This window comes from uncultured Rikenella sp. (genome assembly GCF_948810725.1).
GTDB lineage: Bacteria > Bacteroidota > Bacteroidia > Bacteroidales > Rikenellaceae > Rikenella.
In genome coordinates, this window is sequence record NZ_CAQIVA010000004.1 from 1 (window position 1) to 57,671 (window position 57,671).

The 57,671-nt window shown below is 59.5% G+C and carries 43 protein-coding genes and 1 tRNA gene (1 of these 44 running past the window's edge); 25 read left to right on the plus strand and 19 right to left on the minus strand.

Annotation, left to right across the window (positions count from 1 at the left end; genetic code table 11):
• The 4 genes from Q9S52_RS02970 to Q9S52_RS02985 all read left to right on the plus strand — a co-directional run.
• The coding region (locus Q9S52_RS02970) for a hypothetical protein (RefSeq protein ID WP_304708114.1) at positions 1-333 on the plus strand (333 nt) is incomplete at its 5' end.
• Between the two features lie 205 nt (positions 334-538).
• Positions 539-2,437: a methylmalonyl-CoA mutase family protein gene (locus Q9S52_RS02975; protein WP_297830231.1), complete on the plus strand. Its 1,899-nt coding sequence runs from the start codon at positions 539-541 to the stop codon at positions 2,435-2,437.
• 422 nt (positions 2,438-2,859) lie between these two features.
• Positions 2,860-5,016, plus strand: a complete 2,157-nt coding sequence (gene scpA, locus Q9S52_RS02980) for a methylmalonyl-CoA mutase (RefSeq protein ID WP_294593079.1) — start codon at positions 2,860-2,862, stop codon at positions 5,014-5,016.
• A gap of 201 nt (positions 5,017-5,217) precedes the next feature.
• A tRNA-Arg gene (locus tag Q9S52_RS02985) sits at positions 5,218-5,289 on the plus strand.
• Positions 5,290-6,398: 1,109 nt separating this feature from the next.
• Here Q9S52_RS02985 and Q9S52_RS02990 read toward each other — a convergent pair.
• The 5 genes from Q9S52_RS02990 to Q9S52_RS03010 form a co-directional block, all read right to left on the minus strand.
• Positions 6,399-6,551, minus strand: a complete 153-nt coding sequence (locus Q9S52_RS02990) for a hypothetical protein (protein ID WP_300828708.1) — start codon at positions 6,549-6,551, stop codon at positions 6,399-6,401.
• Between the two features lie 378 nt (positions 6,552-6,929).
• On the minus strand, positions 6,930-8,699 hold the full coding sequence (locus Q9S52_RS02995) for a phosphoethanolamine transferase (protein WP_304708115.1): 1,770 nt from the start codon (positions 8,697-8,699) through the stop codon (positions 6,930-6,932).
• Complete coding sequence (locus Q9S52_RS03000) at positions 8,686-9,924, minus strand: BamA/TamA family outer membrane protein (protein WP_297625862.1); 1,239 nt, start codon at positions 9,922-9,924, stop codon at positions 8,686-8,688. The genes Q9S52_RS02995 and Q9S52_RS03000 overlap by 14 nt, the downstream gene beginning before the upstream one ends.
• Before the next feature lie 38 nt (positions 9,925-9,962).
• The gene (locus Q9S52_RS03005) at positions 9,963-10,928 is read right to left on the minus strand and encodes a PCMD domain-containing protein (RefSeq protein ID WP_304708116.1); all 966 of its coding nucleotides are present in this window, start codon (positions 10,926-10,928) and stop codon (positions 9,963-9,965) included.
• A gap of 1,210 nt (positions 10,929-12,138) precedes the next feature.
• Complete coding sequence (locus tag Q9S52_RS03010; RefSeq protein WP_304708117.1) at positions 12,139-12,966, minus strand: hypothetical protein; 828 nt, start codon at positions 12,964-12,966, stop codon at positions 12,139-12,141.
• A 140-nt stretch (positions 12,967-13,106) separates the two neighbouring features.
• Between Q9S52_RS03010 and Q9S52_RS03015 the strand changes: the two genes are divergently transcribed.
• The 4 genes from Q9S52_RS03015 to Q9S52_RS03030 all read left to right on the plus strand — a co-directional run bounded on the left by Q9S52_RS03015 (position 13,107) and on the right by Q9S52_RS03030 (position 18,532).
• Positions 13,107-14,024, plus strand: a complete 918-nt coding sequence (locus tag Q9S52_RS03015; protein ID WP_304708118.1) for a dihydrodipicolinate synthase family protein — start codon at positions 13,107-13,109, stop codon at positions 14,022-14,024.
• Positions 14,025-14,894: 870 nt separating this feature from the next.
• Positions 14,895-16,085, plus strand: a complete 1,191-nt coding sequence (locus tag Q9S52_RS03020) for an AGE family epimerase/isomerase (protein WP_304708119.1) — start codon at positions 14,895-14,897, stop codon at positions 16,083-16,085.
• Positions 16,060-17,169 (plus strand): kelch repeat-containing protein, encoded by a 1,110-nt coding sequence (locus Q9S52_RS03025; RefSeq protein WP_304708120.1) that lies wholly within the window; start codon positions 16,060-16,062, stop codon positions 17,167-17,169. Before Q9S52_RS03020 ends, Q9S52_RS03025 begins: the two co-directional genes overlap by 26 nt.
• A 196-nt stretch (positions 17,170-17,365) precedes the next feature.
• Positions 17,366-18,532, plus strand: a complete 1,167-nt coding sequence (locus Q9S52_RS03030) for an MFS transporter (protein ID WP_370648987.1) — start codon at positions 17,366-17,368, stop codon at positions 18,530-18,532.
• A 280-nt stretch (positions 18,533-18,812) separates the two neighbouring features.
• Here Q9S52_RS03030 and Q9S52_RS03035 read toward each other — a convergent pair whose 3' ends face one another.
• A complete protein-coding gene (locus tag Q9S52_RS03035; protein ID WP_294593634.1) occupies positions 18,813-19,736 on the minus strand; it encodes a mechanosensitive ion channel family protein in 924 nt (307 codons plus the stop codon).
• A gap of 592 nt (positions 19,737-20,328) precedes the next feature.
• Positions 20,329-21,084 carry an ion channel gene (locus Q9S52_RS03040; RefSeq protein WP_300726977.1) on the minus strand — a complete coding sequence of 252 codons (756 nt, stop codon included), beginning with the start codon at positions 21,082-21,084 and terminating at the stop codon, positions 20,329-20,331.
• A 142-nt stretch (positions 21,085-21,226) separates the two neighbouring features.
• Between Q9S52_RS03040 and Q9S52_RS03045 the strand changes: the two genes are divergently transcribed.
• Together Q9S52_RS03045 and Q9S52_RS03050 are read left to right on the plus strand one after the other, a co-directional pair.
• Positions 21,227-22,021, plus strand: a complete 795-nt coding sequence (locus Q9S52_RS03045) for a Cof-type HAD-IIB family hydrolase (protein ID WP_304708122.1) — start codon at positions 21,227-21,229, stop codon at positions 22,019-22,021.
• A 136-nt stretch (positions 22,022-22,157) separates the two neighbouring features.
• The gene (locus Q9S52_RS03050) at positions 22,158-24,488 is read left to right on the plus strand and encodes a family 20 glycosylhydrolase (protein ID WP_370648984.1); all 2,331 of its coding nucleotides are present in this window, start codon (positions 22,158-22,160) and stop codon (positions 24,486-24,488) included.
• Positions 24,489-24,901: 413 nt separating this feature from the next.
• On the opposite strand, the gene Q9S52_RS03055 is transcribed toward Q9S52_RS03050, so the two are convergent.
• The gene (locus Q9S52_RS03055) at positions 24,902-26,080 is read right to left on the minus strand and encodes a TolC family protein (protein WP_304708123.1); all 1,179 of its coding nucleotides are present in this window, start codon (positions 26,078-26,080) and stop codon (positions 24,902-24,904) included.
• Positions 26,081-27,381: 1,301 nt separating this feature from the next.
• Complete coding sequence (locus Q9S52_RS03060) at positions 27,382-27,624, minus strand: hypothetical protein (RefSeq protein WP_304708124.1); 243 nt, start codon at positions 27,622-27,624, stop codon at positions 27,382-27,384.
• Here Q9S52_RS03060 and aspS point away from each other — a divergent pair.
• On the plus strand, positions 27,623-29,395 hold the full coding sequence (gene aspS, locus Q9S52_RS03065) for an aspartate--tRNA ligase (protein ID WP_304708125.1): 1,773 nt from the start codon (positions 27,623-27,625) through the stop codon (positions 29,393-29,395). The genes Q9S52_RS03060 and aspS overlap by 2 nt on opposite strands.
• Positions 29,396-29,447: 52 nt before the next feature.
• Positions 29,448-30,032 carry a hypothetical protein gene (locus Q9S52_RS03070; protein ID WP_304708126.1) on the plus strand — a complete coding sequence of 195 codons (585 nt, stop codon included), beginning with the start codon at positions 29,448-29,450 and terminating at the stop codon, positions 30,030-30,032.
• A 363-nt stretch (positions 30,033-30,395) separates the two neighbouring features.
• Here the strand turns inward: Q9S52_RS03070 and Q9S52_RS03075 are convergent, their stop codons facing one another.
• Positions 30,396-30,542, minus strand: a complete 147-nt coding sequence (locus Q9S52_RS03075) for a hypothetical protein (RefSeq protein WP_300400916.1) — start codon at positions 30,540-30,542, stop codon at positions 30,396-30,398.
• 172 nt (positions 30,543-30,714) lie between these two features.
• Here Q9S52_RS03075 and Q9S52_RS03080 point away from each other — a divergent pair, with 172 nt between their 5' ends.
• The 3 genes from Q9S52_RS03080 (at position 30,715) to radA (ending at position 35,828) form a co-directional block, all read left to right on the plus strand.
• Entirely contained in the window at positions 30,715-31,686 is a 972-nt protein-coding gene (locus tag Q9S52_RS03080; RefSeq protein ID WP_304708127.1) for a polyprenyl synthetase family protein, read from the plus strand.
• Positions 31,687-31,688: 2 nt separating this feature from the next.
• Positions 31,689-33,233, plus strand: a complete 1,545-nt coding sequence (gene thiC, locus Q9S52_RS03085; protein WP_304708128.1) for a phosphomethylpyrimidine synthase ThiC — start codon at positions 31,689-31,691, stop codon at positions 33,231-33,233.
• 1,206 nt (positions 33,234-34,439) lie between these two features.
• Complete coding sequence (gene radA, locus Q9S52_RS03090; protein ID WP_304708129.1) at positions 34,440-35,828, plus strand: DNA repair protein RadA; 1,389 nt, start codon at positions 34,440-34,442, stop codon at positions 35,826-35,828.
• Between the two features lie 510 nt (positions 35,829-36,338).
• Here the strand turns inward: radA and Q9S52_RS03095 are convergent.
• On the minus strand, positions 36,339-36,485 hold the full coding sequence (locus Q9S52_RS03095) for a hypothetical protein (RefSeq protein WP_297829373.1): 147 nt from the start codon (positions 36,483-36,485) through the stop codon (positions 36,339-36,341).
• A gap of 138 nt (positions 36,486-36,623) precedes the next feature.
• On the opposite strand from Q9S52_RS03095, the gene Q9S52_RS03100 reads away from it, so the two are divergent.
• The gene (locus Q9S52_RS03100) at positions 36,624-36,851 is read left to right on the plus strand and encodes a DUF6485 family protein (RefSeq protein WP_297627999.1); all 228 of its coding nucleotides are present in this window, start codon (positions 36,624-36,626) and stop codon (positions 36,849-36,851) included.
• A gap of 17 nt (positions 36,852-36,868) precedes the next feature.
• Here Q9S52_RS03100 and Q9S52_RS03105 read toward each other — a convergent pair whose 3' ends face one another.
• On the minus strand, positions 36,869-36,991 hold the full coding sequence (locus Q9S52_RS03105; RefSeq protein ID WP_304708130.1) for a hypothetical protein: 123 nt from the start codon (positions 36,989-36,991) through the stop codon (positions 36,869-36,871).
• Between the two features lie 457 nt (positions 36,992-37,448).
• Here Q9S52_RS03105 and Q9S52_RS03110 point away from each other — a divergent pair, with 457 nt between their 5' ends.
• Both Q9S52_RS03110 and ftsY read left to right on the plus strand, forming a co-directional pair.
• Positions 37,449-39,065 carry an ABC-F family ATP-binding cassette domain-containing protein gene (locus tag Q9S52_RS03110; protein ID WP_297829368.1) on the plus strand — a complete coding sequence of 539 codons (1,617 nt, stop codon included), beginning with the start codon at positions 37,449-37,451 and terminating at the stop codon, positions 39,063-39,065.
• A gap of 20 nt (positions 39,066-39,085) precedes the next feature.
• A complete protein-coding gene (gene ftsY, locus Q9S52_RS03115; protein ID WP_304708131.1) occupies positions 39,086-40,072 on the plus strand; it encodes a signal recognition particle-docking protein FtsY in 987 nt (328 codons plus the stop codon).
• A 1,103-nt stretch (positions 40,073-41,175) separates the two neighbouring features.
• Here ftsY and Q9S52_RS03120 read toward each other — a convergent pair.
• On the minus strand, positions 41,176-41,406 hold the full coding sequence (locus Q9S52_RS03120; protein ID WP_304708132.1) for a hypothetical protein: 231 nt from the start codon (positions 41,404-41,406) through the stop codon (positions 41,176-41,178).
• 43 nt (positions 41,407-41,449) lie between these two features.
• Here Q9S52_RS03120 and Q9S52_RS03125 point away from each other — a divergent pair, with 43 nt between their 5' ends.
• Entirely contained in the window at positions 41,450-41,998 is a 549-nt protein-coding gene (locus Q9S52_RS03125; RefSeq protein ID WP_304708133.1) for a CvpA family protein, read from the plus strand.
• Here Q9S52_RS03125 and metG read toward each other — a convergent pair.
• On the minus strand, positions 41,950-44,055 hold the full coding sequence (gene metG / locus Q9S52_RS03130; RefSeq protein WP_370648985.1) for a methionine--tRNA ligase: 2,106 nt from the start codon (positions 44,053-44,055) through the stop codon (positions 41,950-41,952). The genes Q9S52_RS03125 and metG overlap by 49 nt on opposite strands.
• Positions 44,056-44,343: 288 nt before the next feature.
• On the opposite strand from metG, the gene Q9S52_RS03135 reads away from it, so the two are divergent.
• From Q9S52_RS03135 to Q9S52_RS03145, 3 genes are all read left to right on the plus strand, one after another.
• Complete coding sequence (locus Q9S52_RS03135) at positions 44,344-44,598, plus strand: hypothetical protein (RefSeq protein ID WP_294594099.1); 255 nt, start codon at positions 44,344-44,346, stop codon at positions 44,596-44,598.
• Positions 44,599-44,707: 109 nt separating this feature from the next.
• Positions 44,708-45,811 carry a 6-bladed beta-propeller gene (locus Q9S52_RS03140; protein WP_304708134.1) on the plus strand — a complete coding sequence of 368 codons (1,104 nt, stop codon included), beginning with the start codon at positions 44,708-44,710 and terminating at the stop codon, positions 45,809-45,811.
• Positions 45,795-46,358: a hypothetical protein gene (locus Q9S52_RS03145; protein ID WP_304708135.1), complete on the plus strand. Its 564-nt coding sequence runs from the start codon at positions 45,795-45,797 to the stop codon at positions 46,356-46,358. Before Q9S52_RS03140 ends, Q9S52_RS03145 begins: the two co-directional genes overlap by 17 nt.
• A 67-nt stretch (positions 46,359-46,425) precedes the next feature.
• Here the strand turns inward: Q9S52_RS03145 and Q9S52_RS03150 are convergent, their stop codons facing one another.
• The 5 genes from Q9S52_RS03150 to Q9S52_RS03170 form a co-directional block, all read right to left on the minus strand.
• Entirely contained in the window at positions 46,426-47,397 is a 972-nt protein-coding gene (locus tag Q9S52_RS03150; protein ID WP_294594104.1) for an ROK family protein, read from the minus strand.
• 1,042 nt (positions 47,398-48,439) lie between these two features.
• Positions 48,440-48,607, minus strand: a complete 168-nt coding sequence (locus tag Q9S52_RS03155; RefSeq protein ID WP_294597900.1) for a hypothetical protein — start codon at positions 48,605-48,607, stop codon at positions 48,440-48,442.
• Between the two features lie 29 nt (positions 48,608-48,636).
• Positions 48,637-49,701 carry a GIN domain-containing protein gene (locus Q9S52_RS03160; protein WP_304708136.1) on the minus strand — a complete coding sequence of 355 codons (1,065 nt, stop codon included), beginning with the start codon at positions 49,699-49,701 and terminating at the stop codon, positions 48,637-48,639.
• Positions 49,702-49,742: 41 nt separating this feature from the next.
• Entirely contained in the window at positions 49,743-52,220 is a 2,478-nt protein-coding gene (locus Q9S52_RS03165) for an ABC transporter permease (protein WP_304708137.1), read from the minus strand.
• A 99-nt stretch (positions 52,221-52,319) separates the two neighbouring features.
• On the minus strand, positions 52,320-53,285 hold the full coding sequence (locus Q9S52_RS03170; RefSeq protein WP_300725739.1) for a sensor histidine kinase: 966 nt from the start codon (positions 53,283-53,285) through the stop codon (positions 52,320-52,322).
• 201 nt (positions 53,286-53,486) lie between these two features.
• Between Q9S52_RS03170 and Q9S52_RS03175 the strand changes: the two genes are divergently transcribed.
• The 3 genes from Q9S52_RS03175 to Q9S52_RS03185 form a co-directional block, all read left to right on the plus strand.
• Positions 53,487-54,785, plus strand: coding sequence for a cysteate synthase (locus Q9S52_RS03175; RefSeq protein ID WP_304708138.1), 1,299 nt, complete (start codon positions 53,487-53,489; stop codon positions 54,783-54,785).
• A gap of 152 nt (positions 54,786-54,937) precedes the next feature.
• Entirely contained in the window at positions 54,938-56,272 is a 1,335-nt protein-coding gene (gene argH, locus Q9S52_RS03180) for an argininosuccinate lyase (protein ID WP_304708139.1), read from the plus strand.
• Between the two features lie 284 nt (positions 56,273-56,556).
• A protein-coding gene (locus Q9S52_RS03185; protein WP_304708140.1) for a hypothetical protein crosses the window boundary here: on the plus strand, positions 56,557-57,671 show its 5' portion. 472 nt of this gene lie beyond the right edge of the window; 1,115 of the gene's 1,587 nt are visible here — the first part of the coding sequence; the start codon lies at positions 56,557-56,559; the stop codon falls past the right edge of the window.

Consider the following 57,671-nt stretch of genomic DNA (forward strand, 5'->3'; position numbering starts at 1 on the left):
GCCGCCTCTACCCCTATTCTCTGTCCGCGCGCTGGCGGAAATCTTATTCAAACGCAAATCATGCGTTTGAATGATTTCCTATTTCAGCAGTCGCGCGCGGGTCGAGCTTTGACCCGCCTCGAACTGTTCTCGTTGGCTTCGCCTTCCTCCTCGCCGCTCGGCAATTTGCAAACTGCGTTTGCATTGCACTCGCTGGCAGCGTCGGTTGTGAACAAAGAGAACCAGAAAAACTTTAGACGGATGCTTACGCATCCTCAAGCTGTGTTAGCCCAAATCACTGCGCCTGTTTCTGTCGTCCTGCCCGGGTCGCTTTCCGCCGGCGCACGAGATTAAGACGCAGGGCGCTACGAAAGTTTAATCGATTGTTGATAAATTTTTTCCCGACCGATGCTTTTCGGCATGAAAAATTGTGCCCGAAAGCGGTTTTTGGAAATAAACTTTTAACTTTGTATGAACCTGTTAGCGGATTCACACACCGCATGGCTTGCCTCCCGGCGCCCGGTGTCGCGACGAATAACAAACCAATACACTACAACACATGGCTGAAGAAAAGGCTAAACAGCTGATGGCCGAATTCCCTCCCGTTACCACCGCGGAGTGGGAAGAGGTCATCGCCAAAGACCTGAAAGGCGCCGACCGCACCAAAAAACTGGTGTGGCGCACGATGGAGGGTTTCTCGGTGGAACCTTATTATCGGGCCGAAAACCTTGCGGAGCTGAAACACCTCGGCACCCGGCCGGGCGAGTTTCCGTATGTCCGGGGAGTCAAGGGCGACAACGACTGGCGCGTGAGGCAGACGATCGAGGTCGGAGACGATGTGGCGGCGGCCAATCGGACGGCGCACGACGTGCTGATGAAAGGGGTCGACTCGCTCGGCTTTGTCATTAAAAACAAAGAATTTTCGGCGGCTGACCTCGATACTTTGCTGAACGGAATCTCCATTACGGCGGTCGAACTCGCGTTCGGCGGCTGTGGGGTCTATCGGGCGGCGGAGCTGTTTTTGGATAAAATCGTGGCCGAAAAGCTCGATCCGGAACAGGTCTTTGCCGTCTTCGGAATCGACCCGCTCATGAAGCTCTCGAAAAAGGGCAGTTGGGGATGTGCCGCGCCGGACGGGGACAAACGCTTCGCACGTATTCAGGAGCTGCTCGACAAGGCACCGCAGTATAAACGCATCAGACTCGTCACGGTGCACGGGACGCTGTTCCACGACTGCGGGGCGTCGATCGTCCAGGAGCTGGCTTTCGCGCTCGCGATGGGGCACGAGTATGTGGTGCGGATGACCGACCGGGGGATGGATGTCGACCGGGTGGCGCCGGCCATCAAGTTCGACTTCGCGGTGGGGACGAACTACTTTATGGAGATTGCCAAACTGCGCGCGGCGAGGTTGCTGTGGGCGAACATCATGAAACCGTACAACCCGAAGCGGGGATGCTCTTCCAAACTGCGGGCGCATATCCGCACGTCGGCGTGGAACCAGACGGTCTACGACCCGTATGTCAACATGCTCCGCGGGACGACGGAGGCGATGAGCGCGGCGATCGGAGGGGTGGACTCGATCGAGGTCTTGCCGTTCGATCATGCGTACGAAAAACCGACGGAGTTCAGCTCGCGGATTGCGCGCAATGTGCAGCTCCTCTTGAAAGAGGAGTCGCATTTCGACCAGGTGACGGACCCGGCGGCGGGCTCTTATTATATAGAGGAGCTCACGGCGTCGATCGCACAGGAGGCGTGGAAGCTCTTCCTCGCGGTCGAGGAGTTGGGGGGGTACACCGCTGCGTTTGAAAAGGGGTTCGTTCAGGAGCAGGTCGAAACCACTGCCAACAAACGTGACCAGAATATCGCTACGCGGCGCGAAATTCTTCTGGGGACGAACCAGTATCCGAATTTCAACGAGAAGGCGCCGGCGGAAATCACCGAAGAGACGGTGACCCGGGGGATGAAGCGGTGCAATTGCGGTTGCAAACACGGCGACAGGGAGCCGGAGTATCGGCCGCTGAAACCGTATCGCGGGGCGATGGCGTTCGAGGCGATGCGGCTCCGCACGGATCGCAGCGGAAAGACGCCGAAGGCGTTTATGCTGACGTGCGGTAGCTTGGCGATGGCTCGGGCTCGGGCGCAGTTCGCCTGCAATTTCTTTGCCTGTGCGGGGATCGAGGTGATGGACAATACGTTCTTCCAGACGGTGGCGGAGGGGGTTGCGGCGGCGAAGGCGTCGGGGGCGCAGATCGTGGTGGTCTGCTCGTCGGACGACGATTATGCGACGCTGGCGCCGGAGGTCTTCGAGGCGTTCCGGAATTCGGGGGTGATCGTGGTGGTGGCGGGGGCGCCGGCGTGCCAGCCGGAGCTCGAAGCGGCGGGCATCTCGCACTTCATCAGTGTCCGGAGCAATGTCCTCGAAACGCTCGAAAACTATCAACGCGAATTGGGTATTTAATCGTTCGTTTCGTTTGTTCTTTAGTACAGGAGGGAATTGAGGCAGAGGCAAGTTAGCGATACGTAGTATCGCTCCGTCCCGCCGGGGTCACCCGGACGCCGCCCGCGTAGGGCAGTTCTGTCCGGCACAAAGCTCGACAGTCGCCCGCCCGCCTAAAAGGGCATATTCTGCCGATTGGCGGTGAGCCAATTCGGCAAGAATTGCCGCGGGCGACTGAAAAACGCTTTGACAAGCCCGCGCGCCTTACGCGATTCATTCTATTTCGGCTGTCGCCGAAACAGTTGAATCGCTCTTTAAGGCGTCGGCGCGCGGTCGAGCTTCGACTGCCCTCGGGCCGGGCGGGCCCCACGTCCCGTGGACGGGAAATGCTTCGCATTTCTGCGGCAGCCTCTAACCACTTGTAAACGAAAAAATCAACACACATGAGAGCTAAATTTTCAGAAATAGATTACACCCCGGCAGCCCAGGCCGGAGCCGGCAACAGTTGCGGATGCGCCTCGAAGAAAGAGTGCGGCGGGGCGCCCGTGTGGATGACCCCCGAACATATCGCCGTCAAAGGGACTTACACCGCCGACGACCTCCTCGGGATGGAACATTTGAATTACGCCGCAGGGATCGCGCCTTACTTGCGAGGGCCTTATTCCACCATGTACGTCATGCGGCCGTGGACCATCCGGCAGTACGCCGGGTTCTCCACCGCGGCGGAGTCCAACGCTTTCTATCGCCGGAATCTGGCAGCGGGGCAGAAAGGGCTTTCCGTCGCTTTCGACCTGGCCACGCACCGGGGATACGATGCCGACCATCCGCGCGTGGTGGGGGACGTGGGGAAGGCAGGTGTGTCGATTTGTTCGGTCGAAGATATGAAAGTCCTCTTCGACGGGATTCCGCTCGACAAGATGTCCGTTTCGATGACCATGAACGGCGCCGTGCTGCCCGTGCTGGCTTTCTACATCGTGGCAGGGTTGGAACAGGGATGCACCCTCGACCAGCTCAGCGGGACGATCCAGAACGACATCCTGAAGGAATTCATGGTGCGGAACACCTATATTTACCCGCCAGAGTTCTCGATGCGCATTATCGCGGATATCTTCGAATACACCTCGAAGCACATGCCGAAGTTCAACTCGATCTCGATCTCGGGATATCATATGCAGGAAGCGGGGGCGACGGCCGATATCGAGATGGCGTATACGCTGGCCGACGGGCTGGAATACCTCCGCACCGGCGTTAATGCCGGGATGGACATCGACTCGTTCGCGCCGCGGTTGTCGTTCTTCTGGGCCATCGGGATGAACCACTTCATGGAGATCGCCAAGATGCGCGCCGCGCGGATGCTGTGGGCCAAGATCGTGAGCCGGTTCAATCCGAAAAATCCGAAGTCGCTGGCGTTGCGTACCCACTCGCAGACCTCTGGATGGTCATTGACGGAACAGGATCCGTTCAACAACGTGGCCCGGACGGCGATCGAGGCGATGGCGGCGGCGTTGGGGCATACCCAGTCGCTGCACACCAATGCGCTCGACGAGGCGATCGCGCTGCCGACGGACTTCTCGGCGCGGATTGCGCGGAATACGCAGATTTACATTCAGGAGGAGACCAATGTCTGCCGGAGTGTCGATCCGTGGGCCGGTTCGTACTACGTGGAGGCCTTGACGAATCAGATTATGAACAAGGCGTGGGCGTTGATCGAGGAGGTCGAGTCGCTCGGCGGGATGGCCAAGGCGATCGAAACCGGCGTGCCGAAGATGCGGATCGAAGAGGCGGCGGCACGGACGCAGGCCCGGATCGACTCGGGAGAACAGACCATTGTGGGGCTGAACAAGTATCGCTTGGAAAAGGAAGACCCGATCGACATCCTGGCGGTGGACAACACGGCGGTGCGCGAGTCGCAGGTAAAACGGTTGCAGGAGCTGCGCGCCAATCGCGATCAGGCGGCGGTGGATCGTGCGCTGGCGGCGATTACGGAGTGTGTGCGGACGAAGCAGGGGAACCTGCTCGAACTGGCGATCGAAGCGGCCAAGGTGCGGGCGTCGCTGGGCGAAATCTCGGATGCCTGCGAGGCGGTCGTGGGACGCTACAATGCGGTGATCCGCTCTATTTCAGGTGTTTATTCGGCAGAAGTGAAAGACGACGACAAGTTCGCAAAGGCCAAGGAGCTGTGCGAACGATTTGCAAAACAGGAGGGGCGTCAGCCTCGGATTATGATCGCCAAACTGGGGCAGGACGGCCACGACCGGGGAGCAAAGGTGGTGACGACGGGGTATGCGGATATCGGCTTCGACGTGGATATGGGGCCGTTGTTCCAGACGCCGGAAGAGGCGGCCAAACAGGCGGTCGAAAACGATGTCCACGTGGTCGGCGTTTCGTCGCTGGCGGCGGGGCACAAGACGCTGGTGCCGCAGATTGTGGCCGAACTCAAAAAGCTGGGACGGGAGGATATCGTGGTGATCGTGGGCGGGGTGATTCCGCATCAGGATTACGACTACCTCTACCAGAACGGTGCTGCTGCGATTTTCGGGCCGGGGACGCCGGTGACGGATGCGGCGATCAAGATCCTCGAAATCTTGCTGGAAGATTAGCAGCCTGAGCTTTTGGAGCTCTGTAAGACGGGGCGGGTGCGGTCTCTTTGCGGGAGATTCGCACCCGATTCCTGTTTGGCGGGGTGCTTTTTTGTCTCCGGAAGCAAAAGGTTTTTTGGAAAAGGAAAAGAAAAGTGTATCTTTGCATCCGGAATGCGCGTCGCCGGGACGCTCGGGCGTTTCTGCAAACGCATCAGGCTCGGCTCCGTAGTTCAATGGATAGAATATCAGATTCCGGTTCTGACGATATGGGTTCGAATCCCGTCGGGGTCACGCATTCACAGGAAGTTCCGCCTCTCGTAATCGAGAGGCGGAACTTTTTTATTGTCTGTCGTGCGAGGTCAGTTGGTGGACAGGGCGAATTTGAGATTTGGGCGCGCGAACGAAGATTGGGCCGTCGGTAGCTTTGAGGATGCGTAAGCATCCGTCTAAAGTTTTTTCGGTTCCTTTTGTTCACAAAAGGAACAGTTCTATCCGGGGCAGTGACCAGACGCGCGCCCCGCCTAAAGGAGCGATTCAACTATTTCGGCTCACCGCCGAAATAGTTGAATCGCACAGGCGCGCGAAAACGCGGCGGAGCGAAAGCGGAGCCGCAGGGGCTGACACAGGGCGGAGAATTGGGGGCGAGTTTTGGGCCGTGCCGGGCCGAGCTTGGGGCTGAGATTTGGGCGGTGAGTTGGGTCTTGCTTTTGGCCGTGCTTTGGGCATTGCTCTTGCGACCCTTTAGGGTCGCGCAGTTCGCCGCCACCCCATGCGGCGGGCTGCAACTCGTTGAAGCTCGTTGCACTCACCGCTGGCGGCGCCCCCTCCCGCGCCGAGGACGAACTTGACAGAATATAGCGATAAAATGGGAACGGGCGTTGGGTTGATCTGTTGGCTGTGCTTCGGGGGAGTGGGCGACAAGCCGAACATGACAGAATGTGGTGATAAACGGGCGGTGGGGTGGGTGAAACTGTTGCGATCCTTTAGGGTCGCCGGGCCTGCGCGCTGGGCCTTCGGCCCACCCGGGGAGCGCGCAGCCCGAACCCGACAGAATTGGGCTGAACCTTTGGTCGTGGTTTGGGCTGATTTGTTGGTTGAGTTTCTGCGGCTCGCAGAGCCGCGCGGGCCGAACCTCTCCCCTCGGGAGGCCCGCAACACGCCGCTCGCGCGTCGAGAGTTGCCGTTCCTCCCGGGTGTCCGGCCCGCTTTGCTAAAGAGGAGTGAATTAGGGATTGCTTTCGCGGCCGGAGCCTGCGAGGCCCAGAGCAACGTTAGTTGCGGGCCTCCGCGGCGGGAGGCTTCGGCCCGCGCGGTTCTTCGAACCGCAGTAAACGCAAACAGGGTAGAGGCGGCCAGTTACTTGGGTTAGAGGCTGGCAGTAAAACGCCCTGTGGGCGCGTTTATTCCGAGAGGCAACGCAACTGAAAACCGAGGCCACGATTATTCACGTAACTGGGGTCGAGACCTGTCACCCCGGAACTCAGATATATTCCATTGCCATCGCTCACCGATGCCGACCAGCTGAATCCGGTGTTGCCGACATTGGTCATCATGCCGTTGGCTCTGTCGCGGGCGCCCGGTCATATGTCCGCCCAGTGCGGTTCAGCACCTCCAAAATCAGAATTACGGAAATAAAATATAAGCCCGGGTTCTAAGTCCCCAATCGGTTCCGGCGAAAGCTCTCTTCGCCCGTTTATTCCGAGAGGCAACGCAACCGAAAGCCGATGGCGCGGCCATACGAACTGCTGGAACTGAAGTCTCGCGAATAAAAATCCAGGCATATGCCACGGTACTGCTCGCTTGTGCCGTCACCTGAAGCTGACCAGCAGTACCCGCCGTTGCCGACGGAGAACAGTGTGCCCGGCTGTCCGTTATTTCCTGCGTCGCGGAAGCCCGGGGCGGGACGCTCGACACACGAAAGCAGGCCGAGATTACTCTAAACCCGCTGCTGAAAGTCGATCCCTCACCCGTTCGGCAGGAAACGCCAGGCCCATTCGGCGGAACATCGCGATGTCCTCTGCGCCGAGCCCGATCCGATCCAGCGTACGAGGCTTGTTGTGGTCGTTCAGGTAGTGCCGCGGAGTGACCGTGAAACGGGGAGAGGTCACGGCCAGCGAGTCGTTCCGCTGGGGCGTTTCGATGCCGCCCATCGAAAGCAGCGTGTGGAAAATCACGTTCGTCGTCATTGGCTTGTCGCGATGAGACTCCGCAGCGAGCCGGCTTTCCGGCCACTCGGCGTCGTAGGTCGGCGAGAGCCAAAGCACGCAAGGGATGTGCAGCTGGTAATAGGTCGGTCGCGGCGAGGCGTGCAGGAAAAGGCCCCGAGCGTCGTCGTACAGGTCTTCGCCGTGATCCGATGCGTAGAGCAGCCCTGAAGCGGTGTTCGGCAAGGTGCGCAGGTAGGAGATCAGCTCGGAGAGCAACTGGTCGGTCGCCCGGATCGAGTTGTCGTAGGCGTTGAGCAGCACCTCGCGATGATCGGGGCGCACATCGTCGTAGGAGGCCGGCAGAAAGTAGGCCGAGTCGGCCGGATAGCGCTCCTGGTAGTCGAAATGCGAACCGTAGGTGTGCAACACGAGGAAGGTCTTCCGAAACGATGTGTCGGCCAGCAGGCCGCTCACGCTCTGCAACAGCAGGTCGTCGTAGGGGTTATATGCCTCGCCGCGCGCCTGGGCGGCGGATTTCAGAAAGAGCGTGGTGTCGGCTTCGGCGCCGAAAAAGTCGATGAAGGAGTGGTTCTCCGACTGGTTCGAGAAGAAGGCGGTGCGGAAACCCGCTTCGCGAAAGGCGCTTAGGATACTCTTGCGGGTATAGAGGGTGCCGTAGTTCTCGGCCGAGGCGCTGCACAGCATGATCGGGACGCTCTTATGCGTGGCGTTCGCCTGGGTCAGCACGTCGCGGAAGCAGATCAGCCCCTCTTGTTCGGAGAGGCGGGGGTTCGTCTCGCGCGGATAGCCGTACAGCTGCCAGTTGAGCGCCCGCGAGGTCTCGCCGATCACCAGCACGTAGACCTCCCGGATGCTGTCCGGCCGTTCCGAAACTGCTCCGAAGCAGAAGTCGGCCGAGGTGAGGGGGTAGCGATCGCTTTTCTGCCACCGTTCGACGGCCAGACCCATATTATATCCGATGTTGAGGGGCCAGATGTCGAGTTTCGCCCGATATTCCGGATCCTGTAACCGGGCTCCGGCCATGGCGCCGATGCCGACCAGAAAGAGGATGCCGGAGCGAACGGCGTTCCGTCTCCGAAAGGTGGCCGAAAGCCGGGCGGGGAGGCGGATCGACAGGGTGGCCAGCACCAGAGCGGGGATGTAGAGCAGGAGTACGCCGACGATGGCCGGTTCCAGTTTGCCCAACAGTTCGAGCGCTTCGCCGGAGTTGGTGGTCGCGACGTTGAGGAACATGTCCACGGCGATGATCGAGTTGCCGAACAGATAGAGCAGTACGAGTTGGAAGGCGCCGAGGACGAGCAGCGGAAGGGTGCACCAGAACGGTGCGCCGGGTTTGGGGGCCACGGTCAGCAGGGCCATCCAGACGGCACCCGGAAGGAGTATCAGGGCGACTTTGCCGGGCCAGACGATCGGCTCGGTGCAGCACAAAAAGAGGTTCGGAACGAGCAGCACGCCGAGGAACACCCAGTAATAGGTGCGCTGGTCGGCGAAGCGGGCCCGGAGGCGTTGTATGAGGTCGCTAAAATGCTTCATTGATCTGGAAGAGGAACCCGCTCTGGCCTTTGCCGAAGCCGTAGTCGAGGCGGACGTTCACCCGGTTTTTGAATTCCCACCGGTAGCCGATCCCGTAGTTGGGCAGGGTGTGGCTCCAGCGGAAGGTTTTGAAATTCTTGTATACGTTCCCGGCGCCTACCCATACGGCCACTCCGTGGCGGTTGTAGATGTGCTGGCGCAGTTCGATCTGTATCTCGGTCAGGTTCCGGTCACGGTACTGGCCGTCGTAGTAGCCCCGCATGCGGTACGAACCGCCCATTTTGGCCATCATGGTCCACGGCACGTCGCCGTAGTTGTGCTGGGTGTGGAGGTCGAAGGCCAGCACGGCGCCTTTCCAGAGGCGTTGGTAGTAGTCCACAATCAGGTCGGTGCGGCCGTAGGTGCCGCTGTTGCCGAGCCATTTCGGATTGGCGTACTGCTCCAGACCGATGTACCACCCTTTGTAGGCGTTGGTCATGACGTCGCGGGTGTCGTAGTTCAGCACGAAACCGACGCCGATGCTGGTGACGTAGGGACTCTGCCCCGCCAATAGTCGGGGCTGTTCGAGCCGCAGGCCGTCCACGTGGTTGATGCTGGCGGTCGGCCCCAGATAGAGGTGGTCGGCGATGCGGAACTGAAAGTCGACCTTCAGTTGGTTCTGTTTCTGGGTGTATTTGCTTTTGTTGGCTTTGTCGGCGGCCATGTCGTAGCCGATGCCCCAGAAGTAGCTCGGGAACGAGAGGGTGTAGAGGGTGTAGTTGAGCCGGTACCGATCCCGAGGGAAGAGGTTGGAGCCCTGGATGCCGATGATGTAGAAGCCGGAGGTGGCTACCGAACCGAAGAGCGAGACGTTGGACGGCTGGGTCAGGGTGTCGCGGCGGTCCATCCGGTAGAGGCCCGAGGCGACGATGCCGAGTCCGAGCTGTACGTCGTTGGAGTAAAAGGGGCCGCCGATCACGCTGAAGTCGAATTTCTTCTGTTTTTTCACCTGATTGGATTCGGTGAAGAAGCGTTTGAAGCGTTCCCATCCGGTGGGACGGGCGGCGACGCTGTCCGGGGCGACGACGAGGGTGGTGTCGGCTGCGGAGGCGGCGAGGGTGTCGCGGAGGGGCGGGGCCGGTTCGCTCTGCGCCCGCAGGGGGCCTGCTGAAAACAGGCCCCACAGGACGAGCGGCGCGATAAGGTAACGAGCGCGCGGTCGGATATGCGGACGAGGGTGAAACATGGATCGGTCGAATGCGGGTCGGGTCTTTGCCGACAGGGTTAGTAGGCGAGTTTAATGTTGTCCACCCAGAGGCTGTTGCCGGGTGTTCCCACGTAGGCGCCGCCGTAGCTGGACGAGATCTGGAGGATCATGTGGGTCGGTTTTTCGTCGGGGGCGGCCCAGCCGGTCTCCTGGATCGGCACCATCCGGCCTTTGCTGTTCCGGCACCAGTGGGCGCGGTCGCCCGACATGAGGCCCATCTCGGGACGGAACTTCGGGTTGTGGGTGATGTCGCCGTAGAGGATGGGCATCGTGTGGCCGTTCACCCAGGCGGGGGTGTTCTGCCCGAACTGTTCGTTGAGGGTGCCGACGCGTTTGGCGTAGACGTTCCCTTCGGCGTCTTCCCACCGTACCTGGAGCAGCAGGATGGCATCGGCGTGGTCTTTGCCGGGAACGGAGTGTTGGGCGCTGAAGCCGGTGGCTTTGATGCGGTTCGGGGAGCCGTCGGTGTGGAATTTATAGTCCATCACGAGGGCTTTGGGCCGTTCAGTGAAGGGGATGCCTTGGTTCAGTTTGGCCATCGGGTTTTTGGTGTCTTTGATGGGTTCGATCACGTCGCCGAGGAAGATGCTGCCGGAGGCGAGGACAGTGATGTTGATCATGCCCATCACTTTGACGGTTTCGAGTCGGGTGTCGAGCCGGGCGCACCGACCGTTTCCGCGGGCTTCGGGGAAGACGGTGACGCTGCATTTGGTGATGCCGCTCACTTTGGCGAGCACGTTCGAGGTGCCCCACGGCGAGTGGGGGTTGCGGTGGTAGGGCTGGTCGCCGCGCAGGGTGTCGGTGGGGCCGATCTCGTATATGTAGCGGACTTCGCCGCCGATCACGCCCGATTCTTTCACTTCGCGCACGACCCATTGGTTGAAACTGCCGAAGGCGATGCCGGATGTTTTCTGACCCGAGGCCGACAGGGTGCCGAGTCCTGCCAGGCAGGCGGCGAACAGGGGTGTCAGGATGCTTTTCATAACTTACCTCCCTTTCTTCTCTTTTTTCTTGCTGGTGGCCGGCGACGTGGGCGGCGGGTTGTCGTCCCGTTTTCGGGCGGTAGTAATTCCACGAAGTTAGGGTATTATTACTAAACCGCTGTGTATGTCTCCGGTTTTGAGGTCAAACTAAACAAATTTAGTTCCGTTTTTCCCAGTCCTGGGGTGATTCTCTTGTCGGGGGCTCGATAAAAATGCCGGAATACCTGATTTTTTCATGTATTCCGGCGCTTTCGAAAAAATCTAAAATATCTCGTTTCCTGAACTTTTTTCTTGGTTGCTGGAGTGAACTGTTCTCTTTGTGAACAAAGAGAACCAGAAAAACTTTCGACGGATGCTAACGCATCCTCCCGCTGCCGACGGCCCAAATCTCGGTTTGTTCTTCGGGCTGGGGTTTTCCGGCGCGGGCGCATTAGGGTAATACCTACATTATATGCGCCCCGCCAAGGAAACCCCAGCCCGACAAATTCACGAAGACTGAGGACTGCGGAGCGTAAGGCGTAGCGTAGCTATCATGAAAGTCTTTTGGGTACCTTTTCTTCAGAAAAGGTACGGTTCCGTCCGGCACAAAGAATAAGAACAGGAGCTGGATTTTGGATTTTTATGTTTGCCTCAACGGTATCCGGCGGCGAGCATCAGCGCGATGAGCAACAGGAGGACAAGGGCTGTGAAGAGGCAGCCCTTTTTTCTTTCCCGGGCACGAGACATTTTGGTCATGGTCGTGGGTTCGTTGGCCGAGCCTCCGCCTCACCTGGCGGCCCGTATGGTCGTTGGGGAATGAAAAAAGCGTGAGGCTGCCCGATTCGTTTACCCATGTTCAGGAGGCTCTGGAATGCCCGTGCAAGTGAGTAAACGCAGACAGCCCACGCCCATATCGATAGACGAAAAAACGCGGTGCGCAAGTATGCGTGTGCCGGGTTCTCGAAACAGATACAAGACGTGAGCGCCTACGTTACTTCCCTCCTTGCCACATTGAATTTTCCAGATTCCTGAACGAGGGGAAGTAAGTTTGGAACGCTTCTTTATTATGTTCCGCTCGGACAGGGCGTGCGGAACGCGCCTGTTCGAGCTTCTAATTTTTTCCGAGGACAAAGATACGACATTTCGCGGTGTTCCGGGGATCTGGTGCGCCCGAAATGGTGTTGTCGCGGAGGGCGGCCGGATGATGCGGTCTCTGATGTGTGGGGGAGGGTCAGAAAAGGGATTCGCTGTCGCTGACGACAATCAGGGTTTCGCCGGTCGCAAAGGAGGAGGCGATTTCGTCGCTGCCCCGTACGATGGTGCATTTGGTCACTTCGTCGCCCATGACCTCTTTGACGCGCAGTTTGCCGATCTGTTCGCGGGCGATGGCTCCTTCGCCCATGTCGGTCTCGCGGTAGACGAGGAAAAGGTCTTTGCGCTGGACGCCGATCGAATGCCCGCTATGGATGTAGAGCTCTTTCAGCCGTCCTTTGGCGTCGGCGGGAGCGAGGCGCAGGATGCGGGTCTCGAACCGGAAACGGCGGTCGATATAGAAGAGGAGGCTGTAAGGCAGGCTGGCAAAGGCGCGGGTGTCGGCCTCTTCGGCCGTGGCGCCGGAGCCGGAGAGGCGGAACTCTTCGGGAGCGATTTCCCGGTCGTTCCGGAGGTCGTAACCGGTGAGAACCAGCCGCATGGCGGTGGTAAACCGGGGTTTGTCACCGACGATCTCGCGACGGAAGAGGTAGTCGCTCACCTGACCCGAAATCACGTACCGGGCGCCGGTCGTCCGGAGGAGAATCTCGCGGTCGGCGGTGCTGCGGGATGCGGATAGGGACGGGAGGGTCTGGGCGTCGATCACCTGATGCCGGCCCCGGTCGGTGAAAGCGCGGCCGACCTGCTTGCGCAGGTTCTCCACGTAGGGGACGGGGACGTCTCGCGTGTGGTCGAAACGGTCGATCAGGACGGTCTCTTTCTCCTGTGCGGCAGCGGGACGAAAGAGGCTGCTCAGCAGACAGCAGAGGCCGACGGCGGAAAGGCGGGGGAAGAAATGTCGATTCATGGGATGAAGAGGTTCTTTTTGTCAAATATAACTTTTTTCTGCGGAAGGGTGTTGGAGGATTTTGCTTTTTGGGTATCTTTGGAGAGTGTGGCGGGGCGAATGGGCAATCATTTCTTACAATCAACGATATTCGAAACAAGATGGAAAAAATCAAGGGGCTTATTGATGCGCCGTTCACGCCGTTCGGGCCGAACGGGGATGTGAATCTCGAGCCGATTCCGACTTATGCGGCGATGCTGGCCAAAAACGGACTCCGCGGGGTCTTTATCAACGGTTCGTCGGGCGAGGGGTATATGCTGACGGAGGAGGAGCGGATGCGGCTGGCGGAGGCGTGGATGGAGGCGGCACCGGCGGATTTCAAGGTGATCGTGCATGTGGGGAGCACGTGTGTGCGGCAGAGTTTCCGGCTGGCGCAGCATGCGCAGCGGATCGGGGCGTGGGGGATCGGGGCGATGGCGCCGCCGTTCCCGAAGGTAGGGCGGATCGAGGAGCTGGTGAAATATTGCGAGGAGATTGCGGCGGGGGCACCGGAGCTGCCGTTCTATTTCTACCACATTCCGGCGTTCAATGGGGCGTATCTGCCGATGGTGGAGTTTCTGGCGGCGGTGGACGGCCGGATACCGAACTTCGCGGGGATCAAGTACACGTATGAGAGTCTGTACGAGTACAATCAGTGTCGGCTCTACAAGGACGGGAAGTTCGACATGTTGCACGGGCAGGACGAGACGATTCTGCCGTGTCTGGCGATGGGAGGTGCGCAAGGGGGGATCGGCGGGACGACGAACTACAACGGGCGCGAGCTGGTGGGGATTCTGGAGGCTTGGCAGGCGGGGGATTTGGAGCTGGCGCGCGAACGGCAGAATTTCTCCCAGGAGGTGATTAATGTGATTTGTCGCTACCGGGGGAATATCGTGGGGGGGAAGCGGATCATGAAGCTCATCGGGCTGGATTTAGGGCCGAACCGGACGCCGTTCCGCAACATCACGCCGGAGGAAGAGGCGGCGATGAAGCGGGAGCTGGAGGCGATCGGCTTCTTCGAACGCTGCAACCGTTTCTGACGGGGTTTGCGGGGACACGCGGCCCGAGGGTCGTTTCATCCTGTGGGGTAGAGGCTGCCCCTTCCGAGTGCCGGAAGGCACCGCCCGCCCGCGCAGGGCAGTTTTAGACGGGACAAAGCTCGACCGCGCGCCCCGCCTAAAGGAGCGATTCAATCATTTCGGCGGTTAGCCGAAATGATTGAATCGCGCAAGGCGCGCGAAAACGCGGCGGAGCGAAAGCGGAGCCGCAGTGAGGCTGACACGGGGCGGAGAACTGGGCTGTGTTTTGGGCCGAGAGCGAATAGCGCGATTCCATGAGGAATCGCCGTCCTCGGCGAGGGCGACGCATTAGCGGCGCGGGGGAGGCGCGCCGAGGACGAATGGGCCGAGCTTTTGCGACCCTTTAGGGTCGCGCAGTTCGCCGCCACCCCGCGCGGCGGACTGCAACTCGTCGGGGCTCGTTGCACTCACCGCTGGCGGCGAACAACTTTAAAAGAGACGAATGGGCCGTGCTCTTGCGGTTCGAAGAACCGCGCGGGCCGGACACCTCCCCTCGGGAGGCCCGCAAACTCACGGTGTTCGTTGCGTTCCTCCCGGGCGTCCGACCGCATTGGAGTTGTACGTACCGGCTAGTATTCGCGTGCTGCGCGTCCCCGTTTATTCCGAGAGGCAACGCAACTGAAAACCGAAACCACGACCATACGCACTGTTGGGATAAAGCCATGTCGTACTGAAATGCAGATGTCTGCCGTCGGTATTGTAGATGGAAGCCATCCAGAGTGAAGCCCGGCAGCCGACGGTCACCGGATCGCCCGAATCCGCGTAGCGGTAGCCCGGGGCGGGCTCATTTAAAACACGAAACAGAACGTTTGAATCTACACACAAACCAACATGGACAAACAGACCTATTTGTCGCACTGGGCGGCGCAGTATAAAGCCGACCTGACCGAAAATATACTGCCTTTCTGGCTCGAAAACGGGCTCGACAGGAAAAACGGCGGGATCTTTACCGCACTGGATCGCGACGGAGCTTTGATGGACACCGACAAATCTGTCTGGTTCCAGGGGCGGTTCGCTTTCGTGTGCGCTTTCGCCTACAACCGCATCGAACGCAACCCCGAGTGGCTCGCGGCGGCGAAATCCACCATCGACTTTATTGAAAAATACTGTATCGATACCGACGGTCATATGTTTTTCGAAGTGACCGCGGAAGGGGTGCCGGTGCGGAAGCGGCGGTACCTCTTTTCGGAGTGCTTTGCCGCTATCGCGATGTCGGAGTACTCGATTGCGTCGGGAGATAAGGCCTATGGACAAAAGGCGCTCGACCTGTTCAAACGGATCCTGCATATGAGCTCGACCCCGGGATTTCTGGAGCCGAAGTTCCGGGAGGGGTTCGTGGGGAAGGGTCATTCGCTGACGATGATCCTGATCAACACGGCGTCGAGGATACGGGCGGCGGTCGGAGACGATCCGGTGCTGGCGGAGCAGATCGAACGGTCGATTACTGAAATCCGCAACGACTTTATGCACCCGGAGTTCAAGGCTCTCTTGGAGACGGTGGGGCCGAACGGCGAGTTTCTCGACTCGATGGCCGGGCGGGTTATTAACCCGGGGCACTGCATTGAGACGGCGTGGTTCCTGCTCGAAGAGGCGCGGTTTCGGGGGTGGGATAAATCGCTGACCGACACGGCGCTGACGATCCTCGACTGGTCGTGGGAGTGGGGATGGGACGAGGCTTACGGCGGGATCATCAATTTCCGCGACTGCAAGGGCTTCCCGGCGCAGGACTATTCGCAGGATATGAAGTTCTGGTGGCCCCAGACGGAGGCGATTATCGCGACGCTCTATGCCTACCTGGCGACGCGGGACGAGAAGTACCTGCGGATGCACCGCATGATCAGCGAGTACACGTACGGACACTTTCCGGACGTGCAGTTCGGCGAGTGGTACGGCTACCTGCATCGCGACGGGACGGTGGCGCAGCCGGCCAAGGGGAATATGTTCAAGGGGCCGTTCCACATTCCGCGCATGATGATTCAGTCTTATACGTTGTGTCATGAAATTCTCGACCTGCTGGCTTAGTCTGCTGCTGGGGCTGGCGGCGATGGGGTGCGCCGGCTCTTCCGACGGAGGGGAGTGGGTGCGGTTGTTGCCGGTAGATTCGGACGGGAGCTATGGGTATGGGGTGTCGGCGCCGTTTATCGGGACTTTGCCGGACGGGAGGGTTGTGGTGGCGGGGGGCTGCAATTTTCCGGAGGTGCCGGCGGCGGAGGGGGGAACTAAGCGGTACTATGACGATATTTATGTCTGGGATACCGTGGCGGAGGCTTGGCGGCCGGGTGGGAGGTTGCCGCAGGCGTTGGCCTACGGGGCATGTGCTTCGACGCCGGAGGGGATTTTTTGTGCAGGAGGGACGGACTCGTTGGGGCGGTTGACGAACGAAGCGTATCTGCTGACTTCCGACGGCTTAAAGACGTTGGCTTCATTGCCGGAGCCGCTGGACAATTGTGCGGGGGCGTACCTGGAAGGGAGGTGCTATGTGGTGGGCGATCGGTCGTTCTATGTCTATGATTTTCAGTCGAATGCTTGGCAGGTGGGGCCGTTGCGGCCGGGGGCGGAGCGGCGGGTGCAGCCGGTGGTGGTGGCTCAGGCGGGACGGGTGTGGCTCTTCGGGGGGTATGATCCGGAGGGGGCGGAGTCGGTCTTTTCGGAGGGATATGTTTATGATCCGGCTACTGAAACGTGGCGAACTGTTGCGGGGCCGGTGGATGCGGAAGGGGAGCCGCTGTTGGCGGCGGGAGGTGCGGGAGTGGCATGGGGGGCGGATTCGATCGTCTGCTTCGGCGGGGTGAACGCGGCGGTCTTCACGGAGGCGTTGGATCGGGCGTGGGCGCTGGCGGTTGCGCCCGAGAACGATAGTCTGCGGCGAGTGCAGCGGGCTTATATGGAGCAGGAGCCGGGGTGGTATCGGTTCAACGACCAGGTGTTGATTTTCGACACGGCGGCGGAGCGGTGGTCGGTCTCTTTTGAGCGTGCGCCGCAGGGTGCACGGGCGGGAGCGGGGGCGACGCCGATGCGGTGGGGGACTTCTCCGGGTGTCTTGTTGTTCAACGGGGAGCTGAAGCCGGGGATCAGGACGCCGGAGGTGTGGCTGTGGCGACCGTGACGGACGGCGGGGCCGGTGGCTGTCGGTGGGGAGTTTTTGCCGATAAAAAACTCGAAAACCAAACTCTTTTCACGATATGAATACATTCGACACCGGAGGAGCGGCACAACGTTCGCGGATCTATCCGTGGGTGGTGGTGGGTTTGCTGTGGGGCGTGGCTTTGCTCAATTACATGGACCGGCAGATGCTCTCGACCATGCGCGATGCGATGCAGGTCGATATCGCGGAGTTGCGTTCGGCAGCCAATTTCGGTCGCCTGATGGCGATTTTCCTTTGGATATACGGTTTCGTCAGCCCGGTGGCAGGGGCGGTGGCCGATCGGATCAGCCGGAAGTGGCTCATTGTGGGCAGTCTGTTCGTCTGGTCGGCGGTGACGTTCGGCATGGGGTATGCCGAGACGTTCGGACAGCTCTATGCGCTGCGGGCGGTGATGGGGGTCAGCGAGGCGCTCTATATTCCGGCGGGGCTGGCGATGATTGCGGACTGGCATCGCGACCGGTCGAGGTCGCTGGCGGTGGGGATTCACATGACGGGGCTCTATACGGGACAGGCGATCGGCGGATTCGGCGCGACGGTGGCGGCGGCCTTTACGTGGCACACGACGTTCCACTGGTTCGGGGTCATCGGGATGGTCTATGCCTTGGTGCTGGTGCTCTGCCTGCACGAGAACCGCGAGGCGGTGGTTGCGCGGCGGTTGAATCGCGAGGCGGTCAGGGGCGAGGAGAGTGTTGCGGGGCGGTTCCGGGCGTTGCTCAAGGGTTTCGGGCTGCTGTTTTCGAATGTGGCGTTCTGGGCGATTCTGTTCTATTTTGCGGCGCCGAGTCTGCCGGGGTGGGCCACTAAGAACTGGTTGCCGACGCTCTTCTCGGACAGTCTCGGAATCTCGATGGACAAGGCGGGGCCGATTGCGACGATCACGATTGCCGTATCGTCGTTCGTGGGGGTGATCGTCGGGGGGATTCTCTCCGATCGGTGGGTGCGGTGGAACTTACGGGGGCGGGTCTACACGGGTGCGATCGGGCTCGGGATGACGATTCCGTCGCTGCTTCTGCTGGGCTTCAGCCATAGTCTGGCGGGAATTGTCGGGGCGGGGTTGTTGTTCGGGGTGGGGTATGGTATTTTCGATGCCAATAACATGCCGATTCTCTGTCAATTCGTTTCGGATCGTTACCGGGCGACGGCGTATGGTATTATGAATATGACGGGGGTCTTTGCGGGGGCGGCGGTGACAAGCATACTGGGGCGATGGACGGACGGGGGAAATTTGGGGATGGGTTTTGCGTGGCTCAGTGTGATCGTGGCGGCGGCGATCGCTATCCAGCTCCGTTTCCTGCGTCCGAAGACGGACAACATGGTGGACTGAGGCGGACACGAGGCGATTGGTCGCCGATAGTTTTGTGCCGTTTGGTTTATTTGGGTTAGACCCGGCCAAAGCATCTCGTAGTGATGCGCTCAAACAAAGGGTTGGGGTATGAGGCTGCTCCAAAAGAAATTTAGTGAACACCGACCGGGCAAGCCCGTGTTTAGTCCGTCACCGGCAAGATGTCAGCGACGGGAAGAGGGGCTGCCGAGATCGCAACAGCGCCCTGTTTCATCCGAAGATGAAACAGGGCGCTGTTTTGTTTAAAATTCTGCTCGGCAGGCTATTTCGTCTCGTCTTTGTGGAGGTGTACGTCCATTTGCGGGAACGGAATGTTCAGGCCGCGTTCGGTAAAGGTCTTGTAGACCCGCTCGTTCAGGTCGAAATAGACGTTCCAATATTCGCCCGATTCGACCCACGCCCGCACGACGATGTTCACCGAGCTGTCTGCCAGCGCCGTCAACGCAACGAACGGTGCCGGATCTTTCGCCACCCGTTCGTCGGCCTCCAGCAGCTCCAGCAGCACCCCGCGCGCCACATCGTAATTGTCGCCGTAAGCGATGCCGAATGTCCAGTCCACCCGCCGTCGCGACTCGCGCGAGTAGTTGTTGATGATCCCCGTCGAAACCGGCCCGTTCGGCAGCAGGATCGTCTTGTTGTCCGCCGTGTTCAGCAGGGTGTGGATCAACTGAATCTCTTTGACTGTCCCGCTCTGACCCTGGGCTTCGATGAAGTCGCCCACGCGGAACGGACGGAAAAGCAGAATCATCACCCCGCCCGCAAAGTTCTGCAAGGTGCCGCTCAGAGCCATACCGATCGCCAAGCCGGCCGAGGCGAAGAGGGCGATGAACGAGGTGGTGTCGATCCCCAGAATGCCGATCGTGATGATGATCAGGAAAAGCATCATCGTGATCGTCACCAAACTGATCAGAAAGGCTCGCAACGATACGTCCACGTTCCGCCGCGTCATAATCCGATCCATCATCTTCCGGACGCGCCGGATCAGCCACCGGCCGACCCAGAAAATCACCAGCGCGATCACGATCTTCAGGGCGATCGAGACGGCTCCGTTGGCGACGGTTTTGAAGAGGTCCTGGGCCGACATGCTCGACAGGTTCTCCATCCATTGACTGAACGAGGATTTCACGCTGTCGGCCTTTTCGATCACGATCGGATCGGTCATCAGTTGGGTAAAAAACGGAATCATATCGAAATTGGTTTATATTTCTGAAAACGAATTGTTTGGGTCGTAATGGATTGTTGAGGCGGCCACGCTTGTACTGCGTGCTTTGTCTCTCTGTAAAGGTAGCTATACTTTTTCGTTTTTTCCTAATTTTGACTTGCTGCTTGATTTTTGATTCGCATACCGATGTCGAAACCGGCCCGCTTACAGGGGTGTGCTTTTGTGATTCGGGTCGAAGCCTGCGGGGCCTAGAGCAACGTTAGTTGCGGGCCTCCGCTGGGGGAGGCTTCGGCCCGGGCGGTTCTTCGAACCGCAGAGTGCAAATGGGGTAGAGGCTATCGGTTACTTAGGGTAGTTCCAGGCCATTGCCCACCGCGGGCACGCGGCGTTTATTCCGAGAGGCAACGCAACGGAAGACCGTAAGCTCGATGACCAGCGTTGGTCGCACCGAGTGCTTGCATATGGAACCACAAGAAACGGCCAAAGATGTCAGAGACTGACAAGTTCCAGCTATAGCCGCTGTTCCCTCCGCCGCTTAGTATACCCGAAATGTGACTGCGGTAGCCCGGGGCGGGGCTTTCCGCCATGTCGGGGCAGGCACGAAGGCGCTCCAATGTCAGACGTGCCCCTGTTTCTGTTCAGCCTGTCCCGCGGAATCCCCGGTCGGGGTGGAGGCCTGATGCCCGGCAGCTTGCGAACGGCTATTGACCACCCGATCCGTGATGTAGACCGTGAAAATCGGGAGCATCATCATGCCCGCAGCGGCCAGAAAAACCGAAAGAATCTTTCCCACCGGCGTCACCGCCACGATGTTCGACCCGACCGTCGTCAAATCCATCGTCGCCCACCACAACGCATCCGAATAGGTCTTCACATCCGGATTGAGCCCCCGTTCCGCCACGAAAAAGATCAGACTCGTAAAGTAAGTCGTCGCCGTCAGGATAGCCAGGTACGAAACCATCAGACTCGTCGCGCTCCGGTGGGTGAACCAGCGGGTGATCACCACCAGCCCGTAGCCCCCGCGCAGCAACGGCACGAACCCCAACAGGTAGTGCAGCTCGTGCGGAATGTTCCACTGCGCATAGTGGACGATGTTCAGAAACGGGATCGAGAACAACAGCAACAGGAAATTGTGCTTCACGAAGCGGCCTTTGCGCGGAGCGATGACCCACCGAACCAGAAAGTCGAGGATGAAAATCGAACAGACGACCAATTGGATCGTGAGGGTCATCGGACTGTCCGGCCGGTAGCGGTCGACCGTCAGGATGTTGTACGACAGCGACGCGATGATCGCCAGCGAACCCAGCAGAACAAGAATGTTGAGCCAGTCGATGATGCGTTTATCAACCGGAGTGAGTCGGATATCTTTCATAACGGACGACGATGCGTTTATTTCTGTCCTCAGCCGCAAAAACAGTGCCATCGGACAGCGGCGTAAGCGGTGAAATTGCGGGCCCGGACGGCGGATAATTCCGAAACGAGCCGTAATTTTGCGGTGCGATCGACAGCCTCTTATGATAAAAGCCCTCTTTTTCGACATCGACGGCACGCTGGTCAGCTTCCGCGACCATGCGGTGCCGGTCTCGACCCGGCGCGCACTCGAACAGCTCCGGCAGCGCGGCGTGAAACTTTTTATCGCTTCGGGACGTCACCCTTCTGATATCTTTCCCGTTTGCGATTTCCCGTTCGACGGCTATGTCGCTCTGAACGGCGGATACTGTCTGGCCGGACGCGACGAGGTGGTCTTCCGGCGGGCGATCCCCGAGGAGGATGTCGAACGGCTGATCCGGTGGCAGCAGGGGCCTGACGCGTTCGCCTGCGTGCTGGCCGGCGAGCACGAGATGTGTCTGAACTTCGTCGATGAGCGGGTCGAGCGGATCCGGAAACTGGTCAGGACGTCGCAGCCCGCCCGGCTCGTCTCGGCGGAGGAGTGGAGCGAGGCGGCCCGACGGGGAGTCTTGCAGCTGATCGCCTTTTTCAGCCCGGAGGAGGAGCCGCGGCTGATGCGGGAGGTGTTGCCGGGCTGTCGGCCCATGCGGTGGAATCCGCTCTTCGCCGATGTCGTACCGGCGGGGGTGGACAAGGCCGAGGGGATCGACCGGCTGCTGGCCCGGTTCGGCATCGGGCTCGACGAGACGATGGCCTTCGGCGACGGCGGCAACGACATCCCGATGTTGCGCCATGTGGGGACGGGGGTGGCGATGGGCAATGCCGACGGGGCGGTGAAAGCGGAGGCGGACTATGTGACGACGTCGGTGGACGAGGAGGGGATTGCCCGGGCTTTGCGTCATTTCGGGCTGATCGACTGAGCGGAGAGGGGCCCGGCGGGCGGAAACCGTAGGGGCCGATGGCGGGTTTACGGTTCGAAATTCCTATCTTTGTCTTCCGAGGGCTCTTTTCGGGGCCGTTTCTGTGAAATACCAACTAAAAACCAATACTCTTTCTATGATCTCGATTCATCGATTGTTGAAAACGACGCTGCTCGCCGGTCTCTTTACGGCCTGTGCGTCGGGTACCGTTCAGCGGGCCGACTATCAGGTTATTCCGTTGCCGCAGCAGGTGGCCGGGGTGCAGGGGGCCGATTTCCGGCTCGACAAAAATGCGAAGATTCTCTATCCGGAGAATAACGAAGCACTGAAGCGGAACGCAGAATTCCTGGCCGAATACGTCGGTCAGATGACGGGGCTCCGGTTGCAGACGGCACCGGGGACGGGAACGGATGCGCGGGGGAATATCGTGCTCGCGACGGGGCTCGCGGCGGAGAATCCCGAGGCGTACCGCCTTCAGGTGACGGCCGACGGGGTGACCATTACGGGAGCTTCCGAGGCGGGTGTCTTCTACGGGATCCAGACGCTCCGCAAGGCGTTGCCGGTGACCGACGGGGCGGCGCTGCTGCCGCAGGTCGAGATCAACGACTGGCCGCGGTTCGGATACCGCGGGGCGCATCTCGACGTGAGCCGCCATTTCATCGGGGTCGACTCGGTGAAACGGTTCATCGACATGTTGGCGCTGCACAATATGAACCGCTTCCACTGGCACCTGACGGACGACCAGGGGTGGCGCATCGAGATTCGCAAACACCCGCGCCTCACGGAGGTGGGCTCGGTGCGCAAGGCGACGGTCGTGGGACACAACACGGGCGTTTACGACAGTGTGCCGCACTCCGGGTTCTATACGCAGGACGAGGCGCGCGAAATCGTGGCCTATGCGGCTGAACGTCACATCACGGTGATTCCGGAGATCGACCTGCCGGGGCACATGCTGGCGGCGCTGACGGCCTATCCGCAGCTGGGCTGCACGGGCGGACCGTACGAGGTGTGGGGACAGTGGGGCGTGGCGGACGATGTGCTGTGCGCGGGGAACGACTCCACGTTGCGGTTTATCGAAGATGTGCTGGCCGAGGTGGTCGAAATCTTCCCGAGCGAATATATCCATGTCGGCGGGGACGAGTGTCCGAAGGTGCGCTGGAAGGCTTGTCCGAAATGCCAGGCGCGCATCAAGGCGCTGGGCATCAAGGGGGATGCGAAACATACGGCTGAGGAGTATTTGCAGAGTTTCGTCATCAACCACGCCGAAAAGTTCCTGAACGCCCGCGGGCGGCAGATCATCGGCTGGGACGAGACGCTCGAAGGGGGGCTGGCGCCGAATGCCACGGTGATGAGCTGGCGCGGCGTCGAGGGCGGTATCGAGGCGGCCCGGCAGGGGCACCAGGCGATCATGACGCCGACGACTTACCTCTACTTCGACTACTACCAGAGCAAGGATGTCGACCGGGAACCGATGGCGATCGGCGGGTATGTGCCGGTCGAAATGGTCTACAACTACGAACCGGTGTCGCCGACGCTCTCGCCGGAGGAGGCGAAGTATATCATCGGGGTGCAGGCCAACCTCTGGACGGAGTATATTCCGAATTTCCGGCAGGTGGAGTACATGGAGCTGCCGCGGATGGCGGCGCTGGCCGAAATCCAGTGGAGCGATCCGACGCAGAAGAATTACGAGCTCTTCCTGGCGCGGCTGCCGAAACTGGTGCGGATTTACGACCTGTTGGGGTATAACTATGCGACGCATGTCTTCGACGTGAATGTCTCGTTCCTGCCGAATCCGGCGGAAGGGGTGCTCGACGTGGCGATGTTCGCGATCGACAGCGCGGATATCCACTACACGCTGGACGGCAGCGAACCGACGGCTTCGTCGCCGAAGTATACCGACACGCTGAAGATCGACCGGCCGGGGACGCTCAAGGCGGTGGTGATCCGTCCGACGGGGGCCAGCCGGGTGTTTACCGAAGAGATCGCTTTCAACAAGGCGAGCGTGAAGCCGATCACGATGCTCCAGCCGATCAACAAGCAGTATGAATATGCCGGTGCGGGGACGCTGGTGGACGGTCTGCGGGGGAACGGCAACTACAAGACGGGGCGGTGGATCGCCTTCTGGAAGAACGACATGGAGGCGGTGATCGACCTCCTGCAACCGACCGAAATCTCGCGGGCGCAGATCGAAACGTGCGTGGTGAAGGGGGACTGGGTGTTCGACGCGCGCTATTTCGGCGTGGAGGTGTCGGACGACGGCGTGACGTACCGGAAAGTGGCCGAAGCGGAGTATCCGGTGTTGGGACAGAAGGATCGGGACGGCATTTACGAACATGAATTGACGTTCGATCCGGTGACGACGCGGTATGTGAAGATCGTCGTGAAGCCGGAGCACAGTATGCCGGAGTGGCATCCGGGCAAGAACAGTCCGGCGTTCGTCTTCATCGACGAGATCAGTCTGAATTAGCGCGATTCGTCGCGGGCCTGATAGCAGAAGGGCGATTCCGAACCGGTTCGGAATCGCCCTTCGTGGCATATGGAGGTATTTGGGTTTGGTTGCCGTGGCAGGGGTGTTAACTTGCTTAGGGTAGAGGCTGCCCTTATTTTTTAGGGTAGACCCGGCCCTTTGCCCCCCGCGGGCCCGCGGCGTTTATTCCGAGAGGCAACGCAACTGAAGACCGTGGCCGCGATATTGCGAGCTGCCTGGATCAAGGTATTCGGTGTAAAAAGCCATGACCTGTGTTGTGATGCTATTCGCTACCAACGTAGATGACCAACTGTATCCGATGTTACCGCCCCCATTAGCTATACCCCCATAGTCCGTCCGGCCGAAGTCGCGGTAGCCCGGGGCGGGCCTTTGTGAATCTTAATAGCCTCGTGCTAAAGCAGGCACAGGGCCATGGCGGCTCCGGCCTGAGCCACTTCGTATTTCAGGGTGGTGAGGTTGTCGCTCAGGGCGTACCACTCGGAGAGGGCCAGCAGGGCGTCGATGGCGGTCAGTTCGCCCCCCTTAATGGCTTTTTCGATGAGTTGCGGGTAGTTGTCCGACGCGTGAGCGGTCTGTCGGGTCGTCAGGGTGGAGGAGAGAATCCGGAACCGTTCGTACAAGGCCTTCAGGCGTGCTTCGGCCTGCGTGGCGACGGCTTCATGACGGGCTTCGGCCGCATCACGGGCGGCTTTGGCTGCCCGGGTGCTGCCGATGTTCTGCCACAGCGGAAGCGAGATGCCGGCCAGCAGTGCGTTGGTGCCTTTGTGGCCTTCGATTTCGACTTTGTAGCCGACGGTCAGTTTCGGCAACCAGGCTTGTCGGCTCAGTTTCAGGGTGCGACGGGCGATCAGGGTGTCGATGGCGGCGGCTTCGAGTTCGTAGTCGGCGGCCAGGGCGGCTTGTACGAATTCGTCGCGTGTGCCGCTGAAGGCGAAGGTAGGGTAGCCTTGTGCGGCGATGGCGGTACCGCCGTTCAGCTGGGCCAGCGCTAAAGCGGCTTCGGCGTGTTCGGCTTCGGCGACGGCGAGATTGTCAGCGGCTTCGGTCAGCAGCATCCCGGCGTTGCGCAGCTCGATCAGGGTCGTGCTGCCGTTTTCGATCCCTTTCCGGTAGAGCTCGACGGCTTGGCGTAGGGCGTCGCGCCGACGGCTGAAAATCTCGATCCGCTCGGTAGCGTAGACGAGGCGCAGATAGGCGTCTGATACTTCGCCCATCACGGCGCGTTGGGCGGTGCGGTGCTCCTGCTCGGCTTTCGAAATGCCTAATTTGCTGATTTTATTGCGCTGGTGGTAGACGGTGGGGAAGTCGAAGGCTTGTTCGAAGGCGAGTTCGTAACGGGTTTCGCCGACGAAATAGTATTCCAGTGCCACGGACGGATCGTCGGGAGCGAGGCCGGTACGCAGCTGGCGCACGGAGGCGGTGTGCTCTTTCTCGGCGGCTGCGAGTTGGGGGCTCCGTGCGGCGACTTCACGCAAAAAAGCGGCGTAGTCGGCGGTTTGAGCGGTTGCGATTCCGATGGCTCCGGTTGTGGCGAGCCAAAGGGTGAGGAAAATATGACGCTTTTTTTTCATCGATCGGGGTCTCGTTTGTTTTCGTTTTGCAAAGATAATCGGCTGCTCTCAGCTACGCAAGGGCGTGAGTTCGCACGGCCCGGGAGTTGGGCTGCTACCGCGGCGTGATTGAGGTAGAGGCTGCCGCAGAAATGCGCAGCATTTCCCGTCCCCGCACCCGTTGGGTGTTTTGTTCGGGTTCTCTCTGCCTTACTAAGTGGGGCCCGCCCGGCCCGAGGCCAGTTTTAGGCGGGTCAAAGCTCGACCGCGCGCGACCGCTGAAGTAGGAAATCATTCAAAGCGTCTTGCGCTTTGAATAAGATTTCCGTCAGCGCGCGGAACAGAGCTCGACAATCACCCGTGGCAAGTGCGGCGGAGCGATAGCGGAGCCGCAGTGAGGCGGACACGGGGCGGAGACAGGGGCGAGAGCGAGTAGCGCGATTCGCAGAATCGCCGTCCTCGGCGCGGGTGACGCATCAGCGGCGCGAGGGAGGCGTGCTGAGGACGAATCTCCTAGAATTGGGCCGTGGGTTGGGCCGCGCCGTTGGTCGTGCTTTTGCGACCTTTAGGTCGCCGTCCTCGGCGAGAGCGACGCTTTAGCGGCGCGAGGGGAGTGCCGAGGACGAACTCACAAGATTTGAGTGGTGAATGGGCTGAGCTCTTGCGGCTCGCAGAGCCGCGCAGTCCGCCGCCACCCCACGCGGTCGGACTGCAACTCGTCGGGGCTCGTTGCACTCACCGCTGGCGGCGACTGCAAACAGGCGTGGACGAATGGGCGTTGCTCTTGCGGTTCGTAGAACCGCCGGGCCTGCGCGCTAGGCCTTTGGCCCACCCCCGGAGCGCGCAGTCCGAACCCGACAGAATTGGTCTGAACTATTGGCTGGGCTTTGGGCATTATTGCTTTTGCGACTCGTAGAGCCGCGCGGGCCAAAGCCTCCCGCCGCGGAGGCCCGCAACTGACGTTGCTGTGGGTCCCGCAGGCTTCAGCCCGTCCAAGAGAGTAGGGTAGCCCAGCCCCTTATTCACCGCCCCCACTCCTTCCCCGTTTATTCCGAGAGGCAACGCAATTGAAAACCGAAACCACGGCCATTTGTATAGCTGGGGCTGAAACCCTGTGTGTGGAAATCTACGAATAGACTGTAAGCTTCTTTTGTCGATGATGAGTAGCTGTATCCGCTGAGGCCGACGCTCGCCAGAGCTCCCAATAATCCATGAAGGCCTGAGTCGCGGAAGCCCGGGGCGCACCTTCAGGGTGTTTTATTGGCCGCCTCTACCCCAATTTGAGGCTAAGGCTACCTGGTTCGCGCGCCGCTCGTCCCTGTTTATTCCGAGAGGCAGCGCCACTGAAGACCGTAAGCGCGGCTGCCCGAGTAGCTGGTCGTGAGGCTCTGCGAATAGAAAATCAAATTCAGACCGTAGATCCCGCTTGCGGCGGAAGACCAGCTGAATCCGTGGTGACCGCTGCTACCCGCTTCGCCCAAGGTATAGCCGCGGTAGCCCGGGCGGTGCTCGCGAACGGTAAAAAATATGTATCTTTGAGTTCCTAAAAAACCGAAGTCAATCATGTTTAGAACAGCCACCTGCGGCGAGCTTCGGCTCACCGATGCGAATAAGACCGTTATCCTTGCCGGATGGGTACAGAAGGTGCGCAACTTAGGCTCGATGGTCTTTATCGACCTGCGCGACCGATACGGCATTACCCAGATCACCGTGGACGAACACGCTGCCGACGCCGTCCGGGAAACGGCCGGACGACTCGGCCGCGAATATGTGATCCAGGTGACCGGAACCGTCACGGAACGGTCGGCTAGAAACAGCAAAATACCGACCGGCGAGATCGAAATCGTCGCTGCCGACATGCAAATTTTGAATACCAGCGAAGTGCCGCCGTTTACCATCGAAGAACAGTCCGACGGGGGAGATGATTTGCGGATGAGATATCGCTACCTCGACCTGCGGCGAGCGCCGTTGCAGCGGGCGATGATGCTGCGTCACCGGCTGGCGCAGGAGGTACGCAACTACCTCGATGCGCAGGGGTTCATGGAGATCGAGACGCCGTATCTGATCAAATCGACGCCGGAAGGGGCGCGGGATTTCGTGGTGCCGAGTCGGATGAATCCGGGCGAATTTTATGCCTTGCCTCAGTCGCCGCAGACTTTCAAACAACTCCTGATGGTGAGCGGCTATGACCGCTATTTCCAGATCGTGCGCTGTTTTCGGGACGAGGACTTGCGGGCAGACCGGCAGCCGGAATTTACCCAGGTGGACTGCGAAATGGCGTTCGTGGAGCGCGAGGACGTGCTCACGGTGTTCGAAGGGATGATGCGGACGATGTTCGACAAGACGCTGGGAGTGAAGTTTGCAGAGGCGCGGTTCCCGCGCATGACGTGGCACGAGGCGATGGAAAAATATGGGTCGGACAAACCGGATATCCGGTTTGGGATGACGTTCAATGACTTGACGGGCTTGGTGAAGGGGCACGACTTTGCGGTGTTCGACGGGGCGGAATATGTCGGAGCGATTTGTGCGCCGGGGTGTGCTTCCTATACGCGGAAGCAGTTGGATGGTCTGACGGAGTTTGTCAAACGTCCGCAGGTGGGGGCGAAGGGGCTGGTGTATGTGCGGCGCGAGGCGGACGGCTCGTACAAGTCGAGTGTGGACAAGTTCTACTCGCAGGAGGAGTTGGCGAAATGGGGCTCGGCTTGTGGCATGCAGGCGGGGGATTTGCTGCTCATACTGGCGGGTGCCAAAAAACAGACGTTGGCGGCGCTGTGCGCGTTGCGGTTGGAGATGGGGGATCGGCTGGGGCTCAGGCCGCACGATACGTTCGCGCCGTTGTGGGTGGTCGATTTTCCGCTCTTGGAATGGGATGACGAGACGCAGCGCTATTATGCAATGCACCACCCGTTTACGTCGCCCAAAGCGGAGGATATGGATAAATTCTTCTCGACGGATATCAAGGTGCTGGGGGATGTGCGGGCGGAGGCGTATGACTTTGTGGTAAACGGGGTCGAGGTCGGCGGAGGGTCGATCCGGATCCACGACGGGCGGGTGCAGAGCCGGATGTTCGAGGTGTTGGGCTTTACGCCGGAGGAGGCGCAGGCGCAGTTCGGATTCCTTCTGGGGGCTTTCAAGTATGGGGCGCCGCCGCACGGGGGAATTGCGTTCGGTTTCGACCGGATGTGTTCGTTGTTCGGCGGATCGGATTCGATTCGCGATTTCATCGCGTTCCCGAAGAACAACAGCGGACGCGATATGATGATCGACGCGCCGTCGGCTCTGGCGCAGGCGCAGCTGGACGAACTGGGGATCGGGATTGTCGAGGCGGCTGAGTAGGGCTGTCTTCGAAATGTGCGGGGGCGGTTCGTACCCATGTATCTTTGAAAGAATGATGGAATTAACGGGTCGACAAGTTGAGGATATCGATCGGCTGATCACTCCTTGCGGCGAGGTGGTCGTGACCGATGAAAAGGAAGAGAGAGTGCTCTTTTCGGTACGGAGATACGGGTTCGCACCCTATCGAATCTTTGTGGGTACGCCTGACGAACAGGTGATCGAGCCTATTGCGAATTATGAAATTTGCATCGATTCTCGGAGATTACGACTCGGCGAGCGGTATCGTATCCGGATGAGCGGTATCCGGTTGGAGTTCGGGGGTACTGACGAGCGAACCATAGGTGTCGTAGGCACGGCGAACGGTTATAGTTTGGGTCTCGGAGCTTATGACCCCAATGATGAAGAAAAGATGGATCAAGATATAGCGGCTTCTGAAGATCGTTTGTTGTATGACAAGAGTCGGTTCGTACAATATGATTTAGAGATGTTGCCGGATTTTTCGGGCTTTTCGTTTGAATTGTTGGATCGCTCGGTTGCCGAACTTCGGTTTCCTGTCGCGTGGATTGGTAATCCTCGCCCCGGAAATGCCCGATTTCGGGACGAATACGAAGGTGCGGTCAATTCTTGGACGACTTGATAGAACCGAAGCGTGAATAAATCAGCATGTTGCAGGTGAAAAACCAAGGTGTGGACTGATCTTCTGCGGCCCTTTGGGTCGCGCGGGCCGGACGCCTCCTCTCGGGAGGCCCGCAACCCGCCGCTTGCGCGTCGAGAGTTGCCTTCCTCCCGGGTGTCCGGCCCGCTTTGCTAAAAGAGGAGTGAATTAGGGATTGCTTTCGCGGCCGGAGCCTGCGAGGCCTAAAGCAACGTCAGTTGCGGGCCTCCGCTGCGGGAGGCTTCGGCCCGGGCGGCTCTGCGAGCCGCAGGAGCACCAATAGGGTAGAAGCTGTCGGTTGCTTGGGGTAGTTCCAGCCAGCTTTCGAGTGCCGAGCGGCACCGTTTATTCCGAGAGGCAACGCAACTGAAAACCGTGGGCACGGTTTCCGATACTCGTCGAGCCAAGACCTACGGGATTAAAATTCAAATATATGCAGCGGATTTCATGAGGAGTGGCAGACTGACTGATGCCGCTATGTCCGACATACACATGCAGGCCTGTGAAGTCGCGCAGGTAGCCCGGGGCGGGCCCGCAGGGCGTTTTACTGACAGCCCCTACCCTAATTAGGCGGCCTACATCCCCGTCAGACCGCTTCTACCCAAAAACAATCGGACGTTCCGAGACCTACCGCCCGCATGCAAGACCATAGATGCCGAATCCGATGATGAAAAATACCGACGAGTTATTGCAACGCATCGAAACGGAGCTCGAAAAGCTCCCCCTCGAACAGATCGAACCGCAGGGACTGTACGCTCCCGTCCGCTACATCCTCGAAGACGGCGGAAAGCGGATCCGACCGTTGCTGTGCCTGCTGAGCGCCGATCTCTGCGGCGGAAAGGTAAGCGAAGCGTTGCCGGCAGCCATTGCCGTCGAAGTCTTCCATAACTTCACCCTGCTCCACGACGACATTATGGATCGCGCCCCCATGCGGCGCGGGAGGCCGACCGTTCACCTGAAGTGGAGCGAAAACAGCGCCATCCTCTCCGGCGACGCCATGCTGATTTTCGCCTACCAGATCCTTTCATCGGGGAATTACGCCGAACTTCTTCCCGAATTGCTCGCCGTGTTCAACCGGGCGGCCATGGAGGTCTGTCAGGGGCAGCAGTACGACATGGAGTTCGAACGAACCGACCGCGAAGTGAGCGAAGCGGAGTATCTCGAAATGATCCGCCTCAAGACCTCCGTACTGCTGGCCGCGGCGCTGGAGATGGGGGCGATCGTGGGGGGCGCTTCTCCGGCCGAGCGACGTGCTTTGTACGACTTCGGCGTGAACCTCGGGCTGGCGTTCCAGATTCAGGACGACCTGCTCGATACCTACGGCGATGCCGAAACCTTCGGGAAGGCGATCGGAGGAGATATTGCGGTCGGGAAAAAGACCTTTCTGCATATCGCCGCCATGGCGGCCGCTTCGGCGGAGCAACGGGCTGCGATATGGGCTCCGGGGGATATGGACGAGAAATTGTTGCGGGTGCGGGGGATTTATGATGCGCTGGGGGTGCGCAGCGCGGCGGAGGCGGCTATCGAACGCTATTTTACGCGCGCGCTGGCGTCGCTGCGCAGGGCGCACGAGGATGCGGACCGGCTGGCTGTGCTCGAAAAATATGCTTATTCACTGCTGAAAAGAACGAAATAACTATGTATAAAGAACTGTTCCACGAACCCCAGAACGCTTCGGAAAAGGTATATCGCCCGGGCGAGTTGTTTCCCGATCTGCGGGTCGGGATGCGGCGCGTTCATTTGACGAACGGCGAATCTGTGGATTTGTACGACACGACGGGGGTGTATACGGAGGCGGGATACGAGGCGGATACGGAACGAGGGATTCCCCGCTTGCGGGAGCAATGGATGGCGGAGCGGGCGGCGGCATTGCCGGAGGGGGAGTTTCATACCCAGCGGTGGTATGCGCGACAGGGGGTGGTGACCCGCGAGATGGAGTATGCGGCGATTCGCGAGAATGCGGGACTGCGGCCGGGAGACGAGGGCTATATCACGCCGGAACAGGTGAGGCGGTCGGTGGCGGAGGGACGGGCGATTCTTCCGGCCAATCGATGTCATCCGGAGTCGGAGCCGATGGTGATCGGCAGCGAATACCGGGTGAAGATCAATGCCAATATCGGCAATTCGGCGCTCGGTTCTTCCATTGCGGAGGAGGTCGAGAAGGCGCTGTGGGCCATTAAGTGGGGGGCGGACACGGTGATGGATCTCTCGACGGGGGTTCAGATTCACCAGACGCGGGAGGCGATCCTGCGCAATGTGCCGGTGCCGATCGGGACGGTGCCGCTCTATCAGGCCTTGGAAAAGGTCGGCGGGGTGGTCGAGGATTTGACGTGGGAGGCTTATCGCGAGACGCTGATCGAACAGTGCGAACAGGGGGTGGACTATTTTACGATTCACGCGGGGTTGTTGCAGGCATATGTGCCGATGGCGCAACGGCGGGTGACGGGTATCGTCTCGCGCGGGGGGTCGATTATGGCGAAGTGGATGGCGCATCATGGGCGGGAGAGTTTTCTGTACGAGCATTTCAACGAGATTTGCGAGATTATGGCGCGCTACGACGTGGCTTTGTCATTGGGCGACGGCCTGAGGCCGGGGTCGATTGCGGATGCGAACGACGAGGCGCAGTTCGGAGAACTCAAAACGCTGGGCGAGCTGTGCCACCGGGCGTGGGAGCAGGATGTGCAGGTGATTGTCGAGGGGCCGGGGCATGTGCCGATGAACCGCATCCGCGAAAATATGGATCGGCAACTCGAATGGTGTCACGGGGCGCCGTTCTACACGCTCGGGCCGTTGGTCTCGGACATCGGGGCGGGGTACGATCACATCACGTCGGCGATCGGGGGGGCGATGATCGGGTGGTTCGGGACAGCGATGCTGTGTTATGTGACGACCAAAGAGCACCTGGCTTTGCCGAACCGCGACGATGTGCGCGAGGGGGTGGTGACTTACAAACTGGCGGCGCATGCGGCGGATATCGCTAAGGGACATCCGGCGGCTTTGGCTCGCGACTTGGCGATGAGCCGGGCACGGTATGATTTCCGGTGGCTCGACCAGTTCAACCTGTCGCTGGACCCGGAGCGGGCGCGACGTATGCACCGGGAGATGGTGAAGGAGAATGCGGATTTTTGCGCCATGTGCGGGCCTCATTTCTGTGCGATGCGCATCACGAAATCGATCAAGTAGGGGTTGATTTTTGGGAGTATCTTATGGGTGTGGGGTAGAGGTTGCCATAGCGAAACGTAGTTTCGCCCGTCCACGGGACGTGGGGCCCGCGCGCGAACAAAGAATTGGGCCGCCGGTAGCTTTAGGATGCGTCAGCATCCGTCTAAAGTTTGGCTTCGCCTTCCTCCTCGCCGCTCGGCAATTTGCAAACTACGTTTGCATTGCGCTCGCTGGCAGCGTCGGTTTTCTGGTTCTCTTTGTTCACAAAGAGAACAGTTTTAGGCGGGTCAAAGCTCGACCCGCGCGCGGAACTCCGTCGCCCGCCCGCTTAAGATGGCATATTCTGCCGGTTGGCACTTGGCCAATCCGGCAAGAATTGCCGCGGGCGACGGCAAAACGCGGCGGAGCGCAAGCGGAGCCGCAGTGAGGCTGACACAGGGCGGAGAACTAGGACGAGCCTTGGGCTGTGCTTGTTCTTCAGGCGGGAAAACCGGCTACGGTTTTCCCGCTGCGCTGGGCTGAGAATGGGGCTGTGCTTTGAAAAGGGCTGTTAGCCGAGCTTTTAAGGCTGAGCTTTTGCGGCTCATAGAGCCGCGCGGGCCGAAGCCTCCGGTCGCGGAGGCCCGCAACTAACGTTGCTTTTGGGCCCCGCAGGCTTCAACTCTCCTAAACTGAGAGCGAGTAGCGCGATTCCGAAGGGAATCGCCGTCCTCGGGCGCAGCGACGCATCAGCGGCGCGGGGGGGCGCGCCGAGGACGAATTCCACAGCATTGGGTGATGGATGGGTGCTGTGCTCTTGCGGTTCGTAGGGCCGCAACACGCCGCTTGCGCGTCGAGAGTTGCTGTACCTCCCGGGCGTCCGACCCACCAAGGTCAAACCAAAGTAGGGTAGAGGCTGCCAGCAAAAACTGTTCAGTCCCGTTTATTCCGAGAGGCAGCGCAACAGACGACCGTAAACACGGTGGCACAAATGGTTCGTGTTGAGATGCTGCGTGCCCAAATCCAAGCCCATGCCATCGCCCGCCATCGGTGTACGTGACCAACTGTAACCGCCATCACCGACACCTCCCGGCAAACCCGACCTGTGGTAGCGGAAGCCCGGGGCGGGGCTGCCCCGTATGCGAAAACCGATGACCCTGCCCGATCCGCTCTGAAATCTCGGACAAACGGAGGCAGAAGTAAACATTCTGCTATCTTTGTCGAAACCCAATCCCCTCTTCTTGAACTATGGCCAAATTAAAAAAGAGCTATTTCTGTACCGCCTGCGGCAACGAATCTCCGAAATGGGTCGGGAAATGCCCGGCCTGCGGACAGTGGAACACCTATACCGAAGAGATCGTTGCCGCCAAAAGTACCCCGCTCACGACCAATAATTTTTTCAGCCTCTCTGCCGGTTCTGGCGAACGAAATCGCCCGATACCCGTTCGTCAGGTGCAACGGGCCGCTTTCGAACGGATCGACCTGCTCAATCAGGAGGTCAATCGGGTGCTCGGCGGCGGACTGGTGCCCGGCTCGCTGGTGTTGCTGGGCGGCGAACCCGGGATCGGGAAATCGACCCTGGCCCTCCAGATCGCGGTGAGGATGGCCAATTCTCCGATCCTGTACGTCTCGGGAGAAGAGAGTCCCGAACAGATCAAAATGCGTGCTGACCGGATCGGCGTACTCAACGAAGAGTGCATGATCCTGAGCGAAACGTCGCTCGAAAATATCATCACTCAGCTGACTGAGAACACGCCGGAGTTGGTCGTGATCGACTCGATCCAAACCTTGTACTCCGAGCGGATCGAATCCTCGCCCGGAAGTGTCAGCCAGGTGCGCGAGTGTGCCGCCATGCTGCTCAAGTATGCCAAGGAGACCAAGGTTCCTGTTCTGATCATCGGTCATATCACCAAGGAGGGGGCGATTGCGGGGCCGAAAATTTTGGAACACATCGTGGACGTCGTTTTTCAGTTCGAAGGCGACAGCAACAATGCTTACCGGATTCTGCGGAGTATCAAGAATCGTTTCGGCGCGACCAACGAGATCGGTGTTTTTGAGATGCGGAACGAGGGGTTGCGCGAGGTGGACAATCCGTCGGAAATTCTGGTCTCGCACTACGACGAACCGTTGAGCGGCATCGCCATCGGGGCGACGATCGAGGGGGTGCGGCCGTTCCTGATCGAGACGCAGGCGTTGGTCAGTTCGTCGGCTTACGGGACGCCGCAGCGGTCGGCCACGGGGGTGGATTATAAACGGCTCAATATGTTGCTGGCGGTGCTCGAAAAACGGGTGGGGTTCAAGCTCGGGACGAAGGATGTCTTTCTGAATCTGGCCGGAGGTTTTCGGGTGGCGGACACGGGGCTCGACTTGGCGATCATCGCGGCGATTATTTCGTCGGGGCTGGATATTGCGCTGGATACGGATATCTGTTTTGCGGGCGAGGTGGGGTTGTCGGGCGAGGTGCGGCCTGCTTCGCGGACGGAACAGCGGGTGACGGAGGCGGCGCGGCTGGGATTCCGCACCATCGTGGTTTCGGGGTATGCGCGCAAGGCACTGAGCCATGTGCCGAAAGGGATTGAAATCGTTTATGTGAGCCGGGTGGACGAGCTGGCCCGCCGGGTTTTCGGAAATCGGTAATCCGGTTGTCCGTTTTGTGTGGATCGTGTTTGTGGCGACGGTGCAAATGAACGTTCTCGCGCGACAAAGAACGGGGTAGAGGCTGCCCAATCGGAGTGCCCGAAGACCGGCGCGTGGAGGCGCGCCGAGGACGAGAATAGGCGGAACTTATAGCTGGTAAGATGGCGGGTCGGACGCCCGGGCGGAACGCAACGAACGTAGTGAGTTTGCGGGCCTCCCGAGGGGGAGGCGTCCGGCCCGCGCGGTTCTTCGAACCGCAGGAGGCAGTTCCCAAACGAAGTTGCCATTAAAAAGACACGGCACTTCGCTCGTTTATTCCGAGAGGCAACGCAACGGAAGACCGTGGCCACGGCTGTCCACGCTGCCGGGATCGAGATCCTGCGAGTGGAACCACAAGAACACGCCGTTAGTCCTGCTAAGAGCGGAAGACCAACTGTACCCGCTGCCGCCGACGCCCGTCAGAACACCCGTATCCCGATTGCGGAAACCCGGGGCGGGGTTTGTCTCCGTTTATTCCGAGAGGCAACGCAACTGAAAACCGTAGGCGCGACCGTCCGAGGGGCTAGCGTGGAGGTACTGCGAATTGAAATGCAAGTCCAGGCCGCCGATGCCGCTCGTGGCGGAAGACCAGCTGAACCCGCCGTTGCCGACGCCCACCGGTACGCCCGAGGTTGCGTTGCGGTAGCCCGGGGCGGGGGATTTGCAAAATTTGACACCAAACAAGACAGAAATTCCCTCCTCCGGACACATCTATGACGATACCATACCTTGAACATAATACTTACTCCAAAAGCCATGGAATGTAAACAAGGCCCTCAGAATGCGGCTTGTCCGTGCAGCGCTACCGGATGCACCCGTCACGGATACTGCTGCCAGTGCGTGGCGCATCACCGCAGCAAAGGACAACTCCCAGCCTGCTTTTTTCCGAAAGATATCGAACTGACCCACGACCGGTCGATCGAACGTCTGGCCGCCACCTTTGCCGAACGCGGCGCGTGGTGGAAAAATCCCGGCACAAAATAGAGAGCGATAAAAAGGGATCAGAGTGCGATAAATCCTGAGAGGCAACGCAACTGAAAACCGTGGCCGCGATTGTGCGCGTTGCTGGGGTTGAGGTTCTGCGTGTTGAAGTCCAAATACCGCACCGTGACGTCGCCCGTCATCGGCGTACACGACCAACTGTACCCGTTGTTGCCGACGTTCCTTGCTACACCCTCATAGCCCGCGCGACCGAAGTCGCGGTAGCCCGGGGCGGGAACCGCGCACGGCGGCGTGTTGCGAGCGACCGCTTCGTGAGCGGCGATGGCAGCTCCCCCTCGAACATCCGGGGGGAAGCGGAGCCGGTCGCCGCAGGAAATAACTATCCCCTCTCGAACCGCAGCAGGAGAGGCGCAGTGGGCCGCTGAATTTATCGTTCGCCCTGCCGGAACGCATACCCTCCGGCACTCCGGAACCCGTGTGCTCCGATCCCGATTCCGCAAAGAAATAAAAAATCACCGCTCGCTCCTCCGGCCGATTGCCGGATATTTTGGGTATCTTTGCCTTTCACTACCTTTTACGAACCCCTCCGCCCCCGGCGGCGAGGGGTGGCTAAGCAATCGAAATAGCTTTAATAGACAAATGATTACGGTATCCAACTTAGAAGTCCAATTCGGCAAACGCGTCCTGTTCAAAGACGTCAATCTGAAGTTTACGCCCGGAAACTGTTACGGTGTGATCGGGGCCAACGGCGCAGGGAAATCGACCTTTCTGCGCGTGCTCGCCGGCGAAGTCGATCCGACGCGCGGCAGTGTCGCGTTCGGGCCCGGCGAACGGCTTTCGGTGCTGAAACAGGATCACTTCGAATTCGACGAACACACCGTGCTGGATACCGTGCTGATGGGGCACCAGCCGCTGTGGGAGATTATGCAGGCCAAGAACGCCATCTACGCCAAGGAGGACTTTTCGGACGAAGACGGGCTGCGGGCGGCGGAGCTGGAGGAGAAGTTCGCCGAGATGGAGGGGTGGAATGCCGAGAGCGATGCGGCGGAGCTGCTCAGCGGGCTGGGGATCAAGGAGAGTCTGCACTATTCGCTGATGGGCGAACTCAACGCCAAGGAGAAGGTGCGGGTGCTGCTGGCTCAGGCCCTGTTCGGGAAACCGGACAACCTGCTGCTCGACGAGCCGACCAACGACCTGGACGTCAATACCATCATGTGGCTCGAAAACTACTTGTCGAACTACGAGAATACGGTGCTCGTGGTGTCGCACGACCGTCACTTCCTCGACGCGGTGAGCACGCACACGATCGATATCGACTACAGCGACATCAACCTCTTTGCCGGGAACTACAGCTTCTGGTACCAGTCGAGCCAGTTGGCGGCGCGTCAGCAGGCCCAGCAGAATAAAAAGGCCGAGGAGAAGCGGAAGGAGCTCATGGAGTTTATCCAGCGTTTCTCGGCCAACGTGGCGAAGTCGAAACAGACTACTTCGCGCAAAAAGATGCTCGAAAAGCTCAACATTGAGGAGATTAAGCCGTCGATGCGGAAGTATCCCGGGATTATCTTCCAGCCGGAACGCGATCCGGGGACGAAGATTCTGGCGGTGGATGGGCTGACTTACTCCACGCCGGACGGCGAGACGCTGTTCCGCAATCTGTCGTTCACGATCGAGAAGGGGGACAAGGTGGTCTTCCTCTCGCGCGAGCCGCGGGCGGTGACGGCCTTGTTGGAGTGCATCACGGGCAACGTCGCGCCGGAGGCCGGGATGATCGAGTGGGGGGTGACCATCAAATCGGCCTATCTGCCGGTCAATAATACGGCTTTCTTCAACTCCGATCTCTCGATTATCGACTGGTTGGCGCAGTACTCGCCGGATACGAGCGAACTGTTCCTGCGGGGCTACCTCGGGAAGATGCTCTTCAGCGGTGAGGAGGTCTATAAGAAGGTGAGCGTCCTGTCGGGGGGCGAGAAGATGCGTTGCATGATCGCCCGGATGATGATCGAGAATCCGAATACGCTGGTGCTCGACTCGCCGACGAACCACCTCGACCTGGAGTCGATCCAGGCGTTCAACAACTCGCTGGTCTCGTTCCCGGGGATCGTCCTGATGACGTCGCACGACCACGAATTTATCGAAACGGTGGCGAACCGGATCATCGAAATCACGCCTAATGGGATGGTGGACAAGTACATGGAGTACGACGAGTATATCCTGAGCGAAAAGATCCGGGCGCAGCTGGATGGGTTGTACCAATAAAAATTCGGTTTGATATTCCTATGAGTATATTCGATCTGTTTCGGAAAAAGGACGCCGACGAAGCGCAGCAGGGGACGCTCGACCGGGGACTGGAAAAGAGCCGCGAGGGGATATTTTCCAAGCTGTCGCGGGCGGTGGTGGGGAAGTCGCGGGTCGACGAAGAGGTGCTCGACGAGCTCGAAGAGATTCTCATTACGGCCGATGTGGGGGTAGATACGACGTTGCACATCATCGAGCGTATCGAAGCCAGAGTGGCGAGAGATAAGTATCTGAACGCCGAGGAGTTGAACACGATTCTGCGGGAGGAGGTGACGGCACTGCTGGCCGAGGCGCCGGCGGCGACTTCGTCGTCCGACCTGGGGATGCTGTTCGAGAAGGATGCGGCGGGCAATCCGTTCGTGCTGATGGTCGTGGGGGTCAACGGGGTGGGGAAGACGACTTCGATCGGCAAGCTGGCGGCGCGGCTGACGGCGGCGGGCAAACGGGTCTATCTGGGTGCGGCGGACACGTTTCGTGCGGCGGCGATCGACCAGTTGGAGGTATGGGCCGAGCGGGCGGGTGCGAAGCTGGTGAAGCAGCAGATGGGAGCGGATCCGGCTTCGGTGGCGTTCGACACGCTTTCGGCGGCGAAGGCGGCGGGGGCGGATGTGGCGATTATCGACACGGCGGGGCGGTTGCACAATAAGGTCAATCTGATGAACGAATTGACCAAGATTCGGAACGTGATGCAGAAAGTGGTGCCGGATGCTCCGCACGAGGTGATGCTGGTGTTGGATGGTTCGACGGGGCAGAATGCGTTCGAACAGGCGAAACAGTTCGCGGCGGCGACGCAGATTACGTCGCTGGCGATCACGAAGTTGGACGGGACGGCCAAGGGGGGTGTCGTGGTGGGGATTTCGGAACAGTTTCGGATTCCGGTGCGGTATATCGGCGTGGGCGAGGGGATCGATGATTTGCAGGTGTTCGACGGGGCTCGGTTCGTGGCTTCTCTTTTCGGAGATCGGTGAGCGGAACGGCCTGTGGGGGCGTTTTGTTGGGGCTCTTTTTACTATAAGTGGGGCCCGCGAACAAAAACGGAGGTAAAGGCTGCCATAGCGAAACGCAGTTTCGCTCGTTCCGCCGGTGCGCCCATCGGGCGTTTTGTCAGGGTTGTTTTTGCCTTAATTAACCGGCCGCTGCCTGCGCAGGGCAGTTTCAGACGGGTTAAAGCTCGACCGCGCGCGACAGCTGGAGAAGGAAATCATTCAAACGCGTGTTTCGCGTTTGAATAAGATTTCCGCCAGCGCGCGGACAGAGAACGGGGGTAGAGGCGGCCTTGGGGTAGAGGCTGCCCACTCCGAGTGCCGGACCCGAGTAGCGAAGCGAGAGCACGTCGGCTTGTCGACGATGCCTCGCAAGCGCGAGGGAGACTGCAGGTCAACGCACCGCCCGCTCGGCGTAAAGGCAGTACCCTCCCGTAGGTACAGCCGCGCGCCACGCCTTAAGGAGCGATTCAACTATTTCGGCTTACCGCCGAAATAGAATGAACCGCGCAGGCGCGCGGAAAAACTCGACCGTGTGCGAAAATTCCGTCGCTCGCCCATCTTTCGGGTGCCGAGCGGCACCGCGCTGGGCCGAGCATAGGGCTTGGATTTGGGCGGTAGATTGGGCTGAGCCGTTTGCCGGGCTTTGGGGCGAGAGCGAGTAGCGCGATTCGTAGAATCGCCGTCCTCGGCGAGGGCGACGCATTAGCGGCGCGTGGGGGGGCGCGCCGAGGACGAATGGGTTGTGCTCTTGCGACCTTTTGGGTCGTCGGTCGAACTTGGCAGCTTTGACCAGTGAATGGAGCATTGTTTTGGCGGGGCGGGCGCCCGGGAGCTCGCAGTGAGCTTGCGAACGTTGCGGGCCTCCCGAGGGGGAGGCGTCCGGCCCGCGCGGTTCTACGAACCGCAGGATTCAACTCAAAATAGGAGAGCTGTTGCTTGTTTTGGAGGTAGAGGCTGTCAGCAAAAGACGCTGTGCGGGGCGTTTGGCCCGCACAGCACGCGAACCGCAGAATCAGAATAGGAAAAAGAATATAATCCCGGGTTCTAAGTCCCCAATCGGTTCCGTCGAAAGCTCTCAGTCCCGTTTATTCCGAGAGGCAACGCAACTGAAGACCGTAAGCACGGTAGTTGGCACTCGTGGCGGTGAGATAGACCGCGTAAAAATCCAGAAGCCGGGCATAAATGTCGAAAATCGTGCGAGACCAACTGTATCCGAAATTGCCCGTGTGGGTCAGCACCCCCGAGCTGAAGTTGCGGAAGCCCGGGGCGGGCCTTCTGAGAATTTTGCTGAAAAGACGCTGTGTCGATCCGTACAAGTCGCTCTGTTGCTAAATCGGGCGGAAACAATCTCTTTGAGGAATGAATATCATCGATATCATAGCTTGTATTATCCTCGTTTGGTGCGCCTGGAGCGGTGGACGGAGCGGGATTCTCGTCCAGCTGAGCGGGATTGTCGGTGTGGTGGTCGGAGCATGGGTTGCCTATCGGTTTTCACAGGCTATCGGACAGTGGCTCGACTTGACTGAGTTGCCGTCCGAAGTGCTTTTCGTGCTCGTGCTGATCGGAGTGATGATCTGCGTCATCCTGCTCAGCCACTTGGTCACCCGTCTGCTCAAAACCGGGGGATTGGCCGGGCCGCTGCGGCTGCTGGGAGCGCTGTTCGCCGTGACGAAAGGAATTTTGCTGGCAGCATTGGCCGTGATGGCGCTGGAGGCTTTTCGGCCCTATTTGCCTGAAAAAAATCGGGCTTCGTTCGACCAGGTGACGAACGAAGCCCGTAGTTACTCGTTGTTGAAAGGGGTCGGTGAGTATGTCTTCCCCTATATCGTCGGCGGAGTCAAGGCCGCTGCGGCCGAGCTCTATCCGACCACTGAACCGGCCGGTACTTCTCCGGCTGTCGAGTCGTAGTCCGTCGGCGCTACGATCGACAGGGCGCCCGTCGGCGACTCCGCCATCAGGATCATACCCTGAGACTCGATCCCCTTAAGCACCCGCGGCGCGAGGTTCACCAAAACCAGCACCTGTTTCCCGACCATCTCTTCCGCGGTGAAATACTCCGCGATCCCCGAAACGATCGTTCGCGTATCCAATCCCGTATCTACTGTCAGTTTCAGCAACTTCTTGGTTTTCGGCACCGGTTCGGCTGCGATGACTTTCGAGACGCGGATGTCCATTTTCGCGAAATCGTCGAACTGTACCGTCTCTTCCTTCGCAGGAGCGACCGTCGCATTGGCCGCTGCATTCGCAGCTTTGGTAGCGGCGAGTTTGGCCAACTGTGCCTCGACTACCGCGTCCTCGATCTTCTCGAACAGCAGTTCCGCTTGGCCCAACTCGTGTCCCGGCTCCAGGAGGGTCAGGCAGCTGATGTTGTCCCACTTCAATTCCGAAGCCGGCAGGCGCAACATCTCGCGCAACTTGACCGCCGTGAACGGCAGGAACGGTTCGGCGGCGATCGCCAGCGATGCGGTGATCTGCAAGGCGATATTCAGGATGGTCGCTACGCGCGCTTCGTCTGTTTTGACGACTTTCCACGGCTCCGTATCCGCCAGATACTTGTTCCCCAGCCGTGCGAGGTTCATCATCTCCTTCAACGCCTCGCGGAACCGATAATTCTCGATATTCTGCTCGATGGCCTCCTTGAACACGGGCAGTTGTGCAACGATCTCCCGATCGTAGTCGGTCAGTCCGGTCGCCGGGTCGATCGCCGGGACGCGCCCGCCGAAATATTTGTGGGTCAAGACCAGTGCCCGGTTCACGAAGTTGCCGAAAATCGCCACCAACTCATTGTTGTTCCGAGCCTGGAAGTCGCGCCAGGTGAAGTCGTTGTCTTTGGTCTCGGGCGCATTGGCGCAGAGGACGTACCGCAAGACATCCTCTTTCCCCGGGAACTCGTCGAGGTACTCGTGCAGCCACACCGCCCAGTTCCGCGAGGTGGAGATTTTGTCGTTCTCGAGGTTCAGGAATTCGTTGGCGGGGACGTTTTCCGGCAAGATGAATTCGCCGTGCGCCTTGAGCATCGACGGGAAGACGATGCAGTGGAAGACGATGTTGTCTTTGCCGATAAAGTGCACCAGTTTGGTATCTTCATCCTGCCAATAAGGTTTCCACCCCTCCGCATCGCCACGCTGAGCGAAGAGTTCTTTGGTGGCGGAAATGTATCCGATGGGTGCGTCGAACCACACATAGAGAACTTTTCCCTCTGCCCCCGGAACCGGCACGGGTATCCCCCAGTCCAAGTCGCGGCTCACGGCGCGAGGCAGCAGCCCTCCGTCCAGCCAGCTTTTGCACTGGCCGTAGACGTTTGTTTTCCAGGTCTCTCCCTCGCCGGCTGCGGCGTGCTGCTCCAAAATCCACTGCCGCAAAAATGTTTCGTATCGATCCAACGGCAGGAACCAGTGTTTGGTCTCCCGCAGCACCGGCGTGGCTCCGGTAATCGCAGATTTCGGGTCGATGAGCTCGGTCGGCGAGAGGGTCGAACCGCACTTCTCGCACTGGTCGCCGTATGCGCCTTCGCTCTGACACTTGGGACAGGTGCCGGTGATGTACCGGTCGGCCAAAAACTGCCGGGCTTCGGGGTCGTAGTATTGCTCGGTGGTCTGCTCGATAAAGTCGCCCTGGTCGTACAGCTTCCGGAAAAAGTCCGAGGCGGTGCGGGCGTGGGTCGGGCTGCTGGTTCTGGAGTAGATGTCGAAGCTGATCCCGAACCGTTTGAAGGCGTCTTTGATAATCCCGTGGTATTTGTCCACGACGTCCTGAGGGGTCACGCCCTCTTTCTTGGCTTTGATGGTGATGGGCACGCCGTGTTCGTCGGAGCCGCAGATGGAGATGACCTCTTCGCCGCGTCCGCGAAGGTACCGGACGTAGATGTCGGAGGGGACGTAAACGCCGGCGAGGTGGCCGATGTGTACGGGCCCGTTGGCGTAGGGCAGGGCGGAGGTCACTAAATATCGTTTCGGTTGTTTCATCTCGAATGACTGGTATAATCGTATGTTCTGGTGTTTATTTTGCACCGAATAGAATGTACAAATGTAACGCTTTTCATGCTTCGTCCGATAGTAAATTCGGGTGGTTGCTATGGAGGGCGATGTGAAAATGTTAAAAATTAAACACTTTAAGGGTTTGTTGTTTGTTCTTAAACGTTTTAGTGAAAACGAATGCGGCTCTTATTGTTTTGTGTGTGTTTTATTTTATATTTGCCTTTGAATTGATTTTGACGTCGGATCATTTCTTAAAACTTTTAAAAAATTAAAGTCATGAAAAAGAAACACATTTTCATAGCGGCAATTGGTACGCTTTTTTTAAGCGCTGGTGTGTTCTCTGCGGTTCATTTTTCTGCTGAGAATGCCAATAGTTCTGATCTGACTCTTTCCAATATCGAAGCAATGGCGTTGGGAAAAGATTTGGAAGATGGCTATGAGTTTGTTAATAAACACGGAGTCGATCTTGGTGGGGGAGCTGTACAAGTTACATGTACATGTGGTGGTGATGGTTTCTTGAGCTGCTGCTAAATTCTAAAAAGATTGGAAGGGAATAGTAATGTTTCCTTCCAATCAAAATTTATACTGTATTATGCGGATTCTTAATTGTTTATTCGTAGCTGTTTCTTTTGTCATAGGGATGGTAGGTTGCGGCCCACGTGCGTCGGATGCCGATGAGGCGCAGATGCCTACGGTTCGGTTGTCGATGGACGAAACGCCCTTGGCCGATACGGCCGCCGGGCGACTGTTCCGGAATCCCTCGTATGTCACGCTGCGCGGGAGAATGCTGGGCAGTATCAGCCAGTTGCTCGATTGGCGCGACCGGTATGTGATTTTCGACCGGAAACAGAATTATGTCTATCTGTTCGATACGACCGGACGGTTTATCCGTCAGGTGGGGCAGGCCGGCAAGGGGCCGCGGGAGTATGTGCGGCTGAGCGGCGTGGCGTTGGCGGGGGATACGCTGGTGTTCTATGCCGACCAGCCGAACAAATTGATGTATTACGACCGGGTCGGAGATTTTCTCGGAGAGCGGCCCATAGCGCGTCGGTATTGCTTTTTGGAGGGAATCGGGTATGGGGGTGCCGATGACAGGGTCTATGGCGTAATGCCCGCAAATCGGGGGGCTTCGGGATATACGGTCACCCGGCTGACGGAAGACGGGACGGACGGGGCGGATTTCCTTCCGTTCGAGGAGTGGCCGGCGGCGGTGACGGCGGGGGCGATTCTGACGGCGGCGGACAGCGGTGTGCTGTGGATCAGCCGGCCGTTCGACAACCGGGTCTATCGCGTCGATCGGACGAACGGGGAGCCGCGGGCGGTCTTCCGGCTCGACTTCGGGGCGGGGAATATGCCGGCCGGATACACGGAGGGACTGGACGACTACGATGTGATTCTGAAGGCGAGCAAGGAGGGGGTTGTTTTTCACGCGGCGCGACCGTGTCAGGTCGGCGATTGGTTGCTGATCGGGACGTTCGGCAACTATTTTCTGATCGATTTAGCGGACGGGACGGCCCGGAAGGTGGAGTCGATAGCGGTGGGAGACGGGGTCGAGGGGCAGTTCTGGAGCTATGTGCCGATGGAGTATCAGAGCCGTCGGCTGGTGCTTCAGCTGATACCGGAGCGGGTGCAGGCGCTGGCGGGGATGGGGCGGATGAAGGTGACGCCTCAGATGGATTCGTTGTTGCAGGCGAATGGGAAGCTGGAAAATCCGATATTGATGATTTATGAACTGGAAGATTAGCGTTTTGAGTCTCTCTGCATGGGCGGTCGGACTGGTGGCCTGCGGCGGGCCGGGAAACCGGGCGGCGCAGGATATCCGGCGGTGGATCGGAACACGGGTCGAGATTCCGGCGGGTCTTGTGGCTCGGGCTGATGGCCGCGATACGCTTCTCGTGCCGGAGGATTCGGGCGTGGTGGCTAAGGTGCTGGTCTATTACAGTGCGGAGGGGTGTACGCCGTGCAAACTCAAAGAGTTGATGCAGTGGAGGCCGATGATCGAAGAGCTGGCGGAGGATAGCGCGGTGCGGTTCGTTTTCATCCTGAATCCGGCCCACACGACGGAACGGGAGTTGGAGATGACGCTCTACGGGATGCGGTTTGCGCATCCGGTTTTCTATGACCGGGCGGGCGGGTTCGAGATTTCGAACCCGGAATTGCCGAAAAATCAGGTGTTTCAGACCTTTCTGCTGGACAGTGCGAATCGGGTGATGCTTGTGGGGTCTCCGGTGGGCAATGCGAAGATGTGGGAACTTTATAAGCGTACGATTGCCGGGATGACGGCGGAATAAAAGTACAGGGGGCTATGCTTCGACAGCATAGCCCCCTGTACTTTAGAATAACAGATAGGTGTTCTTCCTATTCCCGTTCCAGCTGTTGCCAAATCAAGGCCGAAGCTCCCAGCACCGCCGCGTTCTTCCCGTCGATCCCCGACGGGAGCAGTTTCACCTTATTCCTGAAGTTCGAGAGCATGTGCATCTCCATGTACTTTTTGGTCGGCTCGAAGATGTATTTGCCTGCCTTCGCCAATCCGCCGAAAAGGAAGATCGCCTCCGGCGAAGTGATCGTCACGGCATCGGCCAGCGCCTGCCCCAGAATCATCCCCGTGTACTCATACGCCTCGATCGCCAGCCTGTCCCCATTCAGCGCCGCCTTGGTAATCATCTCGGCGGTCAGGTCGTTGTAGCTGATGTTCCGGAATTCGCTGTCTTCGATGTGGTCGGCCAGCAGTTTGAACGCTGTCCGCTTAATCCCCGTCGCCGACACATAGGTTTCCAGGCACCCCTTCCTCCCGCATCCGCACACCCGCGCGCTGGCGGTCTTGTTGACGATCACGTGTCCGAGTTCTCCGGCAAAGCTGTCGTGTCCGTACACTAACTGTCCGTTGGCCACGAAGCCGCTCCCGAGGCCCGTCCCCAAGGTCACGACGATAAAGTCTTTCATCCCTTTCGCTGCCCCGTAAACCATCTCGCCGATGGCGGCTGCGTTGGCGTCGTTGGTAATCAGCACCGGAATGGTCGGGTAGTACCGTTTCATCTTTTCGACGAACGGGATGACGCCTTCCCAGATCAGGTTGGCGGCATATTCGATGGTTCCGTTGTAGTAGTTGGCATTCGGCGCTCCGATCCCGATCCCGATGATTTCGAACTCGCCGTCGAGGTTCTTCATCAGGCTCTGGATGCCGATGTAGAGCTCTTCCAGATACTGGTCGAAATCGGGGAATTTCTTGGTGGGTACGACGCCTTCGCCGTACATGTTTCCGTCGCGGTCTACCAGGCCGTAAACGGAATTCGTCCCCCCGATGTCGATGCCTACTGCTAATTGCTTCATGGTATGTGGTTTTTTGAGAATCGTTATGAATACCAAATATAGGGATATTTTATGAAATGCCGCTTCGGGAGAGGTAAAATTCTTTGTTTAGGGCCGTGGCAAGCGGAGGGGGATTGCCGGTCGAGGTGTGCGGCGGAGCGCGAGAGAATTGGGGCCTGCGCGCGAACAAAGATTTGGGCCGCCGGTAGCTTGAGGATGCGCAAGCATCCGTCTAAAGTCTTTTTGGTTCTTTTTCTTCAGAAAAAGAACGGTACCCTCAAACTAAGCCGCGCGCCACGCCTTGAGAGGGAAATCGTCAAAACTCGCTTGCGTGTTTTGACAAGATTTCCCAAGGCGCGCGAACAAAAAACGGGGGTAGAGGCGGCCATTTGTCCCCGCGGGCACGCGGGGCCTGCCCGGTCTGAGGGCAGTTTTAGGCGGGTTAAAGCTCAATGTGCGAAAACTCCGTTGCCCGCCCGCTTAAGAGGGCATATTCTGCCGGTTGGCACTTGGCCAATCCGGCAAGAATTGCCGCGGGCGACGGAAAAGCGGCGGAGCGCAAGCGGAGCCGCAGTGATGCGGACACGGGGCGGAAAACTGGGCTGGGTTTTGGGCTGTGCCTGTTCTTCGGGTGGGAAAACCGTAGTCGGTTTTCCCACCGCGCCGGGCCGAGCATGGGGCTTGGATTTGGGCGGTAGATTGGGCTGAGCCGTTTGCCGGGCTTTGGGGCGAGAGCGAGTAGCGCGATTCGTAGAATCGCCGTCCTCGGCGAGGGCGACGCATTAGCGGCGCGTGGGGGGGCGCGCCGAGGACGAATGGGTTGTGCTCTTGCGACCTTTTGGGTCGTCGGTCGAACTTGGCAGCTTTGACCAGTGAATGGAGCATTGTTTTGGCGGGGCGGGCGCCCGGGAGCTCGCAGTGAGCTTGCGAACGTTGCGGGCCTCCCGAGGGGGAGGCGTCCGGCCCGCGCGGTTCTACGAACCGCAGGATTCAACTCAAATAGGGTAGAGGCGGCCCGGTTATTTGGGGTAGACACAGCCAGTAAAACGCCCTATGGGCGCGTTTATTCCGAGAGGCAACGCAACTGAAGACCGTGGGCACGGCCGTTTTGGGCATTGACGAGATGGCGTTGTGTGCCGAAATCCAGGTATCTGCCATTCATGCCGCTGATCGTCGAAGACCAGCTGTAACCGTAATTGCCGGGACCTATGGGCGCTCCCGTTTTTCCCATATTGCCACCGTCGCGGAAGCCCGGGGCGGTCAGGCCTCTTTGTGCAGGACGAGCATACCCCTCTCTTCCGTCACCTGATACGTACCGTTCTGTATGCGGATTTTCGCCCCTTTTTCCAGCATGATCACGCGTTGTTTCTGCGCCGCCGGAACCGTCGTATCATCCGGCCCCGGTTGTCGCAGTTGAATGCCTCCCTGCACTGCCGTCACGACCCGGGGCTCGTCGCCGATGACGCACCGTGCTCCCGTCGATACGAGCAGCAGAGAGGGATTCGGCTCCGTCGTTACGGCCGCTTCGTCGTTCGTCAAAGAGGATTTCACGGTCAGCTGCGTCACGTCGAAGAGCCCGTTGTTATACGACCGATGAGTCAGGCTGCGGACTTCGCCCGCCGCATGAATCTTGCCTGTGTTGAACGCCGTGCCCTCCAGACGGTCGACATGGCTGACGCGGATATTCGCCTCTCCGTTGTTGAAAACACTTAGGCTGACCGCCGGAGTGTCCGATATGTCCCCCTCGAATTTCGCGCGGTTGAAAACCGAAATCGAGAGCCTGCCGGTGGCCCGCAGATCGGCGCCGGTCACCTCCGTCCGGTTGAAGCAGATGAATTCGGCATTTTGGAACTGTATCGTCCCCAGCCGGATCTGTCCGTCGCCGGCAGCGCTCAGTTTCCGCAGGTCATTGACCGTAATGACGGCCCGGGCCCGGAAGCCGGATTTCGCATGCCTGACGGAGCTCTTTTTGTTTAGCTGAACGCGGCGCGTGTTGTAAAGCCGTAGGATTCCCTGTTTCAACGAATAACGCAGGGTGTCCGACAGGTTTTCTCCCATATTTTCGGACGAGATGAAAGTTCCCCGCTCTTCGTCCCGGGCGGTCGGACAGGTCGGGATGTCGGCCGGAATCTCCAACAGGACTCCCGTCGGGCTGCCCTGCCGAATCTCCACGTCGAAATTCCCGGCCAGAAAAATCTCGTGAATCGACTCGCCCTCGAAACAGGTCAGGGTGCGTGTCTGCGGTGCCTCCTGGGCCGCGGCTGTGCCGAGGAGCCCGATGAGTAGAACGACTGCGTGGAAGCCGGTTTTCAGGATGCTTTTCATAAGGTTTGTAAGGTTAAAAACAGACGAATCGATGCAGGGTGTTATTCCGTTTTCAGCGACCGGATCGGGTTGGCGCGCAGCGTGATCAGAATCCGGCTGCCCACCGTCGCCAGCGTCACGGCAGCCAGTATCCCCACCGGCACGACGAAGAGCCACCCGTTCGTCCCGATCCGGAACGGATAGCGCGCCAGCCAGCTCTGCATGGCATACCACGCCAGCGGGATGCCGATCGCCACGGCCGCCGCTATCAGCCAGACGAATTCGGCCGACAACGATCGGAAGAGGTCGAGCCCCGTCGCGCCGAACACCTTGCGCACGCCTAACTCCTTGCGTCGGTGGTTGGTCGAGAAGAGCACCATCACCCACAGTCCCACCACCGCGACGAACAGGGCCAGGCCCGAAAACAGGGCGAAAACCCGTCCGAAACGGCTCTCCGCCTGATATTGGGCGTCGTAGAACCGGTCGATGAAGAAGCGGTCGAAGGTCGATTCCGAAAAGAAACGCTGCCACTCCGTCTCTGCCGTCCGGAGCAGTTCGTCGATCGGGGCGTTTTCGGCGAATTTCACCGAAACGAACTTCTGGGGCAGCCACCCCAATGCACTCTCGCGGATCAGCATGATCGGCGTATAGCCGTTCCGCAGCCCCTGCTGGTGATAATCTTTCACTACGCCGACGATCTCCATCGGCCGGTCTTCGCGGGTTTCGACCGTCACGAATTTTCCCACCGCCTCGTCCGGCGTGGCGAATCCCAGCGCCCGGACGGCCGCTTCGTTGACGACCATCCGGTTCTCGTCGCCCGTGAACTCCGCGCCGAAGCCTCGTCCGGCCACCACCGCCAGTCCGTAGGTCGCGATATAGTCCTCGTCCGCCACCAGCATCTCGTACAGCCGGTTCTGTTTCGTCGCGTCGCTCGTCAGCCGGTTCGAGAGGAAGGTCGCCACCTCCATCCCCGGCACGGCGTTCGAGAGGGTCACCCGCTCTACCTCTTTCCGCTCCTCCAGGGCCCGTTTGTAGGCTTTCATCCGCTCCGGCAGGTCGGACATCGAGCCCGGATAGCGGATGGCGAAGATGCGTTGGGTCTCCACCCCTAACGGCTGGGCCCGCATGTAGGCCAGTTGGCGGTCTACGGTGAAGGTGCTCGCGATCAGCACCAGTGAGGCGGTGAACTGCAACACGGTCAGGCAGCGTCGCACGGCGCCCGCCCGACCGGTGCCGATGTATTTGCCTTTCAGGATCGTGGCCGGTCGGACGTTCGAGATGACGAAGGCCGGATAGGCGCCCGACAGCAGCACGCCGAGCAGGAAGATGCCTCCGGCGGCGATCCAGAACATGGGCCGGTCGAGCATCACGAATCCGATTTCGTGGCCGATCAGCCGGTCGAACCACGGCCCGAAGAGGGATACGGCCCCTGCGGCCAGCAGCAGGGCCGCCGAATTGATGACGGCCGACTCCAGCAGGAACTGGCCGATCAATTGTCGGCGGGTGCCGCCCGAGACTTTCCGGATACCCACTTCGCGGGCCCGCTCCAGCGACCGGGCGGTGGCCATGTTGATGTAGTTGATCCACGCGATGGCCAGAATCGCCAGCGCGACGAGGGTCAGGGTCGTCACGGCCGCCCGACTCCCTTTGGCCTCGCGCTCGTATTTCTTCCACGGGGTCAGGTGGACGTCGGCCGCCGGATTCAGCGACACGCCCCAGGTCTTGTTCCGCAAGGCCTCGTCGGTTTTATAGCGTTCCGCCATCACGGGGAAGGCCTCTTCCACCGCCCGCGGATCGACGCCCGGGGCCAGGCGGACGTAGGTGTAGACCTCGTGCCGGTACCAGAATTCGTCCAGCCAGACGGGCAGGGTCTGCCACGAGAGGAAGAAGTCGAATTGCAGTTGCGAATTGCGCGGCATCTCCTCCAGAATGCCCGTCACTTCGCAGTTCAGTTCGCCTTCCGACGAGTGGAAACGCAGCGTCTGACCCATAGGGTCTTCGCCCGGAAAGTACTTGGCGGCGGCGTAGGGGGTGATGACCACCCGGTTCGGCCCTGCTAAGGCTGTGGTCGGATCGCCCTCCCGGAGCCGGAAGCCGAAGAGGTCGAAGAACGACGGATCGACCGCCGTGACGCTGTTTTCGCGGTATTGCCGGTCGCCGTGGCGGACGATCTGTTCGGTGCCGTGGATGTCGAATCGCGCAAACTCCTCGACGCCCGGAATGTGGCGCTTCATGGCGGGGCCGTAGCCGTAGGAGGAGGTGGCCCAGTCGTCGGTCAGGGTGTTGCCTTCGTAGAACTGCGCTTCGACCCGGTAGAGCCGTTCCCCTTCGGGGTGCATCGAGTCGTAGCTCCGTTCGAAAACGACGTAGTTGAGGATCAGAAGCGCGACGGACATCCCCACGGCGAGCGATAGCAGATCGACCGCGGAGAAGAGTTTGTGTCGCTCGATGCGGCGGAGGGTCAGCAGGAGGTAGTTGCGGAGCATACGGAAAAGATTGGAGGATGATTCAACCGAATCATCCTCCAATTCGAATGCCAAAGCGGTTTATTGATTGATATTCAGATTACTATAAAAACAGGAATAGGCCGAAAGTGTCTAATTTTTAGACATCGGGTGTCTATTTTCTGGACACTGCCGCTATCGGGTGGCGATGCGGATCGAGACCCGGGTGCCGCCGCCTCCCGGTCGGCTGTCGAGGGTCAGCTCGCCGTGGATCGAACTGATCCGCGAGGCGATGTTCGACAGCCCCATGCCGGTCGGTTCGGTCTCGGGATCGAACCCGCAGCCGTCGTCGGCCACTCGCACGGAAATCCGGTCGCCGTCGGCCTGCATGTCGATCGTCAGGTTCGCGGCGCCGGCGTGCTTCAGGGCGTTGTTGATCAGCTCGCACACCACCCGGTAGAGAATCACCTCGCGGTCGCGTTCGAAACGGAGGTCGCGCATGCCTTCGGTGCGGAGAACGATCCGCGTGGCGGGGCACATCGGCTGGAGCTTGTGAACGAAGGTGTGGATCGCCCGTGCCACGCCGAAGTTGTCCAGAATGTGGGGGCTGAGGTTGTTCGAGATCTCGGTCAGGCTCTTGACCGCCTCGTTGACCACATACTCGGTGTTGGTCAGAATCTCCTTTTGGGTTGCGTCGAGCGGCTGTTGCAGGAGGGCCGAGACGCTCATCCGGACGGACGAAAGCAGGGGGCCCAGGCCGTCGTGCAGCTCTTTCGAAATGATCTGCCGCTGGTTCTCCTCGGCCCGGATCACGGCGCTCAGGAGCCGTTTCTCGCTGTTCCGCCGCTGCTCCTCGCGCAGGGCGAGGTAGTTCAGCACCTTTTTCACCATGAAAATGCCGACGGCGAAACAGAATGAGGTGAGGATGCCCACCCACACGTAGTACTCTTCGCGCATGACGATCATGTCCGTCCGTCCGTCCGTCCGGTCCGAGAGTTTGTGGGCGAACTCGTCGAAGCGCATGACGCACATCAGCACCAGCGCGATGGTGATCAGGATCCAGGACGAGCTGAATTTGGTCTTTCGGGTGAGCCGGATGGCTATGCCGGCGGCGAAAAATTGCAGGACGATCGAGATGACGAGTAAGACGAGGAGTACCATATTCGGAGGCTAAAGATAGGGTTTTTCCGGCCGTTTTCTGCTCTGCGGGCCTGCTGTTTCGCGCCTCTCGGGCCGATCGGGGGGCGATTTAGGTATAAATACCCACGGTCGGGGGGCGGCTTTTGCCTACTTTTGCAGACAATACGGGTATTGCCGCTTTCGGGCGGTCGGGGCCCGGTCGAGAAACAAGTACGAAAAGACATGGAACGATTTACACCTACCCGCTATACGTTGACCTGTGTGGCTTCGGGGCGCGAATTCGAGGACGAGGGCTGGACGCTCGACGATCCGGAGTGCGGCGAACCGTCGCTGGTGCGGGCCCGGTATGCCGAGCGGCAACTCAACGTGCGCGACGACGCTTACGGCATCTATCGCTTCTGCGACTGGCTGCCCATCCGGCGGACGCTGCGCGGAAGTCATGCGCCGGTGACCTATAAGAGCCGGAAGCTGGCCGAGTATTTGGGGCTGGAGAATCTCTATATCACTTTCAGCGGCTACTTCCCGGAGGTGGGGGCGCGGATGACCACCTGCTCGTTCAAGGAGACGGAGGCTTACAACGTCTGCGCCCGGCGGGCGGAGGGCGAGGAGCGCGTGCTGGTGGTCGCTTCGGCGGGCAATACGGCGCGGGCTTTCGCCAAGGTGTGCTCGGACAACCGGATTCCGCTGCTGCTCTCGGTGCCGGAGGACAATATCGGCGCGCTGTGGTTCGAGGAGCCGCTCGATCCGTGCGTGAAACTCATCGCGCCGTGCTGCGGGGGCGACTATTTCGATGCGATTCACCTGAGCAATCTGGCGCTCTCTTCGCCGCGGTGCTATGCCGAGGGGGGGGCGAAGAATGTGGCGCGGAGGGACGGGATGGGGACGACCGTGCTGTCGGCGGCGACGGCCATCGGCGAGATTCCGGACTACTATTTCCAGGCCGTGGGGAGCGGAACGGGAGCGATTGCGGCGTGGGAGGCCAACCTGAGGCTGATCGAGGACGGGCGGTTCGGGAACAAGCTGATGCGGCTGATGGTGTCGCAGAATGCGCCGTTTACGCCGATGTACGATGCCTGGCGGGCGGGCTCGCGCGAGATGCTGCCTTACGACGCGGATCAGGCGCGGGCAGATGCCGAGGCGATCGACGCCAAGGTGCTCTCGAACCGGAAGCCGCCGTACAGTTTGCACGGGGGGCTGTACGACGCGCTGGTGGCGACGGACGGCGATGTGCTGGTGGCGACCAACGAGGAGGCGCGCGAGGCGCGGCGGCTGTTCGAGGAGCTCGAAGGGGTGGATATCTATTCGGCGGCGGGGGTGGCGCTGGCCACGCTGATCCGGACGGTGCGCGAGGGGCGGGTGGAACGCGACAAGATCGTGATGCTCAATGTGACGGGCGGGGGCGAAGAGCGGTTCCGGCGCGAGCGGGGAAATCGGGTCTGGAACCTGCGGCCGCACCGTGTTTTCCCGTTAGATGCGGACAAGGAGCAGGTGGTGCGGGCGGTCGAAGAGCTGTTTGCCTGACGGCGGGTGCCTGACGGCGGATCGAACGGGCGGGCTCTCCTTCACCGAGGAGAGCCCGCCTCGCGTTTTTCGGCGCGGATCTGTCCGTTGCCGGCAAGTCCGCGGGAAAATCGTATTTTTGCATGAACGAAACCTATCTTAACTCTCCGGAAATGAAACTTTGGCAAAAAAACGGCACCGATACGGCGGAAGTAGACCGATTTACCGTCGGTCTCGACCGCGAAATGGATATCTCTCTGGCGCGCGCCGACCTGCTCGGCTCGCTGGCCCACACGCGGATGCTGGCGACGATCGGGCTGTTGGCGCAGGATGAGCTGGCGGACGTGCAGCGCGAATTGAAAGCCATCTACCGGACGGTGGAGCAGGGGGATTTCCGGATCGAGGAGGATGTCGAGGATATCCACTCGCAGGTCGAGCTGCTGCTCACGCGGCGGATCGGCGAGACGGGTAAGAAGATTCACAGCGGCCGCTCGCGCAACGACCAGGTGCTGGTCGATCTGCGGATTTACCTGCGGCGCGAGATTTATGAGATCGTCGGTGGGGTCGAACGGCTCTTCCGCACGCTCCAGCGGCTGGCCGACCGGCACAAAGAGGCCTTGATGCCTGGCTATACCCATCTCCAGATCGCGATGCCGTCGAGCTTCGGCCTGTGGTTCGGCGCTTTTGCCGAGGGGCTGGTGGACGACCTGACGATGATGGAGGCGGCTTATCGGGTGTGCAACAAAAATCCGTTGGGATCGGCGGCGGGCTACGGGTCGTCGTTCCCGCTCGACCGCGAGATGACGACGCGCCTGCTGGGGTTCGACACGATGAGCCACAATGTGGTCTATGCCCAGATGGGGCGCGGCAAGACGGAACGCCTGCTGGCGCAGGCGATGTCGGCGGTGGCGGCAACGCTCAATAAACTGGCGACGGACAACTGCCTGTTCTTGTGCCAGAATTTCGGATTTATCGCCTATCCGCCGGAGCTGACCACGGGGTCGAGCATCATGCCGCACAAGAAAAATCCGGATGTGTGGGAGGTCATGCGCAGCAAGTGCAACCGGCTGATGGCTTTGCCGAACGAGATCGCGCTGATAACGACCAACCTGCCGACGGGCTATTTCCGGGATTTGCAGCTGCTGAAGGAGGTGCTTTTCCCGGCGATTCGGACGCTCAGGGAGTGTGTCGAGATGGCAGATTACATGTTGCAGCATATCGAAGTGAAACACGATATCCTGAACGATCCGAAGTATGATTATCTGTTCAGTGTCGAGGTGGTCAACCGGCTGGTTTTGAGCGGGGTTCCGTTTCGGGAGGCGTATCGGCAGGTGGGGTTGGAGATCGAAAACGGGACGTACAGCCCGTTGCGGGAGGTGCACCACACGCATGCGGGGAGCATCGGAAACTTGTGCTTGGATCGGGTGGATGCTTTGATGGCGGCGGTGTTGGAGCGGTTCGCTTTCGACCGCTTTCTACAGGCGGAGGCGGAGCTGGTGGCGGAGTAGTCGGGGGCTGTCTCCTGTTGTATGGCATTCCGGTCGAAGAATACCTGATCTGTCAAACCGGAAACTCTTTCCGCCTTCGGGCGGTCGGGGTTTCCGGTTTTTGTAATTTGCATACCTGTCAAAAATATTCTTACATTCAGTATCTAATAAGTATTGCATGTATTATATTTTGTTATTTTAAAATCAGCCGGATGCTTTTTCGTGTGCTTTTTATTATTATATTTATTTCGTGTTTTGAGTCAACTATGCGAAGGGGTGGATCTATTGGCTAAATTTATCGCAGTATGAAGCACAAACTACTTTTGTACGGAATGTCGGTGATGGTTGCGGGTGTCCTGGTCTGGGCCTGCCGACATGAACGCTTCGGGGCGGACGGCCCCGATGCCGTCGAACCGACTCTGACGGTCGGCGAGGCGCAGGACTTTTTCGAATGGCAGTATGCGCAGAGCCTGCCGATGATCACCCGGGCGTCGGGAGACCGTCCGGTGGGGATGTTGCCTGGCGATTTCACGCCGCTGTGGAACAAGGCTCGGATCGGTGCCAATCGCGAGATGGACGGTGCCGATGTGCCGATCGACCCGCACTTCATCTTCACGGCGGTGTTCCATCGGAAGACGGAAACGGGAGATACCCTCCGACAGATGGTGGATATTACCCAGAAACTGGTGGTGAACCGCTGGCATGACCATCAGCAATGGAAGGGAATGTATGCTTATATCGCTACCCTGATCCCTACTCCGGATTATTATTCCCATCATCGGAATTATGGGCAAAAGTTTGTTAATGTAGGAACGAAAGCGGATTTTTCGGGGATTGTGATTTATCATACTTTGGGAGGACGTTTTGTAAATATAGATCAATACCGTGATGGAGTTCGGATAGATCAGGCTTACGATCCGGAAGGTAATTTGTCTTTGGCGGAAGCGTTGTTCCGTATGTTGCCCGAGGCTCAAATTTATGGAGGGACTCCTGCCATGTATAAATTGACTCTGGAGTCGGAAGAAGTAATTGTTCAGGCATGTCGGCAATGTGGGATGCGAGAATGTTATTGTAGAGAGAGTGGGGCGGGCTGTTATTGCAAAACGATCGGTAATGAAGGTGGAGGGAAAGAAGAACCGCCTGTTCCTCCGGGTGGGGGAGGTGGTGGTAACGGCGGTGGCGGCGGAGGAAATATCAGCCCGATAGTCCGGGACATCCCTCCGATTCAAAGGATAGATTGTGCCCTGTCAGCCGGTGAGAATGCTGCTTCGGTTCAAGCGATGTATCGAGTATTTAACAATGCCGGATTACAAAGTTTCATTAATGCTCACATTAATGATAATGTAGAGTGGGGTGTAGCGTTGGATTATGATTCACAAACAAGAACTTATACATTGGGAACCGTAAGGTCGGGAAGTCC

Bases quoted from the DNA above. Each gene is read 5' to 3' on its own strand.
- Q9S52_RS02975 (WP_297830231.1), top strand. From the start codon at position 539: ATGGCTGAAGAAAAGGCTAAACAGCTGATGGCCGAATTCCCTCCCGTT.
- scpA (WP_294593079.1), top strand. From the start codon at position 2,860: ATGAGAGCTAAATTTTCAGAAATAGATTACACCCCGGCAGCCCAGGCC.
- Q9S52_RS02990 (WP_300828708.1), bottom strand. From the start codon at position 6,551: ATGATGACCAATGTCGGCAACACCGGATTCAGCTGGTCGGCATCGGTG.
- Q9S52_RS02995 (WP_304708115.1), bottom strand. From the start codon at position 8,699: ATGAAGCATTTTAGCGACCTCATACAACGCCTCCGGGCCCGCTTCGCC.
- Q9S52_RS03000 (WP_297625862.1), bottom strand. From the start codon at position 9,924: ATGTTTCACCCTCGTCCGCATATCCGACCGCGCGCTCGTTACCTTATC.
- Q9S52_RS03005 (WP_304708116.1), bottom strand. From the start codon at position 10,928: ATGAAAAGCATCCTGACACCCCTGTTCGCCGCCTGCCTGGCAGGACTC.
- Q9S52_RS03010 (WP_304708117.1), bottom strand. From the start codon at position 12,966: ATGAATCGACATTTCTTCCCCCGCCTTTCCGCCGTCGGCCTCTGCTGT.
- Q9S52_RS03015 (WP_304708118.1), top strand. From the start codon at position 13,107: ATGGAAAAAATCAAGGGGCTTATTGATGCGCCGTTCACGCCGTTCGGG.
- Q9S52_RS03020 (WP_304708119.1), top strand. From the start codon at position 14,895: ATGGACAAACAGACCTATTTGTCGCACTGGGCGGCGCAGTATAAAGCC.
- Q9S52_RS03025 (WP_304708120.1), top strand. From the start codon at position 16,060: ATGAAATTCTCGACCTGCTGGCTTAGTCTGCTGCTGGGGCTGGCGGCG.
- Q9S52_RS03030 (WP_370648987.1), top strand. From the start codon at position 17,366: ATGCGCGATGCGATGCAGGTCGATATCGCGGAGTTGCGTTCGGCAGCC.
- Q9S52_RS03035 (WP_294593634.1), bottom strand. From the start codon at position 19,736: ATGATTCCGTTTTTTACCCAACTGATGACCGATCCGATCGTGATCGAA.
- Q9S52_RS03040 (WP_300726977.1), bottom strand. From the start codon at position 21,084: ATGAAAGATATCCGACTCACTCCGGTTGATAAACGCATCATCGACTGG.
- Q9S52_RS03045 (WP_304708122.1), top strand. From the start codon at position 21,227: ATGATAAAAGCCCTCTTTTTCGACATCGACGGCACGCTGGTCAGCTTC.
- Q9S52_RS03050 (WP_370648984.1), top strand. From the start codon at position 22,158: ATGATCTCGATTCATCGATTGTTGAAAACGACGCTGCTCGCCGGTCTC.
- Q9S52_RS03055 (WP_304708123.1), bottom strand. From the start codon at position 26,080: ATGAAAAAAAAGCGTCATATTTTCCTCACCCTTTGGCTCGCCACAACC.
- aspS (WP_304708125.1), top strand. From the start codon at position 27,623: ATGTTTAGAACAGCCACCTGCGGCGAGCTTCGGCTCACCGATGCGAAT.
- Q9S52_RS03060 (WP_304708124.1), bottom strand. From the start codon at position 27,624: ATGATTGACTTCGGTTTTTTAGGAACTCAAAGATACATATTTTTTACC.
- Q9S52_RS03070 (WP_304708126.1), top strand. From the start codon at position 29,448: ATGATGGAATTAACGGGTCGACAAGTTGAGGATATCGATCGGCTGATC.
- Q9S52_RS03080 (WP_304708127.1), top strand. From the start codon at position 30,715: ATGATGAAAAATACCGACGAGTTATTGCAACGCATCGAAACGGAGCTC.
- thiC (WP_304708128.1), top strand. From the start codon at position 31,689: ATGTATAAAGAACTGTTCCACGAACCCCAGAACGCTTCGGAAAAGGTA.
- radA (WP_304708129.1), top strand. From the start codon at position 34,440: ATGGCCAAATTAAAAAAGAGCTATTTCTGTACCGCCTGCGGCAACGAA.
- Q9S52_RS03100 (WP_297627999.1), top strand. From the start codon at position 36,624: ATGGAATGTAAACAAGGCCCTCAGAATGCGGCTTGTCCGTGCAGCGCT.
- Q9S52_RS03105 (WP_304708130.1), bottom strand. From the start codon at position 36,991: ATGACGGGCGACGTCACGGTGCGGTATTTGGACTTCAACACGCAGAAC.
- Q9S52_RS03110 (WP_297829368.1), top strand. From the start codon at position 37,449: ATGATTACGGTATCCAACTTAGAAGTCCAATTCGGCAAACGCGTCCTG.
- ftsY (WP_304708131.1), top strand. From the start codon at position 39,086: ATGAGTATATTCGATCTGTTTCGGAAAAAGGACGCCGACGAAGCGCAG.
- Q9S52_RS03125 (WP_304708133.1), top strand. From the start codon at position 41,450: ATGAATATCATCGATATCATAGCTTGTATTATCCTCGTTTGGTGCGCC.
- metG (WP_370648985.1), bottom strand. From the start codon at position 44,055: ATGAAACAACCGAAACGATATTTAGTGACCTCCGCCCTGCCCTACGCC.
- Q9S52_RS03135 (WP_294594099.1), top strand. From the start codon at position 44,344: ATGAAAAAGAAACACATTTTCATAGCGGCAATTGGTACGCTTTTTTTA.
- Q9S52_RS03140 (WP_304708134.1), top strand. From the start codon at position 44,708: ATGGTAGGTTGCGGCCCACGTGCGTCGGATGCCGATGAGGCGCAGATG.
- Q9S52_RS03145 (WP_304708135.1), top strand. From the start codon at position 45,795: ATGAACTGGAAGATTAGCGTTTTGAGTCTCTCTGCATGGGCGGTCGGA.
- Q9S52_RS03150 (WP_294594104.1), bottom strand. From the start codon at position 47,397: ATGAAGCAATTAGCAGTAGGCATCGACATCGGGGGGACGAATTCCGTT.
- Q9S52_RS03155 (WP_294597900.1), bottom strand. From the start codon at position 48,607: ATGGGAAAAACGGGAGCGCCCATAGGTCCCGGCAATTACGGTTACAGC.
- Q9S52_RS03160 (WP_304708136.1), bottom strand. From the start codon at position 49,701: ATGAAAAGCATCCTGAAAACCGGCTTCCACGCAGTCGTTCTACTCATC.
- Q9S52_RS03170 (WP_300725739.1), bottom strand. From the start codon at position 53,285: ATGGTACTCCTCGTCTTACTCGTCATCTCGATCGTCCTGCAATTTTTC.
- Q9S52_RS03175 (WP_304708138.1), top strand. From the start codon at position 53,487: ATGGAACGATTTACACCTACCCGCTATACGTTGACCTGTGTGGCTTCG.
- argH (WP_304708139.1), top strand. From the start codon at position 54,938: ATGAAACTTTGGCAAAAAAACGGCACCGATACGGCGGAAGTAGACCGA.